The 56,548-nt window shown below is 64.0% G+C and carries 50 protein-coding genes, 1 tRNA gene and 1 pseudogene (1 of these 52 cut by a window edge); 25 read left to right on the forward strand and 27 right to left on the reverse strand.

Annotation, left to right across the window (positions count from 1 at the left end; translation table 11 throughout):
* Positions 1-137 precede the first annotated feature (137 nt).
* Positions 138-227: transfer RNA gene (locus J6595_RS18080), tRNA-Ser, on the reverse strand.
* Between the two features lie 539 nt (positions 228-766).
* Between J6595_RS18080 and J6595_RS18085 the strand changes: the two genes are divergently transcribed.
* The 4 genes and pseudogenes from J6595_RS18085 (at position 767) to J6595_RS18095 (ending at position 3,754) form a co-directional block, all read left to right on the forward strand.
* A complete protein-coding gene (locus J6595_RS18085) occupies positions 767-1,672 on the forward strand; it encodes a dihydrodipicolinate synthase family protein (RefSeq protein WP_209596359.1) in 906 nt (301 codons plus the stop codon).
* A 14-nt stretch (positions 1,673-1,686) separates the two neighbouring features.
* The gene (locus J6595_RS22620; RefSeq protein ID WP_245198794.1) at positions 1,687-2,364 is read left to right on the forward strand and encodes an FAD-dependent oxidoreductase; all 678 of its coding nucleotides are present in this window, start codon (positions 1,687-1,689) and stop codon (positions 2,362-2,364) included.
* A pseudogene (locus J6595_RS22625) lies at positions 2,361-2,702 on the forward strand (proline racemase family protein); the annotation flags it as partial. The gene J6595_RS22620 and the pseudogene J6595_RS22625, both read left to right, overlap by 4 nt.
* A 305-nt stretch (positions 2,703-3,007) precedes the next feature.
* Complete coding sequence (locus J6595_RS18095) at positions 3,008-3,754, forward strand: maleate cis-trans isomerase family protein (protein ID WP_209596361.1); 747 nt, start codon at positions 3,008-3,010, stop codon at positions 3,752-3,754.
* A gap of 61 nt (positions 3,755-3,815) precedes the next feature.
* Here the strand turns inward: J6595_RS18095 and J6595_RS18100 are convergent, their stop codons facing one another.
* On the reverse strand, positions 3,816-4,664 hold the full coding sequence (locus J6595_RS18100; RefSeq protein ID WP_245198795.1) for a GntR family transcriptional regulator: 849 nt from the start codon (positions 4,662-4,664) through the stop codon (positions 3,816-3,818).
* A gap of 287 nt (positions 4,665-4,951) precedes the next feature.
* Between J6595_RS18100 and J6595_RS18105 the strand changes: the two genes are divergently transcribed.
* Together J6595_RS18105 and J6595_RS18110 are read left to right on the forward strand one after the other, a co-directional pair.
* Positions 4,952-5,833 carry an isocitrate lyase/PEP mutase family protein gene (locus J6595_RS18105; protein ID WP_209596362.1) on the forward strand — a complete coding sequence of 294 codons (882 nt, stop codon included), beginning with the start codon at positions 4,952-4,954 and terminating at the stop codon, positions 5,831-5,833.
* A gap of 32 nt (positions 5,834-5,865) precedes the next feature.
* Positions 5,866-6,498, forward strand: a complete 633-nt coding sequence (locus J6595_RS18110; protein WP_209596363.1) for an isochorismatase family protein — start codon at positions 5,866-5,868, stop codon at positions 6,496-6,498.
* A 116-nt stretch (positions 6,499-6,614) separates the two neighbouring features.
* On the opposite strand, the gene J6595_RS18115 is transcribed toward J6595_RS18110, so the two are convergent.
* From J6595_RS18115 to J6595_RS18125, 3 genes are all read right to left on the reverse strand, one after another.
* Complete coding sequence (locus tag J6595_RS18115) at positions 6,615-6,953, reverse strand: helix-turn-helix domain-containing protein (RefSeq protein ID WP_209596365.1); 339 nt, start codon at positions 6,951-6,953, stop codon at positions 6,615-6,617.
* A 1,103-nt stretch (positions 6,954-8,056) separates the two neighbouring features.
* Entirely contained in the window at positions 8,057-8,389 is a 333-nt protein-coding gene (locus J6595_RS18120; RefSeq protein WP_342453244.1) for a response regulator, read from the reverse strand.
* A 43-nt stretch (positions 8,390-8,432) separates the two neighbouring features.
* Positions 8,433-10,034, reverse strand: a complete 1,602-nt coding sequence (locus J6595_RS18125; protein WP_209596369.1) for a sensor histidine kinase — start codon at positions 10,032-10,034, stop codon at positions 8,433-8,435.
* Positions 10,035-10,314: 280 nt separating this feature from the next.
* Here J6595_RS18125 and J6595_RS18130 point away from each other — a divergent pair, with 280 nt between their 5' ends.
* Positions 10,315-11,088: a triose-phosphate isomerase gene (locus J6595_RS18130; protein ID WP_425342178.1), complete on the forward strand. Its 774-nt coding sequence runs from the start codon at positions 10,315-10,317 to the stop codon at positions 11,086-11,088.
* A gap of 28 nt (positions 11,089-11,116) precedes the next feature.
* Here J6595_RS18130 and dhaL read toward each other — a convergent pair whose 3' ends face one another.
* Together dhaL and J6595_RS18140 are read right to left on the reverse strand one after the other, a co-directional pair.
* Complete coding sequence (dhaL, locus tag J6595_RS18135; protein ID WP_209596373.1) at positions 11,117-11,755, reverse strand: dihydroxyacetone kinase subunit DhaL; 639 nt, start codon at positions 11,753-11,755, stop codon at positions 11,117-11,119.
* Between the two features lie 44 nt (positions 11,756-11,799).
* Positions 11,800-13,884 carry a bifunctional sugar-binding transcriptional regulator/dihydroxyacetone kinase subunit DhaK gene (locus J6595_RS18140; RefSeq protein ID WP_209596375.1) on the reverse strand — a complete coding sequence of 695 codons (2,085 nt, stop codon included), beginning with the start codon at positions 13,882-13,884 and terminating at the stop codon, positions 11,800-11,802.
* 176 nt (positions 13,885-14,060) lie between these two features.
* Here J6595_RS18140 and J6595_RS18145 point away from each other — a divergent pair, with 176 nt between their 5' ends.
* The 8 genes from J6595_RS18145 to J6595_RS18180 all read left to right on the forward strand — a co-directional run bounded on the left by J6595_RS18145 (position 14,061) and on the right by J6595_RS18180 (position 22,590).
* Positions 14,061-15,548, forward strand: a complete 1,488-nt coding sequence (locus J6595_RS18145; RefSeq protein WP_209596377.1) for an ABC transporter substrate-binding protein — start codon at positions 14,061-14,063, stop codon at positions 15,546-15,548.
* A gap of 152 nt (positions 15,549-15,700) precedes the next feature.
* Entirely contained in the window at positions 15,701-16,669 is a 969-nt protein-coding gene (locus J6595_RS18150) for a carbohydrate ABC transporter permease (RefSeq protein WP_209596379.1), read from the forward strand.
* On the forward strand, positions 16,666-17,493 hold the full coding sequence (locus tag J6595_RS18155) for a carbohydrate ABC transporter permease (RefSeq protein ID WP_209596381.1): 828 nt from the start codon (positions 16,666-16,668) through the stop codon (positions 17,491-17,493). The genes J6595_RS18150 and J6595_RS18155 overlap by 4 nt, the downstream gene beginning before the upstream one ends.
* Before the next feature lie 4 nt (positions 17,494-17,497).
* Positions 17,498-17,782, forward strand: a complete 285-nt coding sequence (locus tag J6595_RS18160; protein WP_209596383.1) for a hypothetical protein — start codon at positions 17,498-17,500, stop codon at positions 17,780-17,782.
* A gap of 3 nt (positions 17,783-17,785) precedes the next feature.
* Entirely contained in the window at positions 17,786-18,922 is a 1,137-nt protein-coding gene (locus J6595_RS18165) for an ABC transporter ATP-binding protein (protein WP_209596386.1), read from the forward strand.
* On the forward strand, positions 18,915-19,988 hold the full coding sequence (locus J6595_RS18170; RefSeq protein ID WP_209596388.1) for an ABC transporter ATP-binding protein: 1,074 nt from the start codon (positions 18,915-18,917) through the stop codon (positions 19,986-19,988). Before J6595_RS18165 ends, J6595_RS18170 begins: the two co-directional genes overlap by 8 nt.
* A gap of 121 nt (positions 19,989-20,109) precedes the next feature.
* A complete protein-coding gene (gene argC, locus J6595_RS18175) occupies positions 20,110-21,165 on the forward strand; it encodes an N-acetyl-gamma-glutamyl-phosphate reductase (protein WP_209596390.1) in 1,056 nt (351 codons plus the stop codon).
* A gap of 195 nt (positions 21,166-21,360) precedes the next feature.
* A complete protein-coding gene (locus J6595_RS18180) occupies positions 21,361-22,590 on the forward strand; it encodes a hypothetical protein (protein WP_209596392.1) in 1,230 nt (409 codons plus the stop codon).
* Positions 22,591-22,598: 8 nt separating this feature from the next.
* Here the strand turns inward: J6595_RS18180 and J6595_RS18185 are convergent, their stop codons facing one another.
* Positions 22,599-23,360 carry a dienelactone hydrolase family protein gene (locus J6595_RS18185; protein WP_209596394.1) on the reverse strand — a complete coding sequence of 254 codons (762 nt, stop codon included), beginning with the start codon at positions 23,358-23,360 and terminating at the stop codon, positions 22,599-22,601.
* A 140-nt stretch (positions 23,361-23,500) separates the two neighbouring features.
* A complete protein-coding gene (locus tag J6595_RS18190; RefSeq protein WP_209596396.1) occupies positions 23,501-24,592 on the reverse strand; it encodes a COX15/CtaA family protein in 1,092 nt (363 codons plus the stop codon).
* A gap of 124 nt (positions 24,593-24,716) precedes the next feature.
* Between J6595_RS18190 and J6595_RS18195 the strand changes: the two genes are divergently transcribed.
* A complete protein-coding gene (locus J6595_RS18195) occupies positions 24,717-24,929 on the forward strand; it encodes a DUF2842 domain-containing protein (RefSeq protein ID WP_209596398.1) in 213 nt (70 codons plus the stop codon).
* Between the two features lie 18 nt (positions 24,930-24,947).
* Here the strand turns inward: J6595_RS18195 and J6595_RS18200 are convergent, their stop codons facing one another.
* Positions 24,948-25,664: a P-loop NTPase family protein gene (locus J6595_RS18200; RefSeq protein ID WP_209596399.1), complete on the reverse strand. Its 717-nt coding sequence runs from the start codon at positions 25,662-25,664 to the stop codon at positions 24,948-24,950.
* A 287-nt stretch (positions 25,665-25,951) separates the two neighbouring features.
* Here J6595_RS18200 and J6595_RS18205 point away from each other — a divergent pair, with 287 nt between their 5' ends.
* Positions 25,952-26,515, forward strand: a complete 564-nt coding sequence (locus J6595_RS18205; RefSeq protein WP_209596402.1) for a polysaccharide biosynthesis/export family protein — start codon at positions 25,952-25,954, stop codon at positions 26,513-26,515.
* Between the two features lie 33 nt (positions 26,516-26,548).
* Here J6595_RS18205 and J6595_RS18210 read toward each other — a convergent pair whose 3' ends face one another.
* The 4 genes from J6595_RS18210 to J6595_RS18225 all read right to left on the reverse strand — a co-directional run bounded on the left by J6595_RS18210 (position 26,549) and on the right by J6595_RS18225 (position 30,965).
* Positions 26,549-27,913 carry a nucleotide sugar dehydrogenase gene (locus J6595_RS18210; protein ID WP_209596404.1) on the reverse strand — a complete coding sequence of 455 codons (1,365 nt, stop codon included), beginning with the start codon at positions 27,911-27,913 and terminating at the stop codon, positions 26,549-26,551.
* A gap of 459 nt (positions 27,914-28,372) precedes the next feature.
* A complete protein-coding gene (gene pcaF, locus J6595_RS18215; RefSeq protein WP_209596406.1) occupies positions 28,373-29,575 on the reverse strand; it encodes a 3-oxoadipyl-CoA thiolase in 1,203 nt (400 codons plus the stop codon).
* A 2-nt stretch (positions 29,576-29,577) separates the two neighbouring features.
* Complete coding sequence (locus tag J6595_RS18220) at positions 29,578-30,261, reverse strand: 3-oxoacid CoA-transferase subunit B (RefSeq protein WP_209596409.1); 684 nt, start codon at positions 30,259-30,261, stop codon at positions 29,578-29,580.
* Entirely contained in the window at positions 30,258-30,965 is a 708-nt protein-coding gene (locus J6595_RS18225; protein WP_209596410.1) for a 3-oxoacid CoA-transferase subunit A, read from the reverse strand. The genes J6595_RS18220 and J6595_RS18225 overlap by 4 nt, the downstream gene beginning before the upstream one ends.
* A gap of 128 nt (positions 30,966-31,093) precedes the next feature.
* On the opposite strand from J6595_RS18225, the gene J6595_RS18230 reads away from it, so the two are divergent.
* Together J6595_RS18230 and purB are read left to right on the forward strand one after the other, a co-directional pair.
* Positions 31,094-31,894 (forward strand): IclR family transcriptional regulator domain-containing protein, encoded by an 801-nt coding sequence (locus J6595_RS18230; protein WP_425342175.1) that lies wholly within the window; start codon positions 31,094-31,096, stop codon positions 31,892-31,894.
* Positions 31,895-32,026: 132 nt separating this feature from the next.
* A complete protein-coding gene (gene purB, locus J6595_RS18235) occupies positions 32,027-33,358 on the forward strand; it encodes an adenylosuccinate lyase (protein ID WP_209596412.1) in 1,332 nt (443 codons plus the stop codon).
* Positions 33,359-34,054: 696 nt separating this feature from the next.
* Here purB and dnaK read toward each other — a convergent pair.
* Positions 34,055-35,986: a molecular chaperone DnaK gene (dnaK, locus tag J6595_RS18240; protein ID WP_209596414.1), complete on the reverse strand. Its 1,932-nt coding sequence runs from the start codon at positions 35,984-35,986 to the stop codon at positions 34,055-34,057.
* A 190-nt stretch (positions 35,987-36,176) separates the two neighbouring features.
* Between dnaK and J6595_RS18245 the strand changes: the two genes are divergently transcribed.
* Positions 36,177-36,413, forward strand: coding sequence for a hypothetical protein (locus tag J6595_RS18245; RefSeq protein ID WP_209596544.1), 237 nt, complete (start codon positions 36,177-36,179; stop codon positions 36,411-36,413).
* Positions 36,414-36,612: 199 nt separating this feature from the next.
* Here the strand turns inward: J6595_RS18245 and J6595_RS18250 are convergent, their stop codons facing one another.
* Positions 36,613-38,880: a transglycosylase domain-containing protein gene (locus J6595_RS18250; protein WP_209596527.1), complete on the reverse strand. Its 2,268-nt coding sequence runs from the start codon at positions 38,878-38,880 to the stop codon at positions 36,613-36,615.
* A 368-nt stretch (positions 38,881-39,248) separates the two neighbouring features.
* Between J6595_RS18250 and J6595_RS18255 the strand changes: the two genes are divergently transcribed.
* Positions 39,249-40,046 carry an SDR family NAD(P)-dependent oxidoreductase gene (locus J6595_RS18255; RefSeq protein ID WP_209596416.1) on the forward strand — a complete coding sequence of 266 codons (798 nt, stop codon included), beginning with the start codon at positions 39,249-39,251 and terminating at the stop codon, positions 40,044-40,046.
* A 173-nt stretch (positions 40,047-40,219) separates the two neighbouring features.
* On the opposite strand, the gene J6595_RS18260 is transcribed toward J6595_RS18255, so the two are convergent.
* Positions 40,220-41,050, reverse strand: a complete 831-nt coding sequence (locus J6595_RS18260; protein WP_209596418.1) for a MipA/OmpV family protein — start codon at positions 41,048-41,050, stop codon at positions 40,220-40,222.
* A 533-nt stretch (positions 41,051-41,583) separates the two neighbouring features.
* On the reverse strand, positions 41,584-42,972 hold the full coding sequence (locus tag J6595_RS18265) for a M20/M25/M40 family metallo-hydrolase (RefSeq protein WP_209596420.1): 1,389 nt from the start codon (positions 42,970-42,972) through the stop codon (positions 41,584-41,586).
* Positions 42,973-43,168: 196 nt separating this feature from the next.
* Here J6595_RS18265 and J6595_RS18270 point away from each other — a divergent pair, with 196 nt between their 5' ends.
* On the forward strand, positions 43,169-44,212 hold the full coding sequence (locus J6595_RS18270; protein WP_209596422.1) for an aldo/keto reductase: 1,044 nt from the start codon (positions 43,169-43,171) through the stop codon (positions 44,210-44,212).
* A gap of 207 nt (positions 44,213-44,419) precedes the next feature.
* Positions 44,420-45,652: an MFS transporter gene (locus tag J6595_RS18275; protein WP_342453247.1), complete on the forward strand. Its 1,233-nt coding sequence runs from the start codon at positions 44,420-44,422 to the stop codon at positions 45,650-45,652.
* 70 nt (positions 45,653-45,722) lie between these two features.
* Here J6595_RS18275 and J6595_RS18280 read toward each other — a convergent pair whose 3' ends face one another.
* From J6595_RS18280 to J6595_RS18290, 3 genes are all read right to left on the reverse strand, one after another.
* Positions 45,723-46,031 carry a DUF1289 domain-containing protein gene (locus tag J6595_RS18280; protein ID WP_209596426.1) on the reverse strand — a complete coding sequence of 103 codons (309 nt, stop codon included), beginning with the start codon at positions 46,029-46,031 and terminating at the stop codon, positions 45,723-45,725.
* Positions 46,028-46,489, reverse strand: coding sequence for an iron-responsive transcriptional regulator RirA (gene rirA / locus J6595_RS18285; RefSeq protein WP_209596428.1), 462 nt, complete (start codon positions 46,487-46,489; stop codon positions 46,028-46,030). The genes J6595_RS18280 and rirA overlap by 4 nt, the downstream gene beginning before the upstream one ends.
* 308 nt (positions 46,490-46,797) lie before the next feature.
* On the reverse strand, positions 46,798-47,091 hold the full coding sequence (locus J6595_RS18290) for an HlyU family transcriptional regulator (protein ID WP_209596430.1): 294 nt from the start codon (positions 47,089-47,091) through the stop codon (positions 46,798-46,800).
* Positions 47,092-47,452: 361 nt separating this feature from the next.
* On the opposite strand from J6595_RS18290, the gene J6595_RS18295 reads away from it, so the two are divergent.
* On the forward strand, positions 47,453-48,523 hold the full coding sequence (locus tag J6595_RS18295) for a histone deacetylase family protein (RefSeq protein ID WP_209596432.1): 1,071 nt from the start codon (positions 47,453-47,455) through the stop codon (positions 48,521-48,523).
* A 100-nt stretch (positions 48,524-48,623) separates the two neighbouring features.
* On the opposite strand, the gene J6595_RS18300 is transcribed toward J6595_RS18295, so the two are convergent.
* From J6595_RS18300 to J6595_RS18325, 6 genes are all read right to left on the reverse strand, one after another.
* Positions 48,624-48,959, reverse strand: a complete 336-nt coding sequence (locus J6595_RS18300) for a hypothetical protein (protein WP_209596434.1) — start codon at positions 48,957-48,959, stop codon at positions 48,624-48,626.
* A gap of 146 nt (positions 48,960-49,105) precedes the next feature.
* The gene (locus tag J6595_RS18305; RefSeq protein WP_209596436.1) at positions 49,106-49,714 is read right to left on the reverse strand and encodes a GNAT family N-acetyltransferase; all 609 of its coding nucleotides are present in this window, start codon (positions 49,712-49,714) and stop codon (positions 49,106-49,108) included.
* 13 nt (positions 49,715-49,727) lie between these two features.
* Entirely contained in the window at positions 49,728-50,141 is a 414-nt protein-coding gene (locus J6595_RS18310) for a ketosteroid isomerase-related protein (RefSeq protein ID WP_209596438.1), read from the reverse strand.
* Between the two features lie 104 nt (positions 50,142-50,245).
* Positions 50,246-50,737 carry a hypothetical protein gene (locus tag J6595_RS18315; RefSeq protein WP_209596440.1) on the reverse strand — a complete coding sequence of 164 codons (492 nt, stop codon included), beginning with the start codon at positions 50,735-50,737 and terminating at the stop codon, positions 50,246-50,248.
* 159 nt (positions 50,738-50,896) lie between these two features.
* Positions 50,897-52,807 carry an ABC transporter ATP-binding protein gene (locus J6595_RS18320; protein WP_209596442.1) on the reverse strand — a complete coding sequence of 637 codons (1,911 nt, stop codon included), beginning with the start codon at positions 52,805-52,807 and terminating at the stop codon, positions 50,897-50,899.
* The gene (locus J6595_RS18325; RefSeq protein WP_209596444.1) at positions 52,804-54,678 is read right to left on the reverse strand and encodes an ABC transporter ATP-binding protein; all 1,875 of its coding nucleotides are present in this window, start codon (positions 54,676-54,678) and stop codon (positions 52,804-52,806) included. The genes J6595_RS18320 and J6595_RS18325 overlap by 4 nt, the downstream gene beginning before the upstream one ends.
* A gap of 460 nt (positions 54,679-55,138) precedes the next feature.
* Between J6595_RS18325 and J6595_RS18330 the strand changes: the two genes are divergently transcribed.
* Positions 55,139-56,548 carry the 5' portion of a peptide ABC transporter substrate-binding protein gene (locus J6595_RS18330; protein ID WP_209596447.1) on the forward strand. It continues 177 nt past the right edge of the window, so the window shows 1,410 of its 1,587 coding nt (coding positions 1-1,410); its start codon is at positions 55,139-55,141; its stop codon lies beyond the right edge, outside the window.

Consider the following 56,548-nt stretch of genomic DNA (forward strand, 5'->3'; position numbering starts at 1 on the left):
ATGAGGTACGATCTGGGATATATCGACCTGGAACAGAGAACCTTGCAAACAATCGACAATCCGTTCGGCACGAGATTGTCACCCATGTCTTAGGAACGTTCTGTCACCCATGTCTCCGGGCCGGACAGCGGGTCAAATGGCGGAGAGGAAGGGATTCGAACCCTCGATACCGTCTCCGGTATACTCCCTTAGCAGGGGAGCGCCTTCGACCACTCGGCCACCTCTCCGTTGGCGTTGTCATAGGCGCGGCAAGGGGTTTTGTGCAACCCCATCCGTGGCGCTTCGAACGGGAAAAAACACCTTTGTCGCAGACGGAAGGTCTGGTCGCGGGGCAAAATGGTGCCGCGATGTTAGAGCGCCGGGCGAAAAAGTGGAATCCGGTTTTTCGAAAAGCCGGCGCGCCAGATAAAATCGACAGCATCGGGCGATGCGGAGTGATCGGCCGATGCTGTAGCGTTGCCGTCCCTTGCCGACGCGGCGTTCGCGGAAGGAGCAGTGTTTGTTTCGGGCGTTACGATGCGGATCGAGGCCGGGCGCTTTGCCACGGGGCGCAAAGCGTGTCATCCATTGCGGGGTAACGCATCCTCGCATGCTATAGGCGCGCCATTCACATCGACGGGATTTCGGGTGAGTTGCCGCCGGCCTGGTCTTCGTATGCGGTGGTTCGGCCACGGTGTCGTTCATCGGGGATACCGGCGCATCTCGACGCCTTGCGGCGTCATGGACGCCTTGAGATGAGATGAAGGACGATCGTGATGGCTAGGATGTGGCATGGCGCGATCCCCGCACTGATGACCGAGATGGGCGAGGATGGCCCCTCGATCTCGCGGCCACTGGCCGGCATCTCGAACGCTGCATCGAGGCGGGCTGCGAGGGCTTTGTCATGCTGGGCACGCTGGGGGAGAACAGTTCGCTCACGGCGGATGAAAAGGTGGCGGTCGTTGCCGCCGCGGTCGAGGCGGCGGGCGGCCGGGTGCAGGTGATCGCGGGGATCGCGGGGATCGCCGAAAATACCGGGCTTGCCGCCGCCGACAGTCCGCAGCGGATGAAGGATGCGGGCGCCGCCGGGCTGATGGTGCTTCCGGCGATGGTCTACCAGCAGGAATCGCGTGAGGCGATCGGGCATTTTCGAACCGTCGCCCGCGCCGTCGATCTGCCGATCATGATCTACAACAACCGCGTCGCCTACAAGGTCGACCTCAGCCCGGAGGATTTCGCCGAACTCGCCAGCGAGCCGAACATCGTCGCGGTCAAGGAATCGAGCCATGACAGCCGGCGCATCACCGACATGTTCAATCGCCTCGACGAGCGCTACGAGATCCTCTGCGGCGTCGATGACCTGGCGCTGGAAAACCTTCTCTTCGGCGCTGTCGGCTGGGTTTCGGGAATGGCCAACTGTTTTCCGCACGAAGCGGTCGCGCTCTATCGTCTTGCGGCAGCCCGCAAGGTCGACGAAGCCGTCGAACTCTATCGCTGGTTCATGCCACTTCTGCATCTCGACACCGAGATCAAGCTCGTCCAGTACATCAAGCTCGCCAATCAGATGACGGGCTACGGGTCGCAGAACGTGCGTGCCCCGCGTCTGGTGCTGTCCGGCGCCGAGCGCGATCGGATCGCCGCCATCATCCAGCGGGCCATCGACACGCGGCCACGTCTCGCAACGGCTGCCTGAGCGCTTCGAGGGCGATGGGCTCGCAAGACGCCGGAGCGGACGGTTCCCGTCATGATGTCGTCCTTGTCGGGGCCGGGATCGTCGGGCTGGCCTCGGCTCATAAGCTTCAGGAAGCCGGGCGGGCGGTCACGCTGGTCGACGAGCGCGGCATCGCCAACCGCGCCAGCGCCGGCAATGCCGGCGCCCTCGCCTATTCCGACATCCTGCCGCTGTCGGCCCGCGGGCTGTTCTGGAAGGCTCCGGCATGGCTCGCCGATCCGCTCGGACCGCTGGCGATACCCCCCGCCTACGCGGCGCGCATCATGCCGTGGCTCTGGCGGTTCTGGCGGGCAGGAAGTGCGAAGACCGCACGGCGCGGCACCGCGGCGCAAGCGGCGATGGTGCGCCTTGCCAGGCCGGAAATGACTGCGCTCGTCACCGCTTGCCGCCTCGGGCCGATGATCTTTCGCGACGGATCTGTGGAACTTTACGAAAGCGAGCGCGAATTTCGCGGCTCTCTGACGGGGTGGCAGCTGCGTCAGTCGGAAGGCATCGATTTCGAGCATGTCAGCGGCACCTGCCTGTCGGACCTTCAGCCGGGTCTTTCGCCACGTTTCGTCGCTGGCACCTTCGTTCCCGGCTGGGAAACCGTCGCCGACCCGCAGCTCTTTGCCAGAGCGATCGCCGACACGGTTCTGGCGCGAATCGGCTGACCCATGTGCTTTGGACCGGCAAGCCGACGGTTGCGGGTGCGACTGCGCGCAATGCGGTGGTCTATGGCGAAAAAGCCATCGACCGCTCGCCATGCGGCACCGGCACTTCGGCCCGCATGGCACAATGGGCCGCGCAAGGCCGGCTCGCCGTCGGTGACAGCTTCGTCCACGAAAGCATCATCGGCTCGCTCTTCTCAGGCCGGGTCGAGGACGCCGTCAGGGTTGTATCGCTCGATGCCATCGTTCCCTCGATCGGCGGTTGGGCGCGGAAGACGAGGTTCAACACCATCTTCATCGACGATCGCGATCCCTTCGCCCACGGATTTACGGTGGCGTGACGATGCCGGTGCCGTCAACGCGTGACGCGTGCGATGGCGGCCGTGTCCCAGCGGCCAACTTGAAGCGGACCGAGGCTAGCGAAGGGCGCCCGGACATGTCGGGCGCGAGCGCGCTGGAGCTCTGGTGGACCCGCACGCCCTGTCCCTTTCCTGCGAAACCTTCAGAAATTTTGACACGCGGGTCCGCACCGCCTTGGGATGGTTCGATGCGCCCGCGGTTTTATGACTGGATAAAATCGGTTTCATACTGTTGAATTGTCCAGCCAAACGATTATTCCACCGCCCCAGCGCAGGATCGCCCAAAAATGCCGGACAGCCTCGGCCATCGCATGAAATTCGGGGTCATCGCGCCCTCGACCAACACCTCCGTGCAGCCCGAATTCGACGACATGCGCCCGGTCGGCGTCACCAACCACTTTTCGCGCATCGTCATCGACGACAGGCCCGTCCATTCCGACGAGGATTTCAACGATCTCGTCATGCGTATCCGCGCAGCGACGATGGACGCGATCGACGCGGTGAAATCCTGTGCACCCGGCGCGATGATCATGGGAATGTCGGCCGAGACGTTCTGGGACGGAAAGGATCGCGCCGATGGTCTCAAAGCCGAGATCGAGGCGAGAGCCGGCATGAATGTCGCGATGGGCTCGGATGCCTGCCAGGCGGCGTTGTCGAAGTTCGGCGACATCAAGCGCATCGCCGTCGTCACGCCCTATATGCCGATCGGCGACGAGCAGGTCCGCAAGTTCTTCACCGACTGCGGCTACGAGGTCGTGACCGTGAAAGGGCTGAAATGCGCAAGCCCGACGCTGATTGCCCATGTGAGCGAAAAGACCCTGCGCGACGCGATCATCGCCGTGAACGATCCTTCCGTCGAGGCGATCATCCAGGCCGGAACCAACCTCGCCATGGCGAGGGTCGGCGCCATGGCCGAATTCTGGCTCGACAAGCCGGTGATCGCCATCAACACGGCCACCTATTGGCATGCCCTGCGGATGAACGGTATCGAGGACAAGGTTCAGGGCTTCGGCTCGCTGCTGTCCCGGTACTAAGCCTCCGGGTCACGGATATCGCCGTGCAGGAGGAGGACGCAATGACGGGGCCAGAGCCGCGTCATTCCGGTGACTGGCGCCCCCTCCTGATGCGCATCTTGTAGGTCATCTGACTGGCGGAATGCCAGTTGAACGAGGCGATCAGCACGCCTGAATCGGTCACGTACCGCCGCAGAAGCTGAAGCGACGGCGCCCCGGCGGGTAGACCGAGCGGATGCGAGATCTCCGCCGGCATGAGCGTTGCCCGGATTTCCTGCTGAACCTCTTCGATCGTCAGGCCGGAATGGCGCTCGAGAAGATCGAAGAACGGCCCGGAATGGCTGGAAAAGCTCGGGACCAGAGCCTCGAAGCGCTCCGGGACGAAGCTCTCGATATAGCTGATCGGACGGCCGCCGGGCTCGGTCCAGCGGACGCCATCGACCCGGATCCAGCGCTCCCCCGCCTTTCCGCCGATCCGTTGCGCCAGCGGCTCGTCGATCACCAGGGGCTGGTGGCCGAGCACCACCATGTAAGTGTCGATGGCGCCCTGGAAGAGCTCGCGAAGCGACTCGAAGGACTGGTAGTAGCGCACCTGCGGCTGCGCCGAGACGACCCGCGTGCCCATGCCCTGACGGCGTTCCACATAGCCGTTTTCAGTCAGGCATCTGAGCGCCTCGCGCACGGTGAAGCGGCTGGTCGAGAACTCCTGCCCCAGCTCGGTCTCGGTCGGCATCAGCGAGCCGATCGGATAGACGCCCGCCTCGATGCGGTCGGCGAGCGTGCGGTGGATGCGCTGATAGCGCGGGGCGGCATCGTCGCCGGCAAGGTCCGGCATGGCGCTAAAGGCAGCCCGCTCCCGCGATTTCGACATTCGGTTCATCGTCTCGCGCTCCGCCTCGACCTCGCGTCCATCGCCCGTCCCGATCGTCATTATTTATCTGGACAAATAATGAATGGGCGTGGCAAGTGTTCTCTACCGACTGACCGTGCTCAAGCCAATGCCCCGACGTCAAACGCCGCCACGCGCCGAACCCGATTTTTCCGCTTGGATCGGTCGCCTGCCCTATTCGTTTGACCGCTTTCAGGCAGAAGGCTCGAACGTCGCGCTCCCTGTCGGCGAAGATCAGCGTTCCGCATCGCTACCAGCGGCCCATCGTTCCCGGCCGGGTGCCGGACGCATGGCACCGTGAAACCAAGCCCGAGAAGAAGAAGACTGAAATGGCCGACAAGTCCCTGAAGCAAGCCATCACCTCCGGCGAATTCGTCACAGCCCCCGGCGTCTTCGAGCTGATCTCCGCGATGATTGCCGACACCGCCGGTTTCCAGGCTCTCTACGTGACCGGCTACGGCACTGTCGCGTCGGCTCTCGGCCTGCCCGACGCCGGCCTTGCGACCTATTCCGACATGCTCGGACGGATCGCGACGATCGTCGAGCGCACCAAGACCCCGGTCATCGCCGATGCCGATACCGGCTACGGAGGCCTCCTCAATGTTCGCCACACGGTGCGCGGATACGAGCAGGCCGGCGTTTCGGCGATCCAGCTCGAGGATCAGGAGTTTCCGAAGAAATGCGGCCACACGCCGAACCGTCGTGTCGTTCCGCTTGCCGATATGGTCCAGAAGATCGAGGTCGCCGTCGACAGCCGCAAGAGCGACGACTTCCTGATCGTCGCCCGCACCGATGCCCGCACCGCTCACGGCATCGACGAGGCGATCCGGCGCGGCAAGGCATTTGCCAAGGCGGGCGCGGACATCGTGTTCGTCGAGTCGCCCGAGAGCGAGGACGAGATGAAGCGGATCTGCGATGCCATCGACGCGCCGCTGCTTGCCAATATGGTCAATGGTGGCCGTACGCCCCTGCTCCCGGCCGAACGGCTGAAGTCGCTCGGCTATGCCATCGCCATTCACCCCGCGGTCGGCTTCCTTGCGATGGGCGCGGCCTTGAAGAAGGCCTATGCCGATCTTCGTGAAAACGGCGAAACCACCGAAGCGATCGACCTTTACGACTTTTCCCGCTTCAACGAACTTCTGGGATTTTCCGACATCTGGGAATTCGAAAAGCGCTACGCTCGGCCCGAAGCTGCTTCCGCCGGCGAGTAGGCATCGCGACGTCTGAACGAAGGAAACACGCAATGACCGACGATCTTTCAGCGAACTATGCCAAGGCCTATGGCAACAAGGCCGGCTTTGGAAAACGCCCGGCTCTCGTCCTGATCGACTTCGCAAAGGCCTATTTCGATCCGGCCTGCGACCTTTTTGCGGGCGTCGACGACGCGCTCGCCTCGGCCCTGCGCGTCCGCGAGGCGGCGCGCGCTGCCGGCGTTTCCATCGTTCTGACGGAAGTGACCTATCACAAGGGCGGGCGAGACGGCGGCCGCTTCTTCGAAAAGGCGCTGCCGCTGAGGAACTTCGTCAAGGGCGAGGAGATGGCCGAGTTCGCCGACGGCCTCGTGCCGAAGGACGACGAGATCGTCGTTTCGAAGCAATATCCCTCGGCCTTCTTCGGGACCTCGCTTGCCTCCACATTGACGGCCGGAGGCCATGACAGCGTCATTCTGACCGGACTGACCACGTCCGGCTGCGTGAGGGCGACCTGTGTCGATGCCATGTCTCACGGCTTCATCACGACGGTCGTCGCCGACGCCTGCGGCGACCGCCACCCGGCGCCGCACGAGGCGAACCTTTTCGACATGAACGCCAAATATGCCGACGTGGTTTCTGAGGCCGAGATCATCGCCTATCTCGGCACGTTGCGCAGCGAGTGAGGAGCGGCGCGGCCGACAAGCGCATCGCATCTCTGCGATGCATCGGGCAGATCTGACGCCCATTTCGGTCGGAGCGGCATGGCTCGGGGCCTTTCGGGCCGCGCCCTATCAGCTCCTCAATCGTGAACGCGTTGGGCGGCCCTCATGAGAATGCTGCGAACCAGTATTCTCACGCGCTCCGCCTGGCCGGGAGTGCCGGAATTGTTCACCCCATCCTCCGCGGGATAGCCGACGAGTTCGAAGAACGTCATGACGGAGACCCCAAAGCGTATGGCGAGGTCGCCGAGGCGGCCTATTCCGATCCGTGTCATGCCCCGTTCGAAGCGATCAATCTCACTGACGGTGGAAGAAAGATACAGAGCGATGTCCGCCTGGGTCAGGCCGGCGGAAATCCGCAGCTCTCGAACCCGATTTCCGACCGCGACGTCGACTTTGTTTCCGGTGAAGGCCGGCATACGGTTCATCCTCTTGGCGGTCAGCGATCCCGATCCGCGGAAACGCGTCTGCGTTGGGGTATCGATCCGCTGCTGCGCCGATGCGCCAACGGCGTGTTTGCGCCTGAACCCGGTCGCGAAATGACAGCTCGCTTCGTTCGACCCGCGCAGCCGCCACTTCGTTCGTGTCAGATACTATTCCAGAGTTCATTGACGGATTGTGTCATGCATCTCAGACGGTTGATCGCACCCTCCACTCGACGTGAAGTCGTATCCCAAATCTCGACCGCCGGAGCAAAAAATACTCGGCAACACGTTGATTTTACCACGGATTCACGAATTCGCAGCGCGGCTCGACGGTCATGCAGCATCACGATCCATCAAGTCCTCAGCTGCATCCGTCGCTTGTATGCATATATCATATTTTTAAGGGATTCAAATTCTCCATCCTCGGCACGGTATCATATCTGGATCAATGCAACTTGATCCCAGTTGACGTGAGCGCGTCGCCGCCGAGACACCGCCGCATCAGCATTTCCGGCGTTTTTCCGGCCCACGCCTCAGCTTGCGGGAGTGTGCGCGCGCCGTGATAGCGATCGTTATCGTCTGAAGAATTGCCGGTAGTCAGGACCCTGCGACAACGCGCCCACCACGGTATGATGCCATGCCGGGCAGCAGACGCTCGCACGGAGGCCCCATGGTCGAAGCCTCGACGGTTTTAGCGCTGTCGCCTGGCCCAACCTTCTTGCGAGCTAGGAGATCCTTCGTACGGGCAAGCGGGATGAGGCGGATCTGGTGATTGCCGAGGTTTGGTATCGATCGGTGCAAGGGGGAGCGCCAAGGGAGAGCGCGTCGCTGCCTTCGATGACACCGAACGCCGCAATCTGCGAACTTCATCGTCGCTTTGACAGACGCAGCCGCCTCTCTTGCGAACCATTGCCGGAAACTAGCATCGACATCTTGCCGCCTGGGCTTTTCCGGTCCTTCACTGCGACGGCGAAAATCCGCCACGAGCTTGTCGGGAGCCGAACCGTGCGAACGCTCGCCAAAAGAGCGCGATCTCGTGGTCTGTCTTCTGTGACGCTCAAAAGTAGGCTGCTAGGCAGAACCGTAGCCTTGTCGATTCACGGAAGACACAGCGACAGGGAATGGCCAATCTCCTCGCCGGTATAAGGCTTCTGCAAGATCGGGACCTCGGTCCACCGCTCTTCGACACCGTCGCGTCCGTAGCCGGTCGCGAATATGAACGGGATGCCCATGGCAGCGAGGCGCTCGGCGATCGGATAGACCATTTCGCCGCTCACATTGACGTCGAGAACGGCACAGTCGATCGCTATGCCGGAGTCGAGAATTTCGCTCGCGGCGCGCAGCCGCATGGCAGGCCCGACGACGATACAGCCCAGATCGAGCAACATATCCTCGAGTTGCAGTGCAACCAGGCTCTCGTCCTCGACCACGAGAACGCGCATGCCCGACGTTCGACCGTCGGTCCTCACGGCATCAAAGTTCAATGGTCGCCACCTCGAATAGTCCCACCTCGAAGGCGCAAATGAGCCCGTTCTCGGCGAGGTCAAGTGAGATGCTCCCGTCGAGATCGCCTTCGATGATGCTGCGGATAATGCGCAGCCCGAATCCGGGCCGCAATTTTTCGCAATCGTGGGTCTGATGATATTCACGCCAGGTCAGCGTGAGCCGCGGCGCCGACTTGCCTCCGACAACGGCCCACGCGACATCGATGCGCCCGTCGGGTGCCCTCAGCGCTCCATGCGAGCGGGCATTGGCAAACAGCTCGTGGATGACGATGGCGAGCGCGACGCCGGTCCTTGGGGAGAGCATTGCGTCCGCGCCTTGATATGTCACCCTCCCGGGATCGACGTTCTGCGGCTTGCCGCATAACAGCGCCGTCAGAGGAACGCCTTCCCACCGCCGCTCGGCCAGGATGTTGTGAACCCGGCTGAGCGCCATGATCCGCGCCTCGAAGGCATAACTTGCCGCGTCGAGATCGACGGGATCGCGAAATGTCTGGCGGGCCATCGACTGGATGGTCGCAAGCGTGTTCTTCACCCTGTGGTTCAGTTCGTCCATCAGCATCCGCTGGTGATGGGCGGCCCGGAAGGCTTCGGTGCGATCGACGCCCTGGACGAACACCCCGTAGACCGCCCCGTCGCCGTCACGCACCGGGTTGCAGAAGATATCGACGAAAGACACGGCGTCGATGTCACCGGGCGGATGACGAAGCACGATCTTCATGCCTTCGCGGACGACACTCTTCCCGGTGGAAAGCGCCTCCCTCAAGAGAGCTGCGAACTCCTGGTTTTCAAGCTCCGGCAGGGCATCGACAAGCGAGGCTGCGATGATGGGGCGCTGGCCGATGAAGCGGGAAAAGCTCTCGCTGACGAAGGTCGCGGTGAGGTCTTCGCCTTCAAAGACCACGATCATCCCGGGTGCCTGGCTGAAAAGCCGGCGAAACTCGTCGTTTTCGGCCAGCGTCTGCCGGTAGGCAGCCTGGACGTTCTCGGCATTTTGCCAGAGCATCAATGCTGGTGTCGCGGGCGTATCGCTCCGCTTAGAATCCATCCTGACAATGTCGGTGACGTCGCTGGTGTGCTGGAGAATGTACCGAACGTTACCGTTCCCATCCAGAATCGGCGAATGGTTGGCGCTCCAGTAGCGCATCTCGATTTCGCCGCCATCGGCGTCCGACCGCTGGATCTCGTAGGGGATCAGCGCGATGTAGTTCTCCACACCTGTTTCCAGGACGTCCGCAAAGGCCCTTCGCATTTGCCTTTCGGATTCCCCCGACCCGGGAAACATTTCGAAGACCCCGTTGCCGAGCAGCTCCTCGCGCTGGCGACCGGTCGCCTTTTCGTAGGCGCCATTGACCGCGACGTAGCGCAGGCTTCGATCGAGCACCATGAGAGGCGTCGGGACGAGATCAAAAACATCGAAAAAATCGAGCGCCAGATCAGCTTCCAGATCGTCAGCGGCCGCTTGTTGATCCATGGGTCTTTCGCTTGTCTTCCCTGCTTCTCTCATTCGGGATGCTCGAGGCAAATGGATCGGATACAGTCTAGGGCGCAGACCGATCGCAGCGATCGGCATGGCCGTCGTTCCGTGCTCCGTTTCTCGACCATCGGACCGCTATCTGACAGGCTTGATGAACGGGCGGGAGCGTCCGCGCGGACTTCCACGGCTTCGCAGCCGGTCCGTCGAACGGAGATGGCTTTGCCCATCATGACGACGTTGCGAAGTTGATGAAGAACGATCCATCTGAACCTCTTAGACCCTTCGGCCATTCGACTGCAAACGCTCGCTGACGAACGCTCATATGGTAGGAGACTTTCTCCCAGCAACACGAACGAACCGGAGACATAAAAGTTTGATCGGCAGGCGACCTTTCATCGGAACGAGCTGGAAAATGAACAAGACGAGAGGCGAAGCGGCCGCCTTCTGTGATGTTCTTCTGGCATCGCCGATGGCCCGATGCCGTGACGCGCAACTCTTCGTCATCCCGCCCTTCACCGCGATTGCGCCGGTCGCCGACGCCTTGTCTTGCACGAATGTCATCGTGGGTGCCCAGAACGTCCACTGGGAAGACATGGGCGCCTGGACCGGGGAAATATCGCCCGTCCAGGTCAAGGACGCCGGCGCGGTGCTGGTCGAGATCGGCCATAGCGAGCGCCGAACCCACTTCAGTGAGAGCAACGAGACGGTCGCCCTGAAGACCGCCGCGGCCGTCCGCCATGGTCTCACGGCGCTCGTCTGTATCGGCGACACGCGCGCGCAGTTCGATGCGGGTGAAACGCGAAATGCCCTCAGACGCCAGACCGAGGCGGCGCTCTCGAAGGTCGAATGGCGGGACGGGGCCGACGTCATCTTCGCCTACGAGCCCGTGTGGTCAATCGGCGAAGGTGGCACTCCGGCAGACCCCGGCTTCGCCGACGATCAGCACGCCGCCGTCAAGGAAATCGTCGAACGGACGATCGGAAGGTCGCTACCCGTTCTTTACGGCGGCAGCGTCAATCCCGACAACTGCGTCGCGCTCGCCAGAAGGCCGCACATCGACGGTCTCTTCATCGGCCGCTCGGCGTGGGAAGCAAGCAACTATCTCGGTATCGTCGAGACGGTCGTCGCCGCGCTGAGCGATGAGAGGTGAGGCCCCATGGCGCAATCTGTCTTCACCATCAAAGCTTTGCGACTTCTTCGGCCATCGTCTGAACGATCAACGCCGTCGAGGCGGCGCCCGGGTCCATGTGGCCGAGCGAGCGTTCGCCGAGCCGGGACGCCCTGCCCTTCGACGCCACCATCGCCTTGGTCGCTTCCGCGCCCTCGGCGGCGGCTTTTGCGGCGGCCTCGAAACACTCGGTAAGCGTCGCGTCCTTGCCGGCCGCCTCGCCGAGCGCCTCCGATGCGGGCAGCCAGGCATCGACCATCGTCTTGTCGCCGCGTTCGGCCTTGCCGCGATCCTGAATGCCCCTGGCCATCGCCTGGAACGCCTCGACCATCGCGTCGCGGTCGAGTTCGCTCCTGCCCTTGACCGCCGCCCCCGCCCGCATGAAGGCGGTGGCGTAGAGCGGCCCCGAAGAGGCGCCGACGGCTTTGAGGAAGGATTTCGCCGCCGTGTTGAAGACGGTCGCCGGTTCGGCCTCGGCGAGGTCGAGGCCTGCCAGCGCGTTCTTCACGGCGGTGAACCCGATGCTCATGGTGACGCCGTGGTCGGCATCTCCGATGACGCCATCGAGCTCGGACAGTCGATCCTTGTCCTTTTCTATGGCCACGGCGATGGCGAGAAACACGGCGACGAGGTTCTGGCTGGTGATCATGGTTCGATCCGAATTGAAATGGCGAGAAGACGACGACGAAAGCCTCAGCCCGCGCGAAACATCGCGCAGTCGCAAGGGTGATCGAGAAGCTCCGTCAGCTCGTCGTCGAGATGGATCAGGGTGATCGACATGCCGGCCATTTCGAGGGAGGAACAGTAGAGTCCGACCCAGGTGGCATGGACAGAGATGCCCTTGCGTTCCAGCCGTTCGGCGACCCGGCGATTGATCACGTAGAGTTCCATCAGCGGCGTCGAGCCGAGCGAATTGACGAGGACGGCGACCGTGGAGCCCTCGGGCGCGTCGAGCTCCGCGAAGATACGCTCCAGTATGTCGTCGGCGACATCGTCGGCTGTGCCCAGCGGCTCGCGCGTCACGCCGGGCTCGCCATGGATGCCCATGCCGATCTCCATCTCACCGGGGCCGATCTCGAAATTGTGCCGCAGCGTCTGCGGCAGCGAGCAAGGCGCAAGCGCGACGCCGACCGTGAAGGTGCGCTCATTGGCCTTTCTGGCGATCCGCTCGCATTCGTCGATCGACATCATCTTGTCGGCAGCGGCTCCCGTCACCTTGAACACGAAGAAATTGCCGGCGACGCCACGGCGCTTTTCCTTCTGGTCGATCGGCGCGGATGCGACGTCGTCGGTCGTGAGCACCGTCCTGACCTCAATGTCCTCCATCGCCGCCATCTCGGCCGCCATGTCGAAATTCATCACGTCGCCGGCGTAGTTGCCGTAAAGATAGAGGACACCAGCGCCCTTGCTGACGGCCTTGGTGCATTCGAGGATCGGGTCCGGCGGCGGAGAGGCGAAGACGTTGCCGATGGCGCAGGCGTCGGCGAGGCCCTTGCCGACATAGCCGACGAAGGTCGGCTCGTGGCCGGAGCCGCCGCCGACGACGATGCCGACCTTGCCCTCGCGCGGGCCTTCGACGGAGATCACCGAGCGCGGCGAATGCTCCAGCTGGCGCAGATGCTTGGGATGCGCCTTCATCATCCCCTCCAGCATCTCCTCGATGATGTTGGCGGGGTCGTTGATGAGCTTCTTGGTCTTCATGCGATTTCCTCCCTGTACCTGTGTTCGTCTGGTTCCGTTAAGCGCGCCCAGTTCCTGCGGCATGCCCTCGGCCTGAAGCACGGCGTGGCCGGTATCGGCGTCGGTGATCAGGACATTCGCATGCCGGCCACGAAGCGCCGCCAGAATGGCCGTGGTCTTTTCCGGCCCTCCCGCCACGGCGATGCGAAACTTGATCCGCCCGATTTCTTTCAGCGTCAGGCCGATCGTGCGCTCGTCGAGCGGACCCTGCACGGCCCTGCCGCGATCGTCGATGAAGCGACCGGCGATCACGGCCGCGGCTCGCTGCAACGACGCGTGGGCGAGGTCCTCCCGGGCAAAAGGGCCGCTGCGGTGGATGGTCGCGTCCCGGCGCGAGGAGGAAATGCCGAACACGATCTTATCGACCGCCCGGGCACTGTCGAACTGGGCGCGCAGGAGCGGTTCGTCCATCAGAACGCGGCGCACGGCCGCGCTCGAGACGACGGCCGGCGCACTGATGCCGACCTGCCGGGCTGTCAGCGCCGAGGCCAGCCGCGAAACGCAGATCTCCGGTGAGAATTCCGACTTCAGGCTGCTGCCGCCGGTGACCTGGACAACGGAGAGGTCGGGCAGCCGCGTCGGCGCCACATGGCGTGCGATCTCCAGCAGCGTTCGGCCCCATGAAACGCCAACAGCGTCACCGGGACGGATCAGCCGCTCCAGCACACGCGCTCCCGTTTCGCCGAGTCGCTCGGTCAAGGAGCGGCCCTCCGAGACACTTGGCAGGACGATGCAGTCCGATAGGTCGAAGCGCTCGATCAGCGCCTGGGCGATCATGAATTCCGAAAGCCGCGAGGTCTCCATCGTCAGATTGACGATGCCGCGTCCGCGCGCCTCGGCGATGTAGTTGTTCACCGTCGCTCGAGAGACGCCCATCGCCTTGGCGATCTGGTTCTGCGTCATTCCGTCGTGAGCGTAGAGCCATCCCGCCCACAGCAGCGGGTCGTCGCGAAAGCGCAGCGGAACCTGCGTCAGGCTCGGCTGAGGACGCGCAACAGGCTTCGTCTTGCGGGTCGCGGCAGTGTTAACGGAGACCATCTTGACAATTGTATTAACTGATTTGACTATTGTCGCCAATAGGCCTGTAACCCTTGCTGCATCGCATCTGGGAGGTTGCGCTGCACACCGAAAGCAAGGGCGATGAGGCACCGCGCGCGGGCACCGCGCGGAGGCCTGATGCCGTCATAAAGTTGTCCTTGGGAGGAACTCGCCACATGACGAAATCACCACAGACGGGATCGTCGATCCTCGTTCCACGCCGCACGCTTTTGAAGGGCGGCGCCGCGCTCGGCCTCGGCAGCGCTCTCGGCATGCCGTTCATCAACCGTTTGAAGGCCCAGGAGAGCCACCCGCTGGCCGGCAAGTCGATCGAGATGAGCATTCTCGGCATCGCCGGCTGGCTGCCGTCCTCGCTCGGCGTGAAGATGTCGCCGCTCTTTGCGGACTTCGTGAAGGACAAATACGGCTACGACGTCTCCTTCCAGTTTCAGGAAGCGCCGTTCGCCGATCTCTTCCAGAAGGCCGCGACCTCGCTCGTCACCCGCAGCCAGGAATTCAACATCATCATCTCGGACAGTCAGTGGCTCGGCGCCCTCGCCCAGCCCGGCTGGATCCTGCAGCTCAACGACGTCATCGACAAGAACCCGGCGCTCAATATCGACTGGTATTCGAAGACCGTCGTCGACACCTACATGATCTATCCCGACGGCAGCGGCGACATCTGGGGTCTGCCCCAGGAGGGTGACGTCGAGGCGCTTTTCGTGCGCAAGGACTGGCTGGAGGACGAGAAGGAGCGCGAGGCCTTCAAGGCGAAGTACAACGCCGAAATGCCCCGCAGCTTCGAGGACTTCGAAGCCCTCACCATGGACGAGTTCGAAAAGATCGCCGAGTTCTTCACCCGGCCGGACGAGCAGCGCTGGGGCTTTGCCCAGCAGTACAGCCGCGTCTACGATTTCGCCACCTGCGCCTTCAACAACTTCCTGTGGAGCCGCGGCGGCCAGCTGTGGAACCCGGAGAATGGCCAGGTCGCGGGCGTCCTCAACACGCCCGAAAACGCCAAGTCGCTGGAAGAATACAAGCGCTGGCTGAAATACGGACCTCCCGGCTCGACCAATATCGGCATCGCCGAGGGCATCGACGTGTTCACGCAGGGCAAGGTCTTCGCCACCATCCAGTGGGCGGCCGTCGGCCCGGCGATGATCACCGAAGAGCTGAAAGGCAAGGTGCTCGTCGTGCCGCCGCCCAAGCATACCGGCCCCTCCGGCGAGGCCAAGCGCATCTATTCCATGGGCGGCCAGCCCTGGGTGATCAACAAGTTCAACGACGAAGAGAAGATGCGCGTCGCCATCGACTTCATGAACTGGTGGTACCAGCCCGACACGGCGCTCGAATTCGCCAAGCGCGGCGGCAACCCCTGCGACAAGGCCACGCTCTCACGGGACGATTTCAACGACATCAATCCGTGGAACCGGACCTTCAAGTTCATGCTGGAGGACGGCCGCTCGCAGGACTTCTGGCACGATCCGAAATATTCGGAGATGCTGTCGGTCCAGCAGGAGGGCTATTCGGCCTTCGTCACCGGCCAGGCGACCGACGCCCAGGCGGTGATGGACTACATCGCCTGCGCCCAGCAGCAGATCCTCTATGATTCCGGCACCGCCAAGGAAGCCCCACCGGACATGTGCGCGATGACCTCGCTCTGATGTGCTGTGATGCCGCCCCGATGCGACAGACGCGTCGGGGCCGGTTCTATGAAGCGCGGTTCGGCGTCCAAACACAGAGCGATCAGCCGACATCCTGAAGATCTCGCGGCAACGCGAAACCGGCGCTCAACGAGCGCGAAACGGGACAACGCATGACGACCGACATATCAGTCACGAGCGTTGACGAGAGCCGCCCGGCCAAACGGCGCCGGTCGCGGCCGCGACTGTTCGAAAACCGCACCGTCCTCGTGCTGGCACTGCTCGCGCCGGTGCTGACCTTCTTCATCGTCTTCAACACCATCCCGACGCTCTGGCTGCTCGGCCTGTCCTTCTACAACTACTCTCTCACCTCCGGCATGCCGCCGGACTTCGTCGGTTTCCGCAACTTCTTCGCCATTCTGGCGTCGAAGAACGCCATCTGGTTCGACCTGTCGCGCACCTTCACCTTCGTTCTGTGCGGGGTGACGATCCAGACGCTCCTCGGCGGAATGCTCGGCTTCCTGTTCTGGGGGTCGAAGAAAATGCCGGGCCGGCGCATCGCGCTGACCATGCTGTTCGCGCCGATGGTGCTAACGCCGGTCGCCACCGGCACCTTCTTCCGCTTCATCTACGACCCGACCTTCGGCGTCCTCAACTACATCGCCCGCGCCGGCTTCGGCGCCGGTCCGATCGACTTTCTCGGCGATCCGGATCTGGCCTTCTGGTCGGTGCTCGCCGTCGACTGCTGGATGTGGACGCCGTTCATGACGCTGATGACGCTGGCGGCCCTCGGCTCCGTGCCGACGGCGGAGCTGGAAGCGGCCGAGATCGACCGGGTGCCGATGTGGCGGCGGCTGCCGCTGGTGATCTGGCACCACGGCAAGTTCATCCTGATGCTCGGCATCCTCTTGCGCACCATCGACAGCTTCAAGACGCTGGATTTGATCATCCCGATGACCAAGGGCGGGCCCGGCCAGAACACCCGCCTCGTCGCGCTGGAATTGAACAAGCAGGCCTTCGAGAGCTTCAACATGGGCTGGTCGTCGGCCTATGCCGTTCTTCTCCTCCTCATCTCGATTGCCATGACCAGCGTCTTCATCTTCGTCCTCAACCTTCGCCGGCGAAGGGAGAGCGGATCATGAGCCGCATCAGGGAAGTCGCCTATTACGCCGGGCTCTGGCTGATCGCGCTGATCTTCTTCGCGCCGATCGCCTGGATCGTCATGTCGTCCTTCAAGACGCGGACGGACATTCTGGCGGTGCCGCCGAAATTCCTCTTCTCGCCGACGCTGGAGAATTACGAGGCGCTGTTCTCGCGCAGCGAGATCTTCGTCCAGATCGGCAATTCGATCCTCCTGTCGCTGGGCGCGGTGATCATCGCCGTGGTCGTCTCGTTCCTCGCCGCCTTCTGCTTCTCGCGCTTCCGGCCGAAGGGCACCGACTTTCTGATGTTCCTGCTCCTGTCGATCCGCATGCTGCCGGGACCTGCGGTCATTTTGCCGGTGTTCCTGATGTATGTCGGCTTCGGCTGGAAGGATTCGCATCTCTGGCTGATGCTGTTCTACGCGATGTTCTCGATCCCCTTCTCGGTCTGGATCCTGAAGGGCTTCCTCGACGGCGTCTCCACCCGCTTCGACGAGACCGGCCGTGTCAATGGCGGCTCCTGGGCGCACATCATCTTCAAGGTGGTGATGCCGCAGGTGCGGCCCGGGCTGATCGCCGCCTTCATCTTCAACCTGATCTTCGTGTGGAACGAGTATCTCTTCAACTTCATCATCGGCGGGGTGAACACCCAGAACATCCCCTACGCCCTGATGGTCGGCACCTATGCCGACGGCGGCGTCGCCTGGACCTTCATCGCGACCATGACCTCGCTCTATCTCGTCGTGCCGGTAGTCTTCATCTATCTCTTCCAGAAGTATCTGCTCGTCGGCATGACCTTCGGAACCGTGCGCGGGGAGGTCTGAGCCCATGGCCGAGAAACACGCCTTCGCCGAACGCCTCGAAACCACGCTGATCATCGGGCTTCTCATCGGCATCGCGCTGATCACCCAGCGCTACAACCTGATGCTCTACAAGGTCGGACTGTCGGTCCTCGTGGTCTCGACGCTGCTGCAGATCGCCGTCGGCAACCTGTCGAAGGATGCCACTCCGATCAAGGGGCTGATCTTCATCGCCAAGGTCCTGCTCGTCATCGTCATCGTGTTCTCGGCCGGCATCCTGCTCGTCCCCACATTCGCGCAACTGGGGCGCTGAGACATGTCCCTCGTCTTCAAGGACGTCACCAGACGATATGGCGACACGCTCGCCCTCGATGGCCTGTCCCTCGATGTCGCGCCGAAGAGCTTCACCGTCATTTCCGGTCCGCCGAAATCGGGCAAATCGGTGCTGTTCCGGCTGCTCGTCGGCCTCGAAAACCCCGATTCCGGCCAGATCATGCTCGACGGCCGAGACATTTCGAGCGACGCTCCGGCCGATCGCCCGGTCGGCTTCGTCCCGCAGAACTTCGCGCTCTATCCTCACCAGACGGTCGCACAGAACATGGCCTATCCGCTGACGCTGGCGCGGTTCGACAGGGCCGAGATCGCCAGGCGCGTCGATCGCACCGCCGGCATTCTCTCAATCACCCATCTGTTGAAGAAGACGCCCGATCAGCTGTCCGGCGGCGAAAAGCAGCGCGTCGCGGTCGCGCGAGGGCTGCTCAAGGACGCGTCGATCTTCGTCCTCGACGATCCCCTCGTTGGCCTCGACTACAAGCTGCGTGAACGGTTGATGGACGAGCTCAAGGGCCTGCGCGACGAGCTCGACGCGACCTTCGTCTACGCCACCTCCGACAGCCTCGAAGCGCTGACCATGGCGCAACACCTCGCCGTCATCGACCGGGGCCGCATCGTCCAGCATGGCGAGGCCGACATCGTCTACCATCAGCCGAGCCACGACCGCGCCCTCGATCTCATCGGCTTTCCCAACGCCAATCTCTACGATGGCATGATCGAGGGCGGCCGTGTCGTCGCGGGTCCGCTCACCTTTTCCGCGCCCGCTGGAGCAAGGCCCGGCCGGATCAGGGTCGGGCTTCGCCCGGAGCATGTCCTGATCGATGCCGGAGCGCCGACGACGTCCGGCGCCCTCGCACTTCCGGCGACCGTGACGCTGGTGGAAAATCTCGGCGGCGAGGCCGTGGTCTATCTCGACTGCGCGGGGCATTCGGTGACGGCCGCAATGCCGCTTTACGACGCGCCGCCACCGAAGATGCACAGTGCCGTGACCCTCACCGTCGATCCGGCGACCATCCTTCTCTTCGATGCCGGGACGGGCGCGAGGGTGCGGTCGGGCGAGCCGATGCCGCTTGCCGCCGCCCAGGAAGCCCTGCAGCGGAGTTTCGGCACCCATGGCTGAGATCATCATCGAGCATGTCACCAAGACGTTCGGCGCCTTCACCGCCGTCGACGACATCGACATGACCTTCGAGGATGGCGAGGTCGCCTGCCTGCTCGGGCCGTCGGGCTGCGGCAAGACCACGCTGATGCGCATGCTCTCCGGCCTCGAAACGCCGACGAAGGGCCGTGTCATCTTCGGCGGCAGGGACGTGACCCGCCTGCCGCCAAGGAAGCGCAATGTCGGGATGGTGTTCCAGTATCCGGTGATGTACCCGACGCTCTCGGTGTTCGAGAACCTCGAACTGCCGATGCGCTATGACCGCTCGGTCGCCCGGGACGAACGCAGGCGCCGCGTGGACGAGATCCTCGATGTCCTCGACATCCGCCATCTGTCGAAGGCCTTCATCGAGGAGCTGGATGCCGGCACGCGCCAGAAGGTGGCTGTCGGCCGCGCGGTGGTGCGCCAGTCGGAGATCGTCCTCTTCGACGAGCCCACCACCAATGTCGAGGTCAACGCCAAGCTCCAGCTGATCCGCGCCTTCAAGACCGTCACCAGCCGGCTGAAGCAGACGATCGTCTACGTCACCCACGACCAGACCGAGGCCATGACGCTCGCCGACCGGATCGCGCTGATGCGCTCCGGGCGGATCGTCCAGTACGACCGGCCTCAGGTGCTCTACGGCGAGCCGACGACCGAGTTCGGCGGCTGGTTCCTCGGCAATCCCGGCATGAATTTCGTGCCCGCCACCGTCTCGGGCGGGACGATTTCGGCGCCGATCCTCGCCCGGCCGCTTCCGGCGCCGGGGGATCTTCGTGGCGACAGGATCGCCGTCGGCATCCGGCCGGAGCTGGTGCGGATGGCGGGCATCGCCGGGCCCGACAGCGTCCCGGCAAAGCTCGTCGACCAGGCGATCGGCATTGCCGGGCGTTATCTGACCAAGGCGGCCATTGGCGACACCGTCGTCAAGGTTAACACCAAGGGCCGCCCGCCGGCGAAGCTCGGCGAAACCGTCCATCTGTCGGTGCCCCGTGAGCGGCTGATGCTGTTTGCCGATGGCGACCGCGTGCCGGCCCGCTTTTCCTGACATCCCCACTTTACGCGCGGCGCAATTGCTTTAAACCCCGCCGCGACGATCGCCCTTGGCTGCAATGGCGCCGAAGGGCCGCCGGGTCGTTCTTTTCGCCCGGCAAAAGATGGAGATGATCATGACCGACAAGATCAGGATCGGCGTTCTCGGCGCCAGCGGCTATACCGGCGCCGATCTCGTGCGCCTCGCCGCGCGCCACCCGAACATGGAAATCGTGGCGCTCACCGCCAACAGCCATGCCGGCAAGCCGATGCGTTCGGTCTTCAAGCATTTCGCCCATCTCGACCTGCCGGACCTCGTCACCGTCGAAGAGGCCGACTGGGGCTCGGTGGACGCGGTGTTCTGCGGCCTGCCGCACGGCACCACCCACACGATCACCCGCGAGATCTTTTCCAGCCATCCGCATGTCAAGATCATCGACATGTCGGCCGATTTCCGGCTGCGCGATCCGGCGACCTATCAGGACTGGTACAATGTCGAGCACACGGCGACGGACATTCAGCCTGAGGCCGTCTACGGCCTCAGCGAGATCTATCGCGAGGAGATCCGCAAGGCCCGTCTCATCGCCTGCCCCGGCTGCTATCCGACGGCCGTCCTCCTGTCGCTGATCCCGCTCGCCAGGGCCCGGATGATCGACGCCACCGACATCGTCATCGACGCGAAATCGGGCGTTTCCGGCGCCGGGCGCGGGCTGAAGGAGAACACGCTCTTCTGCGAGGCCGGCGAAGGCCTTTCGCCCTACGCCGTCGGCCAGCACCGGCACATGGCGGAGATCGAGCAGGAGGTCGGCCTCGCCGCCGGCATCGCCGATCTCAAGGTCAACTTCACCCCGCATCTCATCCCGATGAGCCGCGGCGAACTGTGCACCAGCTACGTCAAGCTCGCCGCCGGGACGACCGCCGAGGACCTGCGCGATCAGCTCGTCGAGACATATGCCAGCGAGCCCTTCGTCACCGTCGCCGACAAGGGCGTCCTGCCCCAGACCCAGATGGTGCGCGGCTCGAACTATGTCGTCGTCAACGTCGTGCCCGACCGCATTCCCGGCCGGGCCATCGTCATCTCGACGCTGGACAACCTCGTGAAGGGCTCGGCCGGCCAGGCGGTGCAGAACTTCAACCTCGCCTTCGGCATCGAGGAAACGACGGGCATCGAGCAGCTGCCGCTGTTTCCTTGAGCGTTCGGCGGTATTTGGAACTGGACCGCCGTACACGGGGGCGGCTTATTAGCCACGATCTAGGTGCAGCCACAGATAGGTCTCTGATGCAACGCTGCATCAGCGACGTGTAAATTTCGTCGAAATCGTCGCCACCACTTGTGCGAGAAGCTTTTCCGCCATCTGTTACGGCTTCCTTTACGTCAGGAGGCTGTCATGCGTGATGCCGCACTGTTGTGCCATGCTCATCAATTCGGCGCGACCCGGTGGCGTATGATGCTTTCCGCGATCACCTTCACCTTAGCGGCGCTGATGACGAGCGGGTGCACGTTCGGACCGCAGATCTCCCAAGGATCGATTGCATACAACAAGGCCCTGGAAACGTCGGCTAACTCGCTGACACTGCTCAACATCGTCCGCTCGGCCTACCAGATGCCGATGTATTTCAGCCGCTTTCGCCAGATCAACGGCCGTCTAAGTTCGACTGTGAATTCGGGCGCGACGGGCAATCTGAGTTTTTCCCAGGCGGCCGGGCTTGGAAATTATGTCATCAACCCATCGCTCTCGTCGGCACTTGGGAGCTCGCCGGACTTTACGGTGGAGCCTCTCGATACGATGGAATTCTATCAGGGAATGCTGCGGCCGATCAGCCCCGCGACATTTCAGTATTTCTGGGAGAGCGGGTGGCCCAAACCATTGTTGATTCACCTCCTCGTCGCAAAGGTCGAGGTCGAGGACGCCGCAAAGCATCGTTGCATCATCGAGAACTACGTCCCAAACAAGGACAAGCACGCCTACTTCGTCGCAGCAGTTCGGGCATTTCTTGCCAACAAGCCCAGTCTGGAAGTCGTATCCACGAAGTCGTCGAAGTTTGGTCCACGTTTACCTGTGACTGGTGATGGCATTCTGCAAGGTCTGGTCGAAGCCTCGAGAGCTGGTTTTTCGGTGCCATCAGATCAGCCGTCGATCCAGTTAGAAAAACAGAGGTTTTCCTATTCCATCGTTGGTCGGACTGCGACGGGTAAACCGATGGAGCTGAGTCTCGGAGGTGAAGCCAACAAGGACCCGCGAGGCCAGATAAAGTTCTGTCACCAGCGGCCGGAAGCGCTGAGCCTCTCGAAGGCCAAGATCACGCTCCGCTCGATGAACCAGATCTTGTACTTCCTCGGGGAAATCGTGCGCGTTCAGCTCCCAGACACGGAAGGCAGTCACTACCTGCCGACGATAATGGACAGCGAGAATGGGGATTTGGTTCCGATCTTTCGAGTGCAGCCGGGAGGGAGCGGGCTCGTCTCGGTGGAGTATCGCGGTCAAACCTACAGCGTTCCCTCAGGACCGGCCGCGGGCCGGTCTTACAGCGTACTCGGCCTCGTCCAACTCCTCTTTGGTCTATCGCTCAATGCGAAAGACCTCCCGCAGGTCAGCCCGATCATCCTCGCGAATTGAGTCTATCCTCAACTCTGCTTGCCGAGATACCGCGTGAGAAAACTCTGGAACGCCTCCCAAGACTCTTCGTCCGCCACCTCCCGGTAGCGATCCGAGCCGAACACCGTAAAGGCGTGCGGCGCGCCGGAGTAGACTTCTAGCTCGTAGGTGATGCCCTTGTCTTCCAGGGTCTTCGACAGCTCGAAGGCTTCGCTGGGCGTGACCGAGGTGTCGCCGCCGCCTTGCGCGATCAGAAAGGGCGCCGTGCCGTCCGGATAGCTCTGGCCCTCAGGCGTGGCGAGCGTGCCGTGGAAGGTCGCGTAGCCGGCGATGTCGTTCGCCTTACCGGAGCGGGCAAGTTCGAGCACCCCGGCGCCGCCGAAGCAGTAGCCCATGACCACCGCCTGGCTTGCGCCCGATTGTTCGCGCGCCTTGTCGAGACCGGCGGTGACGCGGGTGAGCATAGCTGCGCGGTCCTCATAGAGCTTGCCGGTTTCGGCCCTTCGCCCCTCGATCGTCTCCGGGCGATTGCCCTTGCCGAACAGATCCAGCGCGAAAGCGTTGTAGCCGAGCTCGGCCAGCATGTCGGCCCGCTTCTTTTCGTAATCCGTCAGCCCGTCCCAGTCGTGAATGACGACGACGAGGCCCTTCGCATCGCCGCTTGCCGGGGCGTAGTAGCCCTCATAGTCGGCGCCCGCCGCCTGGTAGGTCACGTTTTCCCCTGCCAGCGCCGGCGCGACGAACAGAGTTGAAAGGCTCGCGGCGATGGACAGTCTGGTGATGGCTCTCAAGGTCGTCCCTCCTCGATGAAAATGTCTGACACGAAGGCTAAGGGAGAAGCGGCGACAGGACAGGGACGCACGGAGAAAACGCGCCGAAACCGCGTTCAAAGCTTCGTCACCGGCGCGTGATCGGACGTCGGGTGAGGTCTTCACACGCGGGCATCGACGGAGCGGACGGGATAGCTGCCGAGGAGACCGCGTGCGTGAAAAACGGCGGTCGCCAGCACGATCAGGCCGCCCGCCTGGTGCATCAATGCCAGATCGAGCGGCACGACCCACAACAGCGTGGTGATGCCGATCGCGGCCTGGGCGAGAACGACCACGAACAGAACCGCCGCGCCTTTGGCATGTCGGGTTCCGGGCGCTGCGCGCCAGAGCGTGATCAGATGGACGAGAGACACGGTGAAAAGCAGGTATGCCCCGCAGCGATGGACGAATTGCACGGTCAGGACATTCTCGAAGAAGTTCCGCCACACGGGCTCCATCGACATCAGCCCGTCCGGCACGAGGGCGCCGTCCATCAGCGGCCAGGTGTTGTAGATGAGGCCCGCGCGCAGGCCGGCGACGAGACCGCCGAGATAGATCTGCAAAAGCGCCAGGAAAACCAGGGCGATCGCCAGTCGCCGCGCGGCGGCGGGCACGGCTGATGGCTGCGGACGCGGCACGAGGCCCCGTGCCACCCACAGCGTCGATGCGTAGATGATACAGGCGATGGTCAGATGGGTCGCCAGACGGTACTGGCTGACCTCGGTGCGCTCGGACAGGCCTGAAGCGACCATCCACCAGCCGATGGCGCCCTGCAGGCCACCGAGGCATAGGAGACCGAGAAGCCGGGGCTTGAGGAAAGGCTCCAAGCGCCCGCTGAGCCAGAAGAAGGCGAGCGGCAGGGCGAAGACGAAACCGACGCCGCGCGCCAGCAGGCGATGGCTCCACTCCCACCAGTAGATGGTCTTGAAGCCGTCGAGGCTCATGCCCCGGTTCATCTGTTCGTATTGCGGGATCTGCTTGTAGAGATCGAACTCTTCCTGCCATTCCGCCGCCGACAGCGGCGGGATCACGCCGTGGATGGGCTTCCATTGCGTGATGGAAAGGCCAGATTCGGTCAGCCGCGTCGCGCCGCCGACGAGAACGAGGGCGAACAGGACGGTCGCCACCGCATAGAGCCACACACGAACGGCTGTTCTGTCGCGCTCGACACTGGTTGCGGGTGTCGTTTCTGCGTTATAGGCAAGGGTGCTCATGGGATGGGCTTTGCACCCAAAGCGCGCCGCGATCAAGCGCGGCAGGAGTCGCAGGTGGCTCGCAATTGCGTGAAGCAGCGCTTGGCGCGCCGATGCGCGGCAAGATCAACGGCAGGGAGCGACGATGCCGGTCAGGCTCAAGAAGTTCATCGGAGCGATCCTCCTGATCATTCTCGTGGTGGTCTACGCGTCGCTCGCCACGGCCTATGCCACCTTGCATCTCGCCGATGCGAGCGGCTGGGTCCACCTCGTCTATTTCCTCGTCACCGGCTTTCTGTGGGTGGTTCCCGCCATGCTCCTGATCCGCTGGATGGAGGCGAAGCCGAAAAAGGGCTGAGCCTTTCGCGGCCGCGCCTCAGCCGCGGACGTCGCGGCGGACCATCGGCATGAAGACGATGTCGTCGATGCCGATCTGCCTCAGATCGTCCGCCACGTCGATCATCCGGTCGTCGACATGCGGCAGGCCGGCGATCACCACCGCGGTATTTTCATTCAAGAGCGCCGGAAGCTCGGGAATGTCGAAGGCATCCGCCTCGATGACGGTGCAGTCATAAGCCTCGGCGAAGGCGTCGAGAACGTAGCTCAGATGCGCGAAGGCGGCTTCGTCGGCCTGCTCCAGCTCGAACCCGCCGCAGGGAACGAAGTGCGTGCTGGTGTAATGGTCGCGGTAGATAACCTCGGCAAGACCCGCACCGCCCGACAGAAGATCTCCATAGCCCGCGCAGTCCCGCGGCAGGCCCATCTGCGATCCGACCGAACCATCCGGCGTCAGGTCGATCAGGACGGTGGCGCGGCCCGAGCCCGAAAGCCGCCGGGCGATCTGCAGGCCGCCGAAGCTCTGGAGTTCACGGTGGGTCGACAGGACGACGAGGCGAAAGATGCTGGTGGCCTCGACGGCGGCCGCCAGTTCGTTCACCGTCGCGATCTGCTCGGCGGCGCCCTCGCCGCCCAATGCGCCCGAGCCCTCACCCAGCTTCGCGCGGCCGCTCTTGTCAGGCCGCTCCGCCGGCTCTCTCGTCGCCTTCTCGCCGCCCCAGGCGAGCCTGTTGTCCAGGGACTGGTCGGTCGTCATGTGGTTCTCTCCGGCGAAGCCTTGCGGAGACGTCGACAAACGGACGAACGGCCAAATTGGCCGCGAGGGACGAACGCCCCGGCACAGCCTTGCCGACGACCCGCGAGCGCGTACTCCAAACAGGCGCTTCAGGTTGGCTCACAGACTGCACCCGAGACGTAACCGTCCCGTTAAGTCGCCGATTTTCGAACGCTCCCGGGCCATGGTTTACCTGCGCTTAACCCTAACGAATTTATAAGACACCCAAGCGGTCGTATTCCTGCGACATCTTATCGGGCAAGAGCTTCATGAAACACCTGCGGCTGGCAATACTCGCCGTCTCGGCCCTGACACTGCTACCGGCCTGCGCGTCCTATCAGCCGGCGCCCGACGCGATTCACCAGAGTCTTGCCCAGCCCTACCGCCTCGACAGCGGCGACAGGCTGAAGGTCATCGTTTTCGGCGAGGAAGGCCTGACGGGCACTTTCACGGTGGACAAGGCCGGCTTCATAGCCTTCCCGCTGGTGGGCGAAGTGCCCGCCCGCGGCCGCTCTCCCGAACAGATCCGCCAGGAGCTCACCGAGCGGCTCGCCGACGGCTATCTCAACAAGCCGGACGTCACCGTCGAGGTCGACCAGTATCGTCCCTTCTTCATCATGGGCGAAGTCGCCAATGGCGGCCAGTACAATTACGTCCCCGGCATGACCGTCCAGAACGCCGTGGCGATCGCCGGCGGCTACACGCCGCGGGCCGAGCAGACGACGGCCGACGTGACGCGCCGCAATGGCGGCGAGATCATCACCGGCCGGGCGGTCCCCACCGATCCGCTGATGCCGGGCGATACGGTCTATGTGCGCGAACGCTGGTTTTGACGGTTCAGCGGCACCGGCATTCGGCGAGACGGCTCACGCCCGGACGACCCGCGCCTGAAGCTCCGGCGAAAGCTTGCGCGTCGCGCCGCGGCTGTCGACGACGAGGGGCACGGTCTCGACCATTGTCTCGATATCAATACCGTCGTGATCGGTGGCGATGAGCGCAGCGTCGTATTGCGCCAAGGCGTCCAGGCTCCATTCGATCGAACACCGCCCCTCGAACTCGCCATGCTTGCGGGTCCGGCGCATCACCGGAACATAAGGGTCGTGGTAATCGACGATCGCACCACGCTCCTCCAGCATTTCCATGAGGACGAGCGACGGGCTCTCCCGCACGTCGTCGACATTCTTCTTGTAGGCGAGGCCGACGACGAGGATCTTCGCGCCGCGGATCGGCTTGGAAAGCCTGTCCGACAGAGCTTCGACGAGACGCGCTACGACGAATTCCGGCATCGCGGAATTGATCTCGCCGGCAAGCTCGATGAAGCGGGTGTGGATGCCGAATTCGCGGGCCTTCCAGGTGAGATAAAACGGGTCGACCGGGATGCAGTGGCCGCCGATGCCGGGCCCGGGATAGAACGGCATGAAGCCGAACGGCTTGGTCTTGGCCGCATCGATCACCTCGAAGACGTCGATGCCCATCCTGTCGAAGATCACCTTCAGCTCGTTGACGAGCGCGATGTTGACGGCGCGAAAGACGTTTTCGGTCAGCTTCACCGCTTCGGCGGTCCGCATCGAGGGAACCCGCACGACCTTGGATGTGACGGTGGCGTAGAGCGCTTCGGCCATGTCGCCTGCGGGCGCAGAATCGGCTCCGACGACTTTGGGGATCGAGGTGGCGTCGAAGTCGGGATTCCCCGGGTCCTCGCGTTCGGGCGAATAGGCGATGGCGAAATCACGCCCCTCTTGAAGGCCCGAGCCGCGCTCCAGGATGACAGCGAGAAGATCCTCCGAGGTCATCGGATAGGTGGTTGATTCGAGCGTCACGAGATGGCCTGGCTTCAGATGCGGGGCGATCGCCTCGGCCGTTGCGATGACAAAGCTCATGTCCGGATCGCGATAGGTCGTCAGCGGCGTCGGCACGCAGATGACGATGGCATCGACTTCGGACAGCTTGGAATAATCCGTCGTCAGCCGGGTGCGGCCCGAACCGACCAGTGCGGCAATCCGCTCCGGGATGATATGGTGGATGTAGGTCTCGCCGGCTTCGAGCTTGTCGATCTTCACCGGATCGACGTCGAAGCCGATGGTCCGAAAGCCGCTGGCGTGAAAGGCGAGCAACAGCGGCAGGCCGACATAGCCGAGGCCGATAATCCCGACCACGGCCTCGCGGCTTTCGACGCGGCCGATGAAGGCGGCTGCCATGGCTTCGAATGTAGAGGGATTTTCGGTGGTCATGGGGCCGGCCTCGCGGGAGCGTGTTCGATCGTCGCCGCCTCTGTGGCGCGATTGTCGCCTCACCCGCAAGTGCCGGGGATCACAGACCCGGGCAAACCGACGACCAATGGCAGGCGAGAAGGGCGATTGCACCCTCAAACCGGGAAGTGGGATTCTGGCGTCAATATGCTACGGCCGGATTCCGTGCGGCACGACCGGCCGGCCCTCCGCCCCCCGGGTCGTGCCCAAGCGGCGTCGCAAACAGCCAGGGCGGGCACATCCCCGCTTCGTCATCCCGGCCCCGAGCCGGGATCCATTCCTCCGCATCATCGCAGCCGATACGTCTTAAAAAAATAATCGTTTGTCTGTCCCCGTCCGAGGCAGTTTCGTCGATTTGGAATGGATCCCGGGTCGAGCCCGGGATGACGAAGCGGGGATGGTAGCGAACATGTCGCCCGCCCTCGCCCGTTCAGTCAGCCATCACCCCCGTTCGAGCGCGATGGCGATGCCCTGGCCGACGCCGATGCACATGGTGGCGAGCGCCCTCGCCTTGCCGCTCAGGGACAGCTCCAGTGCCGCCGTGCCGGCGATGCGGGCGCCGGACATGCCGAGGGGATGGCCGAGGGCGATGGCACCGCCATTGATGTTCACGCGTGCGTCGTCGTCGGCGATGCCGAGATCGCGCAGGGTCGCGAGGCCCTGGGACGCGAAGGCTTCGTTCAGCTCGATGACGTCGAAGTCGTTCGCCTTCAGCCCCAGCCGCTGCATCAGCTTCTTCGACGCCGGCGCCGGGCCGAAGCCCATGATGCGCGGGGCGACGCCGGCGGTGGCACCGCCGAGAATGCGGGCGATCGGCGTCAGGCCATGGGCCTTGACCGCAGCCTCCGAAGCGACGATCAGCGCGGCTGCTCCGTCATTGACGCCGCTGGCGTTGCCGGCGGTCACCGAGCCGCCCTCCCGGAAGGGCGCGCGAAGTTTGGCGAGCGCTTCCATCGTCGTGTCGGCGCGCGGATGCTCGTCGGTGTCGACGACCTTCGGATCGCCCTTGCGCTGGGAGATCTCGACCGGAACGATCTCCTTCGCCAGACGGCCGGACTGCATCGCGGCGGCCGCCTTCTGCTGCGACCTCAGGGCAAAGGCGTCCTGATCCTCGCGGCTGACGGAAAAATCCTCGGCGACGTTCTCGCCGGTCTCCGGCATGGAATCGACGCCATACTGCTTCTTCATCAGCGGGTTGACGAAGCGCCAGCCGATCGTCGTGTCGTAGATTGCGGCCGAGCGGCTGTAGGCGCTCTCGGCCTTCGGCATGACGAAGGGCGCTCGGGACATCGATTCGACGCCGCCGGCGATCGCCAGCTCGATCTCGCCGGCCTTGATCGCGCGGGCAGCCTGGATGATGGCATCCATGCCCGAGCCGCAGAGGCGGTTGATCGTGGTGCCGGGCACGCTCTCAGGAAGGCCCGCCAGGAGCGCCGACATGCGGGCGACGTTGCGGTTGTCCTCGCCGGCTTGGTTCGCGCAGCCGTAATAGACCTCCTCGACGGCGGCCCAGTCGATGTCGTGGCGCTTCATCAGCGCCTTGATCGGGACGGCGCCGAGATCGTCGGCCCGAACGCTTGCCAGAGCGCCGCCGAAGCGGCCGATGGGGGTGCGGACATAGTCGCAAATATAGGCGTCGGCCATGATCAAAGCTCCGGAACGGTGAGATCGGCGACGCTGCCCTCGACATGGAGCTTGGCGCCGGTGAGGGATTGGAGATCGTCCATCGAAATGTCCGGGACCTTTTCCAGAAGGACGAAGCGGGCGCCTGCGACATCGACGTCGATCACCGCCAGCGACGTATAGACCCGCGTGACGCAGCCGACGCCGGTGAGAGGAAACGTGCAGGCCTCGACGAGCTTCGGCTTGCCGTCCTTGGTGACGTGATCGGTGAGGACCGCGACGCGCTTGGCGCCGTTGACGAGGTCCATCGCGCCGCCGACGGCCGGAACGCCCTTATCTCCGACCCGCCAATTGGCGAGATCGCCGTTCGAGGCCACCTGCAGCGCGCCGAGGATCGCGACGTCGAGATGGCCGCCACGGATCATCGCGAAGCTCGTCGCGTGGTCGAAGAAGGCCGCGCCGGGTTTGAGCGTGATCGCCTTCTTGCCGGCATTGATGAGATCCCAGTCTTCCTTGCCCTTTTCAGGCGCGCGGCCGAAGCCGAGGACGCCGTTTTCGGTGTGGAAGATCGGCTCGCGGCCCTCGATGGTGTAGGCCGCGACCTTTTCGGGAAAGCCGATGCCGAGATTGACATAGGCGCCGTCCTCGATGTCCTGGGCGGCGCGCCAGGCGATCTGCTCCTGGTTCAATTGTCCCTGAATGCTCATGGGTAGCGAGCCTCCGCCTGGTTCAGGATTTCTTCCTGCTGGGGATCGGACACCTCGACCAGCCGGTTGACGAAGATGCCCGGCGTGACGACGGCTTCCGGATCGATGCCGCCGGCTTCGACGAGGTGGCTGACCTGGGCGATGGTCACGGCGGCGGCCGTCGCCATCAAAGGGTTGAAGTTGCGGGCCGCCAGCCGGTAGGTCAGGTTGCCATAGGGGTCGCCGAGCTCGGCCTTGATCAAGGCGAAATCGGCCTTCAGCCAGCGCTCCTGGACGTAGGGCTTGCCGTCGAACTCCGCGGTCGGCTTCTTTTCGCCGAGTTCGGTGCCATAGGCGGTCGGCGTGTAGAAGGCCGGGATGCCGGCGCCGCCGGCGCGAATGCGCTCGGCAAGCGTTCCCTGAGGAACCAGCTCCAGCTCGATGCGGCCGTCCAGATAGCGCTCGGTGAAGGCTTTCGGATCCTTGCTCTTGGGGAACGAGCAGATCAGCTTGGCGACCATGCCGTGCTCGATCATCGCGGCGAGCCCGACATGACCGTTGCCGGCATTGTTGTTGACGACCGTCAGGTTCTTCGGCCCGGCATCGATCAGCGCATGGATCAGCTCGATCGGCGCGCCGGAGCCGCCGAAACCGCCGATCATCACGGTCGCGCCATCTGAAATGCCGGCAACGGCCTCGGCCGTCGTCGCATGACGTTTGTTCACGCTGGGGTCCTCCTTCCCATGGGCCTCTCCGATCCGCCGGCCACATGCCGCTTGGCTCGGGAAGGCTCCTCGGTTGCAGGCTTGGAAATATCCCCGCGGAAGGCGGCGCGCCATGCCATGGCGGGCGCATGTTGATTCTTGTTCACATTGCGGATTATCTCGTGCGCATGTTGAACAAGCCGACGGATTTCGTCGCCTCCCTCGCAAAGGGCCTGAAGGTCATCGAGGCGTTCCGCGCCGAGCGCCCGCGTCTTGCCGTGACCGACGTCGCGAAGACGACCGGGCTCGATCGCGCCACGGCGAGGCGCTGCCTGCTGACGCTCCACGCTCTGGGCTACGCCGATTACGACGGCAAGTTCTTTTCCCTGACGCCGCGCGTCCTGAGGCTCGGCATGGGGGCGCTGGCCACCCTGCCCCTGCCGCAGATCGTCCAGCCCTGGCTCGACCAGCTGTCGGAGCAGATCGGCCAGTCGACGTCGGTGGCGATCCTCGACGAGACCGAGGTCGTCTACATCGCCCGCGCCGCCCAGAAGCGGGTGATGACCGTCGGGCTGATGCCGGGCTCGCGGCTGCCCGCCCATTCGACGTCGCTCGGCCGGGTGCTTCTCGCCGCCCTGCCCGAGCCCGAAGCGCGCGCCCTGATCGAGCGAGCGGACCTGACGCCGCGCACCGCCCGGTCGCTCACTGCACCGGAGGAGATCATGGCCGAGCTCGCCCGGGTCCGCGCCGCGGGACACGCCATCATCGATCAGGAGGTGGAGATCGGCCTCAGGTCGATCGCCGTGCCGGTCTATGACGGGCGCGGGCGGGTCGTGGCGGCGCTCAATACCGGTGTTGCCGCCGTTCAGGCCGAGCCGGACGGTCTTGCCCGCGACTATCTGCCGGCGCTCTTGCGGGTCCAGGAAGCGCTGCGGCGCGTGATCCATTGACCGGCGGCATCGCCATTGGGGACAATCGCGGCAGAACTGGTCGGCGAGGATGCGGAGCCAGCGCGATTGAGGCGCGCGCGCCACTCTGCTAGACGGCGGGCATCCCCGACAACTCGATCCGGAAAACGCCCGATGATCCCTCGTTACGCCCGCCCCGACATGGTCGCCATCTGGTCGCCGGAGACGAAATTCCGCATCTGGTTCGAGATCGAGGCGCATGCCTGCGACGCTTTGGCCGAGCTCGGCGTCATCCCGACGGATGCGGCGAAGACGATCTGGGCGAAAGGCGGCGCGGCGACGTTCGATGTCGAGCGTATCGACGAGATCGAACGCGAGACCAAGCACGACGTCATCGCCTTCCTCACGCATCTGTCGGAGATCGTCGGGCCGGACGCCCGCTTCGTCCATCAGGGCATGACGTCCTCCGATGTCCTCGACACCTGCCTCAGCGTTCAGATGACGCGGGCGGCCGATCTTCTCATCGCCGATCTCGACGCGCTGCTGACCGCGCTGGAGCGCCGGGCCTTCGAGCATCGCGACACGATCACCATCGGCCGCTCCCACGGCATCCACGCCGAGCCGACGACTTTCGGCGTCAAGCTGGCCCTCGCCCATGCCGAGTTCCAGCGTTGCCGCGAGCGGCTGGTGGCGGCCAGGGCGGAGATCGCGACCTGTGCGATTTCCGGTGCCGTCGGCACTTTCGCCAATATCGATCCGTTCGTCGAAGAACATGTCGCCAGTGCCATGGGCCTGAAGCCGGAACCGGTCTCCACCCAGATCATCCCGCGCGATCGCCACGCGATGTTCTTCGCCGTCCTCGGCGTCGTCGCCTCGTCGGTGGAGCGCCTGGCGACGGAAATCCGCCATCTCCAGCGCACCGAGGTGCTGGAAGCGGAAGAGTATTTCTCGCCGGGCCAGAAGGGCTCGTCGGCGATGCCCCACAAGCGCAATCCCGTGCTCACCGAAAACCTCACCGGCCTTGCCCGCATGGTGCGCTCCTACGCCCTGCCCGCGATGGAGAACGTCGCGCTCTGGCACGAGCGCGACATCTCGCACTCCTCGGTCGAGCGCTACATCGGACCGGACGCGACGATCACGCTGGACTTCGCGCTCGCCCGCCTCACCGGTGTCGTCGATAAGCTGCTCGTGTATCCCGAGCGGATGGAAAACAACATGAACCGCCTCGGCGGCCTCGTTCACTCCCAGCGCATCCTCCTCGCCCTCACCCAGGCCGGCGTCTCCCGCGAGGACGCCTATCGCCTCGTCCAGCGCAACGCGATGAAGGTCTGGGAGAGCTATCACGTCGCGGGATCTGCGACGGTCGATTTCCTCGAAGAGCTCCTGAAGGACGGCGAAGTGCGCAAGGCGCTGAGTGAAGACGAGATCCGCAAGCGCTTCGATCTCGGCTATCACACCAAGCAAGTCGGCACGATCTTCAAACGGGTCTTTGGCCGGGAGGGGTGAGCCGAGTTCCGGTGACGCGGACTCCCACCGCGATTCCATCCCGTGAGCCGTTGCCTCGGACGCTCGAGAGGGCGCCGCGCTCGAAGTGTCGTCATCCTCGGGCCCCATCCCGAGGATCCAGGGCAGCGCTTCAAGCGACTGATCGCGTTGAAGAAAACGCCCGACATCCGACGTTGGACTGGATTCTCGGGACGGGGCCCGAGAATGACGAGGCGTCGAGGCTTGCGAGAGTGCCGGCGCCATTGGCAGCTGCCCAAGCAACAAGGTGGAACGTTTCACCAGATGCGAGGGTCGCGGCGCTGGGGCACAGCCTCGTAGAGCGAACTGACCCGGCCAGCCTCCGACATGTAATCATTTTTGGGACGAGGCGCGACGGCCCAGTCCGGCGAGCGGCTCTGCCCCCCGAAGCGCCGTCATCCTCGGGCCCCGTCCCGAGGATCCAGGGCGTCAGCAAAAAAGCACCCGGCGATGCGAATTCCGGCACCCGAGCCATCGTTTCAGTCGTCGCTGTGGATGCTCGGGACGGCGCCCGAGCATGACGGAGCGGTGGGGACCCCGCCTTTGCTTGCCGCGTCGCGACGACGGTACTTTCGGCGAGCCCCCCGCGTCCGTATTCCCCTTTCCCGCGCAGAAACGCAAAAAAGCCCCGGCGCATCGCGCCGGGGCTTCCTTCATCCGTAGCAGAGTGAGGCCTGATCAGGCCGACTTCTTCTGCTGATCGTCGTCGACCTCCTCGTAGTCGGCGTCGACGACGTCGTCCTTCTCTGCGCTCGAAGCCTCGGCAGAGGCGCCCTCCCCGGCTTCGCCTTCGCTGGCCTGGGCGGCCTCGTACATCGCCTGGCCGAGCTTCATGGAAGCCTGGGCGAGCGTGTCGCTCTTCGCCTTGATGGCCTCGGCATCGGCCTCGTCCTTTTCGAGCTCGGCCTTAAGGTCGTCGATCGCCGCGCGGATCGCGCCGCGGTCGTCCTCGGAGACCTTGTCACCATAGTCGGCGAGCGACTTCTCGGCCGAGTGGACGAGGCTCTCCGCCTGGTTCTTCGCCTCGACGCCCGCACGGCGCTTCTTGTCGGCGTCGGCATTGGCCTCGGCGTCTTTGACCATCTGCTCGATGTCGGCGTCGGACAGACCACCGGAGGCCTGGATGGTGATCCGCTGCTCCTTGTTGGTGCCCTTGTCCTTGGCCGAGACGTTGACGATGCCGTTGGCGTCGATGTCGAAGGTCACCTCGATCTGCGGCACGCCGCGCGGTGCCGGCGGCAGGCCCTCGAGGTTGAACCGGCCGAGCAGCTTGTTGTCCTGGGCCATCTCGCGCTCACCCTGGAAGACCTGGATGGTCACGGCGTTCTGGTTGTCCTCGGCCGTCGAGAAGGTCTGCGACTTCTTGGTCGGGATCGTCGTGTTGCGATCGATCAGCCGGGTGAAGACACCGCCCAGCGTCTCGATGCCGAGCGACAGCGGCGTGACGTCGAGAAGGAGAACGTCCTTGACGTCGCCCTGCAGGACGCCGGCCTGGATCGCCGCGCCCATGGCGACGACCTCGTCCGGGTTGACGCCCTTGTGGGGCTCCTTGCCGAAGAAGTTCTTCACCGTCTCCTGGACCTTCGGCATGCGCGTCATGCCGCCGACGAGAACGACCTCGTCGATGTCCGACTGCGACAGGCCGGCATCCTTCAGAGCCGACTGCATCGGGCCGACGGTGCGCTGCACCAGATCATCGACCAGCGCCTCGAACTTCGAGCGGGTCAGCTTGATGTTGAGATGCTTTGGGCCGGTCTGATCGGCGGTGATGAAGGGCAGGTTGATCTCGGTCTGCGAGGCGGAGGAAAGCTCGATCTTGGCCTTTTCGGCCGCCTCCTTGAGGCGCTGAAGCGCGAGCTTGTCGCTCTTCAGGTCGATGCCCTGGTCCTTCTTGAACTCGGTGGCGAGGTAGTCGACGAGGCGCATGTCGAAGTCTTCGCCGCCGAGGAAGGTGTCGCCATTGGTCGACTTCACCTCGAACACGCCGTCACCGATCTCCAACACCGACACGTCGAAGGTGCCGCCGCCAAGGTCGTAGACTGCGATCGTCTTGCCGTCGTTCTTGTCGAGGCCGTAGGCGAGCGCGGCAGCCGTCGGCTCGTTGATGATGCGCAGGACGTCGAGACCGGCGATCTTGCCGGCATCCTTGGTGGCCTGGCGCTGGGCGTCGTTGAAGTAGGCCGGAACGGTGATGACGGCCTTCTCGACCTTCTCGCCGAGATAGGACTCAGCGGTCTCCTTCATCTTCTGAAGGATCATCGCCGAGATCTGCGAGGGCGAATATTTCTCACCAGAGGACTCGACCCACGCGTCGCCATTGTCGGCCTTGACGATCTTGTAGGGCACGAGGCCCTTGTCCTTGGCAACCGTCGGATCCTCGTAGCGGCGCCCTATCAGGCGCTTGACGGCGAACAGCGTGTTCTCGGGATTTGTCACCGCCTGGCGCTTGGCCGGCTGACCGACGAGACGCTCGCCATCGTCGCTGAAGGCAACCATCGACGGCGTCGTGCGCGCGCCTTCGGAATTCTCGATGACCTTGGAATTCTTGCCGTCCATGACGGCGACGCAGGAATTCGTCGTACCGAGATCGATGCCGATAACCTTCGCCATATTCATAGTCTCCTTGTTACAGCGAGCCGCCCGGGACCCTCGTCGAGGCGTTCCCATTGGGCGACCCCCACTTGGCGTCTTCGAAACTCATGAGACCGGGTTAGGTCCGAGAAAGACCAACCGGCCGAACTGTGATGGCGGCTATATATGAACGGCTCCAAACCGACGCAAGGCGGGTTCTGACGCTTTCGTGAGCAGATTTTCCCCGACCAGAGGAAAACGTCGGGGCGTCGAATTTTCCAAAAACGCAACGATTGAGGGAACGATCTTTCCCCCAAAGCGCTACCTGTTCGACAAAACCGGAACGATCGGTCGCGTCTCACCCCGATCGCAAATCCTTCGGAGCGAAAAAATGAACAACATCATCTATCTCGTCGGCCTCGTCGTCGTGGTCATCGTCATCCTCTCGCTGCTCGGCCTCGTGTGAGCCGATCGTCGCGAGAACCGTCGGGTCAGACCACGACTGCAATACCGACCTGACTGATCCTTACGCCCAGCCTCGCAGCCAGGGTTCCTTGGCGGGATATCCGGCCGAGCCCTGACAGGCCGCTCAAGCGGCAAAGGCGCGCCCTTTTCGGGACGCGCCTTTTTTTGTGTCGCCTCACCGCGAGATGCAGGTGGCGGATCTAACCGCCGAAAATCCGGCGGAAGAGGCTGCGATCATCCTCGCGACGACGCGGCGTCACACGTTCTTCCACGACGACGCCGGGCGGCGGCGCGCGATCGTAGACCCTGCCGCCCTGTCCATCGCCCGAGCGATCGTAGGGAACCCCGTTCTCATCCGTCATCGACGGATCGTAGGAGCCGTCGCCATTGCCGTCGGCGACCAGCGGCGCCTGCGGCTCGCCGATGGTGTAGTGGCCGGGCAGCGGCACGTTGGGAGTCCCCTTGAGCGCCGCCTGCATGAACTCATGCCAGGCCTCTGCTGGCAGGGAACCGCCGGTGACGCGCTTCATCTTCGCGCCGTTGTCGTTGCCGAACCACACGCCCGTGACGAGCTCGGCGGTGTAGCCGACGAACCAGGCGTCCTTGAAGTCCTGGGTGGTGCCGGTCTTGCCCGCCGCTTCGAAACCGTCGAGCGCCGCCTTGCGCCCCGTTCCCGAGGAGACGACGCGTTTCAGCATCGCGTTCATCATGCCCATCATGTCTTCGGACAAGACCTTCGGCGGCACCTCGGCGCCGCGCTCCCACAGGACCTTGCCGTCCTCGGTGGTGATCCGGTTGACGAGATGCGGAGCCGCCTTGTAGCCGCCATTGGCAAAGGGCGCGAAGGCGCTGGTCAGCTCCAGGAGCGAGACTTCGGACGTCCCGAGCGCAATCGAGGGATTGTCGACGATGTCGGAGGTGATGCCGAGCCGATGGGCGGTGTCGATGACGGCCTGCGTGCCGACATTGTCGATCAGCTTGGCCGCGACGGTGTTGAGCGAGAAGCGTAAGGCATCGGCGACCATCACCGGTCCGCGATAGGTGTTTTCGTAGTTCGACGGCTTCCATTTGCCGATCTGGACCGGGCCGTCGACGATGATGCTTTCAGGCCGCCACCCATGTTCGAGGGCGGTCTCGTAGACGAAGGGCTTGAAGGTCGAGCCCGGCTGGCGCTTGGCATCGACGGCGCGGTTGAACTGGCTCTCGGCATAGTCGCGGCCGCCGACGAGCGCGCGGATCGCGCCTGTGCCGTCGACGGCGACGAGCGCGCCCTGGGTGACGTTCTGCTTGGAATTGTCGATGGTCTGGCGGATCGCCTTTTCGGCTTCCTTCTCGAGCGGCATCTCGATCGTCGTCTCGACCACCACGTCCTGGTGGACTTCGCCGATCAGCTTCTTGATGTCACGCATGACGAGATCGGCGGCGTAGTGCTGGGCGCCGTCCCAGTAGCTCTTGGCCTTGGTCGGCTTCTCCGCGACGGCGTCGGCATATTCCTCGGCGTTGATCTTGCCCTCGTCGCGCATCGCCGCGAGAACCACCTCGGCCCGCTCCTTGGCCGCCTTCGGATCGCGCGCCGGCGAAAGCCGCGACGGCGCCTTGAGGAGGCCTGCGAGGAGCGCTGCCTGGGACAGTGAAACCTCGCTCGCCGGCTTGTTGAAATACCGACGTGCAGCCGCCTCGACACCCGTCGCGCCCGAACCGAAATAGACCCGGTTCAGATACATGTCGAGAATCTGGTCCTTGGTGAATTTGTGCTCCAGCCAGACCGCGAGGATCGCCTCCTGGATCTTGCGCTGGATGGTCTGTTCGGGATTGAGGAAAATGTTCTTGGCGAGCTGCTGGGTCAGGGTCGAGCCGCCCTGGACGGTGCCGCCGGCGCGCCAGTTGGTGATGAAGGCGCGCACGATGCCGATCGGATCGACGCCCCAGTGGTCGTAGAACCGCCGGTCCTCGATCGAGACCACGGCTTCGGGAATATAGGGGCTCATCTCGTCGAGCGAGACCGCCTTGCCTCCCGTGAGACCGCGATTGGCCAGCAACTCGCCGCCCACCGAAACGATCTTGACGTTGGGCGGGCGCGCCGGGATTTCCCATGCTTCCTGCGGCAGCTTGACGGCGAAATAGCCGACCGTCGCGGCAACCGCGAGCGAGCCCCAGAGAATGCAGGCGAGACAGAGCCGAAAGAGATGGCCGATCAGACTGCGCCGCCGCCGGCGACCGCCGCCGCCACCATCACCGGATCCGCCGCGACGCCCTCCGCCACGCCCACCACCTGCGGCCCGGGCCTGATTGCTCTTTGCATTGGCGGATTTTGAGGACTTCGCGGCGGGCTTTGCAGCCGGTTTGCGCTTCTTGTCGTTCGCCGCCATCGGAACGGCGCGATCGTCCGCGCTGATCGACAGCCCTTCCTCGCTCTTGCTCTCACTTCGATCGAAACTGGGTTCGATCCGCTCGCGCCGTGCCGCCATGCGCAGCCTCTCAATCCTCATGTGGGACGACGCCTGGCAGCCCGTCCGGCCTGCCTGCAGTCCCCCTCGATTCCCCATGTGCCGTTCCGTATCCGGCCCTGAAGGTCCGGCAAAGCTCCGGTCGACCTTTGTCGGAAGAAACCTGTCCCCACAGGTCGCTGGCATGCACCAAGGGGTGCGCCCGCCGGATCGGCAGATTTGTAGTTCCACCGTAAATGCGGCGATTTAACGGGCCATGAACCATTCAGCCCGGCGCGCTCAAGCTTGGCGAACGCTCCGTTGCGCCGGCCACCCTTCCTCTCGCGGCAATGCCCCTACTTCTTTTCCAAGAGCAAGCGACACCAGCGAACGAACAGGGGAACTGCGCCATGCATATCGATCTATCCGGCAAGACCGCCATCGTCACCGGCTCGACCGGCGGCATCGGGCTTGCCGCAGCCAAGGGCCTTGCCGATGCCGGCGCGCGCGTCGTCGTCAACGGCCGCGACGCCGACCGGGTGGAGACCGCCATCCGCGCCGTCCTCGATTCGGTGCCCCGTTCGGATGTATCGGGCGTCTCGGCAGATCTTTACTCGGGCGAAGGTTGCGGCAGGCTGATCGAGGCGGTGCCGGAAGCCGACATTCTGGTCAACAATGTCGGCATCTTCGGACCAAAACCGTTCTTCGACATCGACGACGCCACCTGGGAGAAATTCTTTCAGCTGAACGTCATGTCCGGCGTCCGCCTGTCTCGCGCCTATCTGCCCCGGATGATGGAGCGCGGTTGGGGCCGGATCGTATTCCTCTCGTCGGAATCGGCGCTGAACATCCCCGCGGACATGATCCACTACGGCTTCACGAAGACCGCGCTCCTGTCGATCTCACGCGGCCTTGCAAAGCTCGCCTCCGGCACGGGCGTGACCGTCAACGCGGTCCTGCCGGGCCCGACCATGTCGGAGGGCGTTCAGGACATGCTCAAGGAGATGGCCGAAAAGGAAGGCGTCTCGATCGAAAAAGCCGGCGAGATGTTCGTCAAATCCGAGCGGCCGAGTTCGATCCTGGGGCGGCCGGCGACGGTCGAGGAGGTCGCCAACATGATCGTCTATGCCTGCTCCAAGGAAGCTTCGGCGACCAGCGGAGGCGCGCTGCGCGTCGATGGCGGCGTGGTCGATTCGATCGTCCCGTAAGGCAGAGCCGGCTTCCTTGCGCCTATCGCGACGGCCATGATCGACCCTTGAAGCGACGGCGGGCGGCGGGCGGACCAGGCGAACGAAAAGACCGCCAGCCAGCCCGTTTTCAGGCCGCCTGACGGTCGATCATGTCTTTGCTGTCGCCTGAAAGCTGCGAAGCCCGCCCGCGCTTACCAGAGATCGAGCGAGAAACGCTTGGAAATGCCGAGGGTGAAGGAATACTGGTCCTTGCTGCCGGCCTTGACGATCGGCGAGTCGGCCGCGTCGCCGACCAGCCTGTCCCATGACGCGTCGGCGTTGAGGAACCAGTCGGGCGTGAATTCGTAGCGGGCCGAAGCCGCGACGCCGACGCTCTTGAAGCCGCCGCCCGCATCATAGGCCGCGAACTTGCCGCCGCTTGCCAGCGACTCGCCCGGGCTGACGGAGAAGTAGCTCTCCATGTAGTCCGACGAGGCGAAGCTGACCGTCGGGCCGAGCTTGAGGGTGATCGTCTCGGTCGGCCGGGCGATCAGATTGGCGCCGGCATCGCCGACGAAACCGTCCGCGCCGCCGAATGCGTAGCGCGCCGCCCCGTAGACCTCGGCATATTCCCACTCGTAGGACGCCTTGAGGCCGACCTCATAGGTGGTATCGACGTCGTTGAGCCCGGAAAGCTCCGGGTGATCGTCCGCCTTGCGCTCGCCGACGACGTTGAAGGACGGGCCGATCGAAAAGCCGCGGCCGTCCGGCCCGCCGAAGGAGCCGATGCCCGGAAGGTTCAGATATTCGACCGAAAAGATCGCGCTCGGCAGGACACGATAATCGTCGGAGCCGAGAAACTCCGGCTCCACGACACCCTCGATGCCGAGCTCGAAGACGAAGTCGTCGCCGCCATAGTCGATTGCCGCCGGCTGCACAGGCGCCGGTGCGGGATCATAGGGACCCACCACGTCGGCCGCGTTTGCCAAAGCCGTCGAAGCGAGCAGCGTGGCGACGACCGCCGAGACCAAACGCAATGCCATGAACTGATACTCCAGCCTTCTCGCATGCCTCGTTTTGGTTGCTTCGAGGCGGCGTCGAACGACGCGCCCGCCGGGCATGCTGTGCCACCACACATGCCGCGTGTATCGCCTGAGCGCAATTCACACACCGGCCAAAACCGACACCGGCCGGATCATTCGAATCCAGGCGTTGCAGGAGGGTGACAGGCGGGGGCCGGTGCCTTGGATTTCGCCGTTACGGTGCAGACAGAAGGCCAAACGCAAGAAGGGCGCGGCGATCCCCCGATTGCCGCACCCTTCCAGCTGTCCCCCGCACTCCTCTTTCGAGGTACGGTCATCCCCACACCGCAAATCGGCCTATCGCATGATCGTGACCAAAAATCGATCATTGATCGCGTCTGCGTGGCTTTTTCGGTGTCCCCTATGCCATTCAAATTGGCAGCGATCTCTTAAGAAGATGTTAATAGGCCAATGAGCTTGCCTGAGGCTGGGCGGAGCCACCCACTGCCGGTGCCGCAACACCGCCCGGAGCAGGCTTTTACTCGCCCGCCAGATCACCCCTCGCCGATGGCCGCCATAACCCGCGCCCAGGAACGCTGGCCCTTATGGAACGAGGTCATCTCGTATTTTTCGTTGGGGGAATGGATCGCGTCGTCGCCCAGGCCGAAGCCGATGAGGAGTGATTCCATCCCGAGGCGGGACTTGAACTCGCCGACGACGGGAATCGACCCGCCCATGCCGATCATCACCGCCGGCTTCGGCCATTCGTCCGAAAGTGCCTGCCGCGCCTTCTGAAGAAGGGGCGAGTCGAAGGGCAGCTGGATAGCGCCCGAGCCGCCATGGGGATGGAACTCTACCTCGCAGTCTTCCGGCAAGCGATCTTCCACGAATTTGCGGAAGGCGGCGCGGATCTTGTCGGGATCCTGGTCGAAGACCAGCCGGAACGACACCTTCGCCATCGCCTCGGCGGCGATCACGGTCTTGAAGCCCTTGCCGGTATAGCCGCCGGAAATGCCGTTCACTTCCGCCGTCGGGCGTGACCAGGTCTGTTCCAGAACCGAACGGCCCTTCTCGCCTGCCGGAATGCTGAGGCCGACATCGCCAAGGAAGGATTCTGCTGAAAAATCGAGGCCCTGCCAGCTTTTCTTCACATCGTCTGGCACCTCCGACACGTCGTCGTAGAAGCCAGGGATGGTGATCCGGCCGGTCTCGTCGCGCATCTCGGCGAGAATCTTCGACAAAACGTGGATAGGGTTTTGCGCCGCGCCGCCGTAATAGCCCGAATGAAGATCGCGACTGGCCGCCCGCAGGATCACCTCCTCGCCGACGAGACCGCGCAGGCCGGTGGAAATCGCCGGGGTCTCGCGGTCCCACATGTTCGTGTCGCAGACCAGAGCGACGTCGGCAGAGAGCTCCTCGCGATTGGCGTCGAGAAACGGGTTGAGCGAGGGCGAGCCTGATTCTTCCTCGCCCTCGAGGAAGATCGTGACGCGGCAGGGCAGACCGCCCGTCTCGGCCTTGAAGGCGCGGCAGGCTTCGATGAAGGTCATCAGCTGGCCCTTGTCGTCGGCCGAGCCTCTCGCGACGATTTTCCTGGTGCCGTCGAGTCGGCTCTCGACGACGGGTTCGAACGGGCCGGTCTTCCATTCCGAGACCGGATCGACCGGCTGGACGTCGTAATGGCCGTAAAAGAGGACGTGCGGAGCGTTTTCGGGGCCCTCGTGATGGGCGACCACCATGGGATGGCCGGGGGTCTCGCGCACGCTCGCCGTAAACCCGATGGCCGACAGGTCCCCGACCAGAAACTCCGCCGCCAGCCGGCATTGCTCCCGGTAGTCCGGGTCGGTGGAGATCGAGGGAATGCGCAGCAGAGCCGACAATCGTTCGACCGACCGGTCGAGATTGAGGTCGAGGCATCCTAGCACGCTGTCGAGATTGGCCATGACGAAATTCCTTCGCTGGGAGTTGGCACTTTGACAGCGGTGGTAACGGCTCGGCTGGTGGTTGGGCAAGACGCGCGATCGCATCTTCATCCGCGCTGCGCCGTTGCGCCCGGCGCCGATCCATCTATGTTCGCGGGAAATGTCATGCCGCACTGCGGCAGACGTCCCGCCTCAGCTTTTCTTGCAGGATCCCGCCATGAAATATCGTCCGCTCGGCCGCACCGGCCTTTCCGTCAGCGAAATCTGCCTCGGCACCATGACCTGGGGCTCGCAGAACACGGAAGCCGAAGGCCACGCCCAGATGGACCTCGCCACCGAGATGGGGGTGAATTTCTTCGACGCCGCCGAGATGTATCCGACGACGCCGATGCTGGCAGAGACGGTCGGCCGTACCGAGGAGATCATCGGCACGTGGTTCGCCGCCAACGGACGGCGCGACGACGTGGTTCTCGCCACCAAGATCACCGGCGCAGGCAACGAAAAGGTCCGCGGCGGCGAGCCTATCACCGCCTCCTCCATCCGCCGGGCTCTCGACGAAAGTCTGAAGCGGCTTCAGACCGACTATGTCGACCTTTACCAGCTGCACTGGCCGAACCGCGGTTCCTATCATTTCCGCCAGAGCTGGAGCTACGATCCGAGCGGTCAGCAGCCCGATGCCGTGAAGGCAAACATCGAGGAGGTGCTCGACGAACTCGGCGAGCAGGTGAAGGCGGGCAAGATCCGCCATGTCGGCCTATCCAACGAGACCGCCTGGGGCGTCATGCAGTATGCCGGCATTGCCGAGCGCGACGGCTCGCCGCGCATCGCCTCGATCCAGAACGAATATTCGCTGATGCACCGCATCTTCGACCTCGATCTCGCTGAAACTTCCGTCAATGAACAGGTCGGCCTGCTGGCCTACTCGCCGCTTGCCGCCGGTCTCCTGACCGGCAAATACACCGCCGGCGCCATCCCGCCGGGCACGCGCGGCGCGATCAACAAGGGCCTCGGTGGCCGGCATACGGACTACGCGACGCGCGTGGCCGACGAATATTGCGAGGTCGCCCGGCGCCATGGTCTCGATCCGGCCCAGATGGCCATTGCCTTCTGCCTGACGCGGCCGTTCATGATCTCCGTCATCATCGGCGGAACGAGCCTCGAACATATCAAGACCGATGTCGCGGCAGCCGATCTCAACCTGTCAGACGAAGTGATGGCCGACATTGCCGCCGTCTATCGGCGCCATCCGCTTCCCCTTTGAGCCCTGTGCCTGTAAAGCGCGGTGACGGGCGGGGTTTCGAGCCCCGCCGCCCCGTTTCGACTCATGAGAGAGGCGAAGCCGGCCCTCCCCACTGACGCGCGCGCGCTCGCTTTCGGCGGAGCGTGGCCGCTTTCCCGCCGAGCCCAGGTTCCCTTCGTGACCGACGAGCCGACTTCCCTGCCATCTGCGACCACCCCCGCGCCGGAGGTGCCGAAGGCGCCCCATGGCGAGGATCGCTTCGCGGCCTTCCGCAACCGGCGCTTCCTGCTCTACTGGCTGGCGCGCTTCGCCTCGACCTTTGCGACGCAGATCGTCATCGTCTCGGTCGGCTGGCAGATCTACGATCTCACCCGAGACCCCTGGGACCTCGGCCTTGTCGGCCTTTGCCAGTTCGCGCCGGCATTCTTTCTGGTGCTCGTCACCGGCTCGGCGGCGGATCGCTATTCACGCCGGCTGATCATGGCAGCGGCCGTTGCCGCCGAAGGCCTCGGCGCTGTCACGCTCCTCGTTCTGACCTATCACGGCATCACCTCGCCTGCCCCGATCTTCGCGATCCTGATCGTCTTCGGCATCGCACGCGCGTTCTTCGGGCCGGCATCGCAGTCTCTCGTCGTCAATCTCGTCTCCCGCCAGGAACTCGCCAACGCCATTGCGTGGAACTCGTCGTCCTGGCAGATCGCGGCGATCGTCGGCCCGGTCGCGGGCGGTCTCATCTACGGCGTCTCGTCGATGGCCGCTTACGGCCTCGGTGCCGCCCTGTTCTTTGCCGGGGCCGCACTGGTGATCGCGATCAAGGCCCCGGCGCGCCGGCATTCGAACGAGCCGGCGAGCCTCGAGACGATCGTGGCCGGCTTTCGGTTCATCTGGAGCGAAAAGGTCGTTCTCGGGGCGATCTCGCTCGATCTCTTCGCCGTGCTTCTCGGCGGCGCCGTCGCCTTGATGCCGGTCTATGCCCGCGACGTCCTCGACGCCGGCCCGCTGGCGCTCGGGCTGCTGCGCGCCGCGCCGGGCATGGGCGCGATCCCGATGGCGATCTATCTCGCGGCCCACCCGATCAAGAATCACGCCGGTGCGATCATGTTCACCTTCGTCGGCCTGTTCGGGGCCTTCACGATGGTCTTCGGCATATCGACGACGATCTGGGTGTCGGTGCCGGCGCTGATCCTCATGGGTGCGTCCGACATGATCAGCGTCTATGTCCGCGAAACACTGATGCAGCTGTGGACACCGGACGACGTGCGCGGCCGGGTCAATGCCGTGAACATGGTCTTCATCGGAGCATCCAACGAACTCGGCGAGTTCCGGGCTGGCGGCATGGCGGCCCTGATCGGCGCCGTGCCGGCGGTCGTCGTCGGCGGCAGCGCGACGGTCGGCGTCGCGGCCATATGGGCCTGGATGTTCCCGGAGCTGCGCAAGGTGCAGCGCCTGGCGCGGGACTGAGCCGCTCCGCAGGCCCGGCCGGCGCAGACGCGGGCATAGCAGCCTCCCTCTGGAAGACGCGCGTTTGGCGCTATTCCTCGGCCACCTCGACGGGGCATGGCACGCCCTCGCGGCGGCATTTGTGCTGGTAGGTATAGGCCCAGAAAGCCGGGTTTCGTCCGCTTTCCTCGATCCGCGCGATCAGCCCCTCGATGAACTCGCGCTTGGCCTCGGCGCCGCCGTGATGGGGGAAGCTGTCCTTCTCGGCCTTCGTCATCGAACAGCCGATGCAGCGCCCCTTGCGCTTGTATTTGCAAACGTCGATGCAGGGCGAAGGAGCGCTTTCCCAGACGGCGTCATCGACGGCCCGGGCTTCTTGCGAATGTGTGGCCGAGGTCATGAAAGCGCGGACTGCTCGGCATGAAGAGGAATGCCGAGCGTCTCGGACATGAACGGCCGGTTTTCGACGAGATCGGCGATCGAGAACTGATCGAGCGTCGACAGAAACGCTTCCAGCGCCTGACGCAGGGCGACGTTGAGCTCGCAGTGAAAGACCAGCGGGCAATCGGTGGCGCCATTGTCGAAGCATTCCGCCATGGCGAAGCTCTCCTCCATCAGCACCACGACCTCGCGCAGCGTGATCGTCGCCGCCGGGCGGCCGAGCCGGATGCCGCCATTGCGCCCGCGTACGGTCTCGACGAGCCCGCAGCCGACGAGCGGTTGGAGAATCTTGAACATGAAGGGCTCTGGCGCGGCGTAGGACTTCGCGACGTCGCCGAGCTTGCTCAGGCGGCCTGGATTGGTCGCGAGATACATGAGAATGCGGATAGCGTAGTTGGTCTGACGCGTTAGACGCATATGGAAATTGCCCTCGTCATGAAGCGGCAACGCCGCTCATTCTCATGCCTTCTCAATTAAGGCTTTTTAGAGCAATTAAAAGGTGGAACGCAAATCCATCCTCTCCGCCGGGCACATTCCAGGGTTTTCAGGATTAAAAGCGGTCGATCGGGGTCGTGGCGGCTGTCAGCACCCAGCATGTCCGCGGGAATCGTTTCGGCATCGAATCAGGCATCCGCGCGGACGCCACCGTGCGGAGGGGAAAACCTCGCTCGCGCCGCACCGATCGGAAGAGCCGGCTGCATTCCGCAGATAGCCCGAAGCCCCGCTCAATCCCGAAAGATCGCCTCGCCCTGTTCGTCGATGACCTGCTGGGCCTTCTTCAGCGCGAACTGGGTCGCATCCTCCTTCGAGGAGAACATGTCGGCGCGAATCATCTGATGGGATTTCATGGTGCCTCCGACCTCCTTCTCGATCAGGGCTGCGAGGCGAAACTGCCCACCCTCCTGCATCGGCGTCGCCTTGATCGTGAAGCCGGCGTGGTCGAGGGTTTCCGTCACCTTCGGCGCTGGGATTTCGGCAGCCTCGCGCGATCCGCCGAAAAGTTTTTTCAAAAACGACATTCCATCTCCTCGTCTTTCGAACACCGACCGCTCCGGCACCACCGGCGGGAAACCATCGTCTCCCCGCGACCGGGCTTTCTGCTTCTGGCTTTCAGGCCTTTCAGGCCTTTCAGGCCATGTCCTGCCATGGGTGCGGCTCGGCGGCAATGCGACGATAAGCGAGCCTTCATCCGCGCAGACGGCCGGTTGCAACCGGGACATTCCGATGCTCCGGCAGAAGTTTCCGCGCGCGAGCGCTTTCCTGCTGCGGCGACAGGAGGCGCCGTTGCAGCGCCGCTGTCGCAGGCGCTATCGTTGCGCCCGATGAGCGTTTCGGGCCGTGTTTCCCCGGACGCGATGTGACAGGGCAGAAGGCGGGCCGATGCGTGTGTTTTTCTCGAAGACGCAGATGGACCATCGGCCGACGCAGTACGGCGTCCATGGCAAGCTCGTCGCGCCGCTGGAAAATCCCGGTCGCGCGCAAACGCTCGTCGACAGCCTGGGCAAGCTCGGATTGACGGCCGAAGATCCGCCGGCGGCGGACAGGGCGGCGATTGAACGGGTCCATACCGGCCCCTATCTCGATTTTCTCCAGACCGGCTATGCGCGGTTTCAGGCGCTGCCGAATGCCGGGCCGGAGGTCCTGCCCAACGTCCATCCCTATTTTGCAGCCGCCCGGCCGTACGGCCCCTCGCCGCTCGCGAACGGTGCGCGGCCGGGACCTAGGACGACGGGCATCCTCGGTCAGGCAGGCTGGTATATCGGAGACCTCTCCTGCGCGATGACGGAGGGCACGGCAAATGCCGCCTTTGCCTCCGCAGCGAGCGCCATCGGCGCGGCTCGCGCGGTGCTCGGCGGCGACGATCAGGCTTTCGCGCTCTGCCGCCCGCCCGGTCACCACGCCTATGCCGACAGAGCCTCGGGGTTCTGCTTCCTCAACAATGCCGCCATCGCGGCCGAATTTCTTCGCGAAAGCCACGACAAGGTCGCCATTCTCGACTTCGACACCCATCACGGCGACGGAACCCAGACGATCTTCTACGCGCGCGACGACGTCTTCTTCGGCTCCGTCCACACCGACCCGTCGGCCTATTATCCGCATTTTCTCGGCTATGCCGACGAATGCGGCACCGGGCCGGGCGAAGGCTGCAACCTCAATCTGCCGCTTGCCTTCGGCTCCGGCGACGCCGCATTTCTGGAGGCGGTCGAGACCTTGGTTTATCGCGCCATGCGTTTTGGTGCAGACGCATTCGTCGTTTCCGCCGGCTGGGACGCCCATCGCGACGACCCCCTGTCGAAGCTCGCCGTGAGCGGCGAGACCTATCCGCGCATCGGCGAGATCCTCGGCAAGCTGCGGCGGCCGACGGTCATCGTCCAGGAAGGCGGTTATTCGCTCGAGGCCGTCTCGCAGACGGCGCCGGCCTTCGTCGAGGCGTTTCTCGCAACCCGGTAATCCGGCCCGCCGCCCCGGCTGGGTGAATGGGGCGGCGGCTCACGTCCAGAGTAACCCGGAGTTCTGTCCATGCCTATCGTGGCGTTTGGCCGGGTCCGCCTCAGCGATACGCGATCACCGGGCAGCCGGGAACGCGGGCAAAGCGGACGACAGCGCGATGATGACGCTTGCGGCCGGCGACGACGATGGCGCGGCGGCTGACACCGCGAATGCGGGCGTGGCGGATGCCGAAATGGCGGGCCTTGTTCAGCGCGCGGCGCGGCGAGCAGCCATAGTTCGGCCGGTAATGGCCGCGGTGCCGAACGAGTTCGATACCGCCGTTGCCGATCGAAATGGTGGCTCCGAAATCGCGCGCCGAGGCGCTGGTGGGAGCGGCGGCACCGGCTGCACCGAGGGCGGCAACGACGCAGAGGGTCTTGGCAAGTTTCTGGAACATGGGGGGCTTCTCCTTGGGCTTCGCTGTCTCGGCGGTTGTCGTTTGCCGATGACAGGGACGATGCCAAAGCGCCGCTGAACCCTTTCGGAAGCCCGCATTCATATCGCATTCAGACACTGCCCGAACGGAAGGCTGTCTCGCTCACCTCATGTCAGCCGTCGCATCCAGAACTGCATCGGCTTTTCGCTCTCCTCCATGTCGCCAATGTCGCGCCACGCCATGGTCGAGACGAGACCATCGACCTTTTCATAGCCTCGCTTCGTCCAGAACCCGTCGAGCGGCACGTAGTCGCCTGGACGCTGGGGTTGGTCCGTCGGCCGCACGACGCCGCAGAACGCGGCGATCTCATAGCCCTGAGCCCGTCCAGCCGCCTCCCTCGCATCGAAGAAGCGGTGGCCGGCGCCGCGGCCGCGATACTCTGGCAGAAGGACCGACTCGCCGAGGTAGAACACCGCGTCCGGAGGGATACCAGCCTTGCGGAAATCTTCCGCAAGCTGCGGCTGGTGGTCGCCGAGGGGCGCGGCCGTCGCCGCGCCGACGATTTCACCTCGCATGTTCGCCGCGACGACGACCATCGCACCCGGCGACTTGGCATAGGTTTCGAGATAGCGCCTCTCGTAGGCCTCATCCCCTTCGTAGAGATAGGGGAAAGCCCGAAAGACGGTGATGCGCAGCCGAGCCAGATCGTCGAGAACATCGGCTATTTCCCGCGCAGACAGAACCTTGAAGGATAGCTCTTCGGTCTTCGCCGTCATCTCGACCCCGTCATCACGCCTTCGAAACCGCCGCGATCCAGGCGTTGAGATTGTAATAGGTGGTGACGCGGGTGATCCTGCCATCCTCCAGCGAGAAGAACTGTCCGGCCGGGATCGAATAGGCCTGGTTGCTCGCGGGGGGCAGTCCTTCTGCCGTCTCGCGATAGCGTCCACGCACGGTGAACTCGGCCCCTACCCTCGTTCCGTCCTCGGAGGCGAAAACGACGATGTCGGCCAGCGTCTCGTCGTAGTGCCGATGCATCGTCGCCATGAAGTTGCGAAAGCTCGATCGACCGATCTCCCGCCCACCTTCATTGATGTCGTGGGCGACATCCTCGTCGAGTAGATCGAGCATGGAGTCGACGTCGCCGGCGTTGAAGGCTTCGAGGTAGCGGCTGATCAGGGCTTCGGCTTCGGTGCGTGTCATGTCAGGTCCCTTGAATGGCTGGACCTAATCTGACTTCGCCTGAGCCGCCGTCAACCGCTCTCCATGCCCCGACGCCGGCGGCCCCGATCAACCGAAGCCGGCGATCAGCTCGTCACACCGAAGACCTCCGCGCAACGCGAAAGGCTGAAGCCTTCGCCATCGGTGTCGCGGCTGGTTCTGATATTCGTGATGATGCCGTTGGAGTTGGCGGTGATCTGCGCCTCGCAGCCCAGTTGCTCCGAACGCGCCGGGGTCATCATCACTTGGCCGGGAGGCGCCGAATCCATCGACATGTTGCCGCCGCCGATATTGATGATCGTGCTCGGCGAGCGCCGCTTCTCGGCGAGCTCTTTTTCCTGCTTCGTCATCGACCGGTATTGGGCGGGAACGTTGCGCACGGTTTCGCCGCCGCGCCATGTGTAGACGGTCCCGCCATTGTTCAGCGGAAATTCGCTCACTGGCGGGCCGTATTGCGAGAAGAAGGCATCGCTCGACTGACCGACCCAGCGCCCCTGCATCGCCTGATTGGCCTCTTCCGTCGTCGTGCAGCCGGCAAGCGCGACCAGGACGACCCCCATTGCTACCATCCGCTTCATTGATGTTCCCCCTGCCGTAACGTTATCAATGGAGGTTCGAAGCCACGCAAGATGGGGGATGTCTAGGAGACGCTGTGGCAAGCGACGAGTTTTCGACATCTTTCCACAGACTTGCCGATCGGATGATCAACACCGGTCTGACGCTGCGGCTTCACGAACCTATTCAGCGGCAGCACTGTCGGCAGCAGCGGCATCCCCGCTGAACAGGAACCCGCCGGACTGGCGGCGCCAGAGGCTGGCATAAAGGCCGTTCCTCGCCAGAAGCTCGTCGTGGCTGCCCTCCTCGACGATGGCGCCCTTGTCGAGCACGATCAGCCGGTCCATCGCGGCGATTGTCGACAGGCGATGCGCGATGGCGATGACGGTCTTGCCCGCCATCATGCGGATCAGATTCTCCTGGATGGCCGCCTCGACCTCCGAATCGAGCGCCGAGGTCGCTTCGTCGAGAACCAGGATCGGCGCGTCCTTCAGGAGAACCCGGGCAATCGCGATGCGCTGGCGCTGGCCGCCGGACAGTTTGATGCCGCGCTCGCCGACATGAGCGTCATAGCCGGTGCGGCCCTTGGGATCGCGCAGGCCCGGAATGAAGTCCTCGGCATTGGCCCGTTCGGCCGCGAGCAGCACCTCGTCGTCCTCGGCGTCTGGCTTGCCGAAGGCGATATTGTCGCGGATCGAGCGATGCAGGAGCGAGGTATCCTGCGTGACGACGCCGATCGCCGCGCGAAGCGACTGCTGGGTGACCGTGGAGATGTCCTGCCCGTCGATCAGGATTTTCCCGCCCTCGAGGTCGTAGAGACGCAGGAGCAGATTGACGAGCGTCGTCTTGCCGGCACCCGAGCGGCCGACGAGGCCGATCTTCTCGCCGGGCTTGATCGAAAGCGAGAGGTTCGAGACGACACCGCCGCCCTTGCCATAATGGAAGGTGACGTTCTCGTACCGGATCGCACCCTTGGTCGCCGAAAGCGGCCGCGCATCCGGCGCGTCGACAAGCGTCGGCAGTCGGGTGATCGTCGCCACCGCGTCCTGGATGGTGCCGTAGTTGCGCACCAGCCCGTTGATGTTGAACATCATCCAGCCGGACATCTGGTTCAGCCTCAGGACGAGGCCGAGGGCCGTCGCGACACCGCCCGCCGTCACCGACCCGGCCTGCCAGCCGAGGACGGCGATGATGCCGACGCCGGTCATCATGAAGCCGTTGAGGATGGCGACGACGGTGCGGACCTCGGTGATCGCCCGCGTCGAGCGCCGGGTCATGTCGACGAGATAGACGAAGCCGTTCTTGACGAACTCGTCTTCCTTGCGCGACGAATCGAACAGCTTGACCGAAAGAATGTTGGTGAAGCTGTCGACCACCCGGCCCGACACGATCGAGCGGGCATCGGCCGAGGCGCGGCCGAACTCGCGGATCTTCGGCAGAAGGTTGCGGACGATCCAGACATAGCCGGCGACCCAGACGGCGAGAACGATCGCCATGCGCCAGTCGATGGCACCGAGAATGGTCGCGGTCAGGAAGATGAAGGTGACGAAGGACCAGAAGGTCTGGAGGATGGTGGTGATGAAGTCACCGGTGGCGGCGCCCACCTGCTGGACCTTTTGGGCGAGGCGCCCGCCGAAATCGTTCTGGAAGAAGGTGTAGGCCTGCTCCATCAGCCGGCGATAGCTCTGCCAGCGAATTCGATTGTAGAAGCTTGGACTTATCACCTGTTCTTCGAGTACGGACGAAGCAAAGAGCAGCGCCGCACGGCCGATCAGCGTGACGAAGAGAAGGCCCGCGATCAGCCAGAAATGGTCGTCGAGCAGGGTTTCCGGCGTCGACGTGCCGAGGGCGTCGACAAGCCAGCCGACGCCGGTGAAGAGCACCGCCTCGATGCCGCCAGTCAGGCCGCCGGCGATCAGAAGGCCGATCAGCGGCCACTTCGCCTGTTTGGCGAAATGCCAGATGAACGCATTGGTCTCGGCTGGCAGCGGCCTCAGATGGCCGGTGCGATAGACGCCGTCCTCCTCTCGGCCGGGATCGTCCTCGAACGGGTCGAGGACTGTCTCGAAGCGCTGGAGCAGACGATCCATCATTCGGCGGCTCGGATTGCTGAGGCCCCATCGTCGTCGTCATTCGCCCCGGCCGGCAGGAAGCCGCCGACCTGCCGCGCCCAGAGCGAGGCATAGAGGCCGCCGCGTGCGACGAGGTCCGCATGGGTGCCCTCCTCGACGATCGCGCCCTTGTCGAGCACGACGAGGCGGTCGAGAGCGGCGATCGTCGAAAGACGATGGGCGACGGCGATGACGGTCTTGCCCTCCATCAGCCGGTAGAGATTTTCCGCGATCGCCGCTTCGACCTCCGAATCCAGCGCCGAGGTCGCCTCGTCGAGAAGCAGCAGCGGCGCATCCTTCAGCATGACTCGGGCGATGGCGATGCGCTGGCGCTGGCCGCCCGAGAGTTTGACCCCGCGCTCGCCGACCTCCGCGTCGAGGCCGGTCCGTCCGTCCCGGTCGCGCAGATCCTCGATGAAGTCGGACGCCTCGGCGCGGGCGATTGCCCGCTCGAGCGCGGCCTCGCCGGCGTCGGGCCTGCCGTAGAGTACGTTCTCGCGGATCGAGCGGTGCAGCAGCGAGGTGTCCTGGGTCACCATGCCGATCTTTTCGCGCAGGGATTCCTGCGGCACGTCGCGGATGTCGGTGCCGTCGATCAGAATGCGGCCGGCCTCGACGTCATGGAAGCGCATCAGGAGATTGAGGATGGTCGACTTGCCAGCGCCCGATCGGCCGACGAGCCCGACCTTTTCGCCCTGCCGGATCGTCAGGTCGAAATCGCGCAGAACGCCGTCGCCCTTGCCGTAGTGGAACGAAACTTTCTCGAAGCGGATCTCGCCCCGGGGCACGAGAAGCGGCTTCGCCTCCGGCTTGTCGGTGATGGCATGGGGAAGCTGAAGCGTCGCCATGCCATCACGGATGGTGCCGATGTTCTCGAACAGTGCGGAGATCTCCCACATGATCCATTGCGACATGCCATGGATGCGCAGGACGAGACCGACCGAGGCGGCGATGGCCCCGATCGTCACGAGGTCGTTCACCCAAAGGCCGATTCCGGCCGCCGCCACGGCAAAGAGGAGAAGCGAATTCAGCGTCTGCAGGCAGACGACGAAGAGCGTGATCAGCCGGGCCTGGCCGTAGACCGTGTGGAGGAAGCCGCTCATCGAAGAGCGGGCGTAATCGCCCTCGCGCCGCGTATGGGCGAAGAGCTTGACGGTCTGGACGTTCGAATAGGCGTCGACGATGCGGCCGGTCATCTCGGCTCGCGCATCGGCCTGACGCTCGGCGACCCGGTCGAGCCGAGGAATGAACCAGCGCAGCATCGCCGCATAGAGGATCAGCCAGCCGAGGAAGGGCAGCGCCAGTTTCCAGTCCGACGAAGCGGCGAGGACCAGAACGCCGGTGAAATAGACGGCGACGTACAGAAACACGTCGATCGCCTTGATCACCGTCTCGCGCACGGCGAGCGCCGTCTGCATCAGCTTCTGCGACACCCGTCCGGCGAACTCGTCCTGGAAGAAGGACAGCGAATGGCCCAGCAGCCAGCGATGCATCGTGTAACGAAAGCGCATCGGGAAATTCCCGAAGATCGCCTGAAAATTGACGAGCCCGTCGATCAGCTGGATGCCCGGGAGGGCGATGAGGATGATGAAGCCCATGATCGCGAGCTGCCAGCCGCGCTCGGACAGGAACGTTTCCTTCGGCGTGTCGCCGAACCAGTCGACGACGTTGCCCAGAAAGCCGAAGAGTGACACCTCGATCACCGAGATCAGCGCCGTCAGCGCAGCCATCGCGACGAGCAGCGGCCAGACCGGCCGGGCGAAGTACCAGATGAAGCCGAACAGCGTCCTGGGGGGCGCAACCGGCTCCTCATCGGGAAACGGTTCGACCAGCTTCTCGAATTTCGAGAACATTCACATTCCTGACATTGCCGATTTGACGCCGGAGTTCCGGCCTCAGGCGGCCATATAGCTCTCGGGGTGAGAGATCGAAGGCGGGCTCCGATCATCGTGATGGTCGCTGATATAAGCGCTCGGTCTGCCAAAATCAGGGGCGACGTGCCGCCGCCGTTGGGTGTCAGCACCATTGCAGGGGACAAGAACCGGTTCCGTTCGCGGCACTGCCGGCCTCTTGGCGGGCAATTGCCCACCAGTTGATGAATTGTCCACAAGACAGAATGATCGTCGCCGTGACCGTTCGCAGGACGAAAAGCCCGGCGCTGCCGGGATATTCACACGCAAGGGTCGCTCTGCCTGCCTTATGGGCACGTCGGATCGTTGAGCAATACCCTCTGGACAGAACGCCCGTTGCGGGAACAATCTGAACTCGAGGTCGCACGTGCGGGTGCGACGACACCGAACCCGGGGGCAGAATATGGGCTTTTCCTTCAAGACCTTCACCGGCGCGCTGGCGCTATCGACCGTCCTTTCGCTCGGCGTGGCCGAGGCGAAGGAGATGGTCATGTACAACGGCGGCGACGTCACCTCGCTCGACCCGCAGAAGATGTCGGGCGACTGGGAAGACCGCGTCGCCGGCGACATCTATGAGGGCCTCTTCACCGAGGACATCGACGCCAAGCCGGTGCTCGGCGTCGCGGCGAGCTACGAGACCTCGGACGACGGCCTGACCTGGACCTTCAAGCTGCGCGACGACGCCAAGTGGTCGGATGGCGAGCCGGTGACGGCGGAGGACTTCGTCTACTCCTTCAAGCGGCTGATGGACCCTAAGACGGCGGCGCAATACGCCTATCTGCAATATCCGATCAAGAACGCCGAGAAGATCAACAAGGGCGAGATCGAGGATCTCGACCAGCTCGGCGTCACGGCGATCGACGACAAGACGCTGGAGATCACCCTCGAACACCCGGTCCCCTACTATCCGAGCCTTCTGACCCACTACACCGCCTATCCGCTGCCCAAGCATCTGATCGACAAGGTCGGCGATCAGTGGGTGCAGATCTCCAACATCGTCACCGACGGTCCCTACAAGCCGGTCGAATGGGTACCCGGCAGCCACGTGCTGACCGCCAAGAACGACCAGTGGTACGACACCAAGAGCCTCGACATCGACGGCGTGCGCTTTTTGTCGATGGAGGACGTCTCGGCCGGTTTCCGCCGCTATCAGGCCGGCGAGATCGACTTCATGACGGACTATCCGAAGGATCAGTTCAAGTTCATCCAGGCGAACCTTCCCGGCCAGGGCCACTTCGCCCCCTTCGCCGGGCTGTACTACTACGTCTTCAATTCCAAGAAGCCGCCCTTCGACGACGCCAAGGTGCGCGAGGCGCTCTCCATGGCGGTCAATCGTGAGGTGATCGGCCCCAAGGTGTTGGGCTCAGGCGAACCGGCCGCCTATGGCTGGGTCCCCCCCGGCATGGCGAACTACCCGGAAGAAGGCGCCCGCTTCGACTGGGAAAAGGAGCCCTACAAGGAGCGCGTCGAGAAAGCCAAGGCGCTTCTGAAGGACGCCGGCTACGGCCCCGACAAGCCGCTGAACATCACGCTCAGCTACAACACCAACGACAACCACAAGCGCGTCGCAGTCGCGATCGCCGCCATGTGGAAGCCGCTCGGCGTCAATGTCAGCCTCGTCAACGCCGAGGTAAAGGTGCACTACGCCAATCTGCGCGAGGGTGCCTTCGAGGTGGCGCGGGCCGGCTGGCTCGCCGACTTCAACGATCCGGTCAACTTCCTCGATCTCCTGAAATCCGGCATCGAGATGAATTACGGCCAGTGGTCCAATGAGGAGTATAATTCGCTGCTCGACCAGGCCGCCAAGGAGAGC

The organism is Jiella mangrovi (genome assembly GCF_017815135.1).
GTDB lineage: Bacteria > Pseudomonadota > Alphaproteobacteria > Rhizobiales > Rhizobiaceae > Jiella > Jiella mangrovi.

Excerpts from the sequence above, each read along its gene's own strand:
- J6595_RS18110 (WP_209596363.1), top strand. The coding sequence starts at position 5,866 with ATGACCGACGATCTTTCAGCGAACTATGCCAAGGCCTATGGCAACAAG.
- J6595_RS18100 (WP_245198795.1), bottom strand. The coding sequence starts at position 4,664 with ATGACGATCGGGACGGGCGATGGACGCGAGGTCGAGGCGGAGCGCGAG.
- J6595_RS18205 (WP_209596402.1), top strand. The coding sequence starts at position 25,952 with ATGAAACACCTGCGGCTGGCAATACTCGCCGTCTCGGCCCTGACACTG.
- J6595_RS18145 (WP_209596377.1), top strand. The coding sequence starts at position 14,061 with ATGACGAAATCACCACAGACGGGATCGTCGATCCTCGTTCCACGCCGC.
- J6595_RS18105 (WP_209596362.1), top strand. The coding sequence starts at position 4,952 with ATGGCCGACAAGTCCCTGAAGCAAGCCATCACCTCCGGCGAATTCGTC.
- J6595_RS18115 (WP_209596365.1), bottom strand. The coding sequence starts at position 6,953 with ATGCCGGCCTTCACCGGAAACAAAGTCGACGTCGCGGTCGGAAATCGG.
- J6595_RS18230 (WP_425342175.1), top strand. The coding sequence starts at position 31,094 with ATGTTGATTCTTGTTCACATTGCGGATTATCTCGTGCGCATGTTGAAC.
- rirA (WP_209596428.1), bottom strand. The coding sequence starts at position 46,489 with ATGCGTCTAACGCGTCAGACCAACTACGCTATCCGCATTCTCATGTAT.
- J6595_RS18210 (WP_209596404.1), bottom strand. The coding sequence starts at position 27,913 with ATGACCACCGAAAATCCCTCTACATTCGAAGCCATGGCAGCCGCCTTC.
- J6595_RS18170 (WP_209596388.1), top strand. The coding sequence starts at position 18,915 with ATGGCTGAGATCATCATCGAGCATGTCACCAAGACGTTCGGCGCCTTC.
- J6595_RS18190 (WP_209596396.1), bottom strand. The coding sequence starts at position 24,592 with ATGAGCACCCTTGCCTATAACGCAGAAACGACACCCGCAACCAGTGTC.
- J6595_RS18295 (WP_209596432.1), top strand. The coding sequence starts at position 47,453 with ATGCGTGTGTTTTTCTCGAAGACGCAGATGGACCATCGGCCGACGCAG.
- J6595_RS18155 (WP_209596381.1), top strand. The coding sequence starts at position 16,666 with ATGAGCCGCATCAGGGAAGTCGCCTATTACGCCGGGCTCTGGCTGATC.
- J6595_RS22620 (WP_245198794.1), top strand. The coding sequence starts at position 1,687 with ATGGGCTCGCAAGACGCCGGAGCGGACGGTTCCCGTCATGATGTCGTC.
- J6595_RS18315 (WP_209596440.1), bottom strand. The coding sequence starts at position 50,737 with ATGAAGCGGATGGTAGCAATGGGGGTCGTCCTGGTCGCGCTTGCCGGC.
- J6595_RS18200 (WP_209596399.1), bottom strand. The coding sequence starts at position 25,664 with ATGACGACCGACCAGTCCCTGGACAACAGGCTCGCCTGGGGCGGCGAG.
- J6595_RS18260 (WP_209596418.1), bottom strand. The coding sequence starts at position 41,050 with ATGGCATTGCGTTTGGTCTCGGCGGTCGTCGCCACGCTGCTCGCTTCG.
- J6595_RS18325 (WP_209596444.1), bottom strand. The coding sequence starts at position 54,678 with ATGTTCTCGAAATTCGAGAAGCTGGTCGAACCGTTTCCCGATGAGGAG.
- J6595_RS18320 (WP_209596442.1), bottom strand. The coding sequence starts at position 52,807 with ATGATGGATCGTCTGCTCCAGCGCTTCGAGACAGTCCTCGACCCGTTC.
- J6595_RS18305 (WP_209596436.1), bottom strand. The coding sequence starts at position 49,714 with ATGACGGCGAAGACCGAAGAGCTATCCTTCAAGGTTCTGTCTGCGCGG.
- J6595_RS18265 (WP_209596420.1), bottom strand. The coding sequence starts at position 42,972 with ATGGCCAATCTCGACAGCGTGCTAGGATGCCTCGACCTCAATCTCGAC.
- purB (WP_209596412.1), top strand. The coding sequence starts at position 32,027 with ATGATCCCTCGTTACGCCCGCCCCGACATGGTCGCCATCTGGTCGCCG.
- J6595_RS18300 (WP_209596434.1), bottom strand. The coding sequence starts at position 48,959 with ATGTTCCAGAAACTTGCCAAGACCCTCTGCGTCGTTGCCGCCCTCGGT.
- pcaF (WP_209596406.1), bottom strand. The coding sequence starts at position 29,575 with ATGGCCGACGCCTATATTTGCGACTATGTCCGCACCCCCATCGGCCGC.
- argC (WP_209596390.1), top strand. The coding sequence starts at position 20,110 with ATGACCGACAAGATCAGGATCGGCGTTCTCGGCGCCAGCGGCTATACC.
- J6595_RS18310 (WP_209596438.1), bottom strand. The coding sequence starts at position 50,141 with ATGACACGCACCGAAGCCGAAGCCCTGATCAGCCGCTACCTCGAAGCC.
- J6595_RS18140 (WP_209596375.1), bottom strand. The coding sequence starts at position 13,884 with ATGGTCTCCGTTAACACTGCCGCGACCCGCAAGACGAAGCCTGTTGCG.
- J6595_RS18195 (WP_209596398.1), top strand. The coding sequence starts at position 24,717 with ATGCCGGTCAGGCTCAAGAAGTTCATCGGAGCGATCCTCCTGATCATT.
- J6595_RS18125 (WP_209596369.1), bottom strand. The coding sequence starts at position 10,034 with ATGCCGATCGCTGCGATCGGTCTGCGCCCTAGACTGTATCCGATCCAT.
- J6595_RS18270 (WP_209596422.1), top strand. The coding sequence starts at position 43,169 with ATGAAATATCGTCCGCTCGGCCGCACCGGCCTTTCCGTCAGCGAAATC.
- J6595_RS18095 (WP_209596361.1), top strand. The coding sequence starts at position 3,008 with ATGCCGGACAGCCTCGGCCATCGCATGAAATTCGGGGTCATCGCGCCC.
- J6595_RS18280 (WP_209596426.1), bottom strand. The coding sequence starts at position 46,031 with ATGACCTCGGCCACACATTCGCAAGAAGCCCGGGCCGTCGATGACGCC.
- J6595_RS18250 (WP_209596527.1), bottom strand. The coding sequence starts at position 38,880 with ATGGCGGCACGGCGCGAGCGGATCGAACCCAGTTTCGATCGAAGTGAG.
- J6595_RS18255 (WP_209596416.1), top strand. The coding sequence starts at position 39,249 with ATGCATATCGATCTATCCGGCAAGACCGCCATCGTCACCGGCTCGACC.
- J6595_RS18220 (WP_209596409.1), bottom strand. The coding sequence starts at position 30,261 with ATGAGCATTCAGGGACAATTGAACCAGGAGCAGATCGCCTGGCGCGCC.
- dhaL (WP_209596373.1), bottom strand. The coding sequence starts at position 11,755 with ATGATCACCAGCCAGAACCTCGTCGCCGTGTTTCTCGCCATCGCCGTG.
- J6595_RS18180 (WP_209596392.1), top strand. The coding sequence starts at position 21,361 with ATGCGTGATGCCGCACTGTTGTGCCATGCTCATCAATTCGGCGCGACC.
- J6595_RS18165 (WP_209596386.1), top strand. The coding sequence starts at position 17,786 with ATGTCCCTCGTCTTCAAGGACGTCACCAGACGATATGGCGACACGCTC.
- dnaK (WP_209596414.1), bottom strand. The coding sequence starts at position 35,986 with ATGGCGAAGGTTATCGGCATCGATCTCGGTACGACGAATTCCTGCGTC.
- J6595_RS18290 (WP_209596430.1), bottom strand. The coding sequence starts at position 47,091 with ATGTCGTTTTTGAAAAAACTTTTCGGCGGATCGCGCGAGGCTGCCGAA.
- J6595_RS18150 (WP_209596379.1), top strand. The coding sequence starts at position 15,701 with ATGACGACCGACATATCAGTCACGAGCGTTGACGAGAGCCGCCCGGCC.
- J6595_RS18160 (WP_209596383.1), top strand. The coding sequence starts at position 17,498 with ATGGCCGAGAAACACGCCTTCGCCGAACGCCTCGAAACCACGCTGATC.